The organism is Candidatus Methylacidiphilales bacterium, from assembly GCA_033875315.1.
Lineage (GTDB): Bacteria > Verrucomicrobiota > Verrucomicrobiia > Methylacidiphilales > CAZTYG01 > JANRJG01.
On record JANRJG010000026.1, the window covers coordinates 1 to 57,671 of the forward strand.

55 protein-coding genes (1 of these 55 running past the window's edge) are annotated in these 57,671 nt (G+C 61.2%); 21 read left to right on the forward strand and 34 right to left on the reverse strand.

Going from position 1 to position 57,671, the window contains the following annotated elements; genetic code table 11:
* Positions 1-258: 258 nt before the first annotated feature.
* From guaA to rsmI, 7 genes are read right to left on the reverse strand one after another with little or no spacing between them, the layout of a single operon-like run.
* On the reverse strand, positions 259-1,797 hold the full coding sequence (guaA, locus tag SFU85_07810) for a glutamine-hydrolyzing GMP synthase (GenBank protein MDX6766680.1): 1,539 nt from the start codon (positions 1,795-1,797) through the stop codon (positions 259-261).
* A gap of 8 nt (positions 1,798-1,805) precedes the next feature.
* Positions 1,806-2,039 carry a hypothetical protein gene (locus tag SFU85_07815; protein ID MDX6766681.1) on the reverse strand — a complete coding sequence of 78 codons (234 nt, stop codon included), beginning with the start codon at positions 2,037-2,039 and terminating at the stop codon, positions 1,806-1,808.
* Positions 2,036-2,806 carry a TonB family protein gene (locus SFU85_07820; protein MDX6766682.1) on the reverse strand — a complete coding sequence of 257 codons (771 nt, stop codon included), beginning with the start codon at positions 2,804-2,806 and terminating at the stop codon, positions 2,036-2,038. Before SFU85_07820 ends, SFU85_07815 begins: the two co-directional genes overlap by 4 nt.
* A gap of 4 nt (positions 2,807-2,810) precedes the next feature.
* Positions 2,811-3,173, reverse strand: a complete 363-nt coding sequence (locus tag SFU85_07825; protein MDX6766683.1) for a biopolymer transporter ExbD — start codon at positions 3,171-3,173, stop codon at positions 2,811-2,813.
* A 41-nt stretch (positions 3,174-3,214) separates the two neighbouring features.
* Positions 3,215-3,895, reverse strand: coding sequence for a MotA/TolQ/ExbB proton channel family protein (locus SFU85_07830; protein ID MDX6766684.1), 681 nt, complete (start codon positions 3,893-3,895; stop codon positions 3,215-3,217).
* A 37-nt stretch (positions 3,896-3,932) separates the two neighbouring features.
* Positions 3,933-4,541: a hypothetical protein gene (locus tag SFU85_07835; protein ID MDX6766685.1), complete on the reverse strand. Its 609-nt coding sequence runs from the start codon at positions 4,539-4,541 to the stop codon at positions 3,933-3,935.
* Between the two features lie 32 nt (positions 4,542-4,573).
* Positions 4,574-5,263, reverse strand: a complete 690-nt coding sequence (rsmI, locus tag SFU85_07840) for a 16S rRNA (cytidine(1402)-2'-O)-methyltransferase (GenBank protein ID MDX6766686.1) — start codon at positions 5,261-5,263, stop codon at positions 4,574-4,576.
* Positions 5,264-5,371: 108 nt separating this feature from the next.
* On the opposite strand from rsmI, the gene pyk reads away from it, so the two are divergent.
* The 8 genes from pyk (at position 5,372) to SFU85_07880 (ending at position 16,146) form a co-directional block, all read left to right on the forward strand.
* Positions 5,372-6,775 (forward strand): pyruvate kinase, encoded by a 1,404-nt coding sequence (gene pyk / locus SFU85_07845; GenBank protein ID MDX6766687.1) that lies wholly within the window; start codon positions 5,372-5,374, stop codon positions 6,773-6,775.
* Positions 6,776-6,891: 116 nt separating this feature from the next.
* On the forward strand, positions 6,892-9,756 hold the full coding sequence (locus SFU85_07850; protein ID MDX6766688.1) for a response regulator: 2,865 nt from the start codon (positions 6,892-6,894) through the stop codon (positions 9,754-9,756).
* Positions 9,753-10,883 (forward strand): response regulator, encoded by a 1,131-nt coding sequence (locus SFU85_07855; GenBank protein MDX6766689.1) that lies wholly within the window; start codon positions 9,753-9,755, stop codon positions 10,881-10,883. Before SFU85_07850 ends, SFU85_07855 begins: the two co-directional genes overlap by 4 nt.
* 42 nt (positions 10,884-10,925) lie before the next feature.
* Complete coding sequence (locus SFU85_07860) at positions 10,926-11,300, forward strand: response regulator (protein MDX6766690.1); 375 nt, start codon at positions 10,926-10,928, stop codon at positions 11,298-11,300.
* A 103-nt stretch (positions 11,301-11,403) separates the two neighbouring features.
* Positions 11,404-13,365 (forward strand): DEAD/DEAH box helicase, encoded by a 1,962-nt coding sequence (locus SFU85_07865; GenBank protein ID MDX6766691.1) that lies wholly within the window; start codon positions 11,404-11,406, stop codon positions 13,363-13,365.
* A 105-nt stretch (positions 13,366-13,470) separates the two neighbouring features.
* Positions 13,471-15,192, forward strand: coding sequence for a SulP family inorganic anion transporter (locus tag SFU85_07870; protein ID MDX6766692.1), 1,722 nt, complete (start codon positions 13,471-13,473; stop codon positions 15,190-15,192).
* A gap of 125 nt (positions 15,193-15,317) precedes the next feature.
* Positions 15,318-15,671 (forward strand): metalloregulator ArsR/SmtB family transcription factor, encoded by a 354-nt coding sequence (locus SFU85_07875; GenBank protein MDX6766693.1) that lies wholly within the window; start codon positions 15,318-15,320, stop codon positions 15,669-15,671.
* A gap of 19 nt (positions 15,672-15,690) precedes the next feature.
* Positions 15,691-16,146 (forward strand): arsenate reductase ArsC, encoded by a 456-nt coding sequence (locus tag SFU85_07880; GenBank protein ID MDX6766694.1) that lies wholly within the window; start codon positions 15,691-15,693, stop codon positions 16,144-16,146.
* Positions 16,147-16,168: 22 nt separating this feature from the next.
* Here the strand turns inward: SFU85_07880 and phoU are convergent, their stop codons facing one another.
* The 10 genes from phoU to SFU85_07930 form a co-directional block, all read right to left on the reverse strand.
* Complete coding sequence (gene phoU, locus SFU85_07885) at positions 16,169-16,912, reverse strand: phosphate signaling complex protein PhoU (GenBank protein MDX6766695.1); 744 nt, start codon at positions 16,910-16,912, stop codon at positions 16,169-16,171.
* On the reverse strand, positions 16,909-17,754 hold the full coding sequence (gene pstB / locus SFU85_07890; protein MDX6766696.1) for a phosphate ABC transporter ATP-binding protein PstB: 846 nt from the start codon (positions 17,752-17,754) through the stop codon (positions 16,909-16,911). Before pstB ends, phoU begins: the two co-directional genes overlap by 4 nt.
* 56 nt (positions 17,755-17,810) lie before the next feature.
* Positions 17,811-18,860, reverse strand: coding sequence for a phosphate ABC transporter permease PstA (gene pstA, locus SFU85_07895; GenBank protein MDX6766697.1), 1,050 nt, complete (start codon positions 18,858-18,860; stop codon positions 17,811-17,813).
* 7 nt (positions 18,861-18,867) lie between these two features.
* Positions 18,868-20,547 (reverse strand): ABC transporter permease subunit, encoded by a 1,680-nt coding sequence (locus SFU85_07900; GenBank protein ID MDX6766698.1) that lies wholly within the window; start codon positions 20,545-20,547, stop codon positions 18,868-18,870.
* Between the two features lie 34 nt (positions 20,548-20,581).
* Entirely contained in the window at positions 20,582-21,382 is an 801-nt protein-coding gene (locus SFU85_07905; GenBank protein ID MDX6766699.1) for a phosphate ABC transporter substrate-binding protein, read from the reverse strand.
* A gap of 419 nt (positions 21,383-21,801) precedes the next feature.
* Entirely contained in the window at positions 21,802-21,987 is a 186-nt protein-coding gene (locus tag SFU85_07910) for a Flp family type IVb pilin (protein MDX6766700.1), read from the reverse strand.
* A gap of 300 nt (positions 21,988-22,287) precedes the next feature.
* Positions 22,288-23,943 carry a hypothetical protein gene (locus tag SFU85_07915; protein ID MDX6766701.1) on the reverse strand — a complete coding sequence of 552 codons (1,656 nt, stop codon included), beginning with the start codon at positions 23,941-23,943 and terminating at the stop codon, positions 22,288-22,290.
* Positions 23,940-25,430 carry a hypothetical protein gene (locus tag SFU85_07920; protein MDX6766702.1) on the reverse strand — a complete coding sequence of 497 codons (1,491 nt, stop codon included), beginning with the start codon at positions 25,428-25,430 and terminating at the stop codon, positions 23,940-23,942. The genes SFU85_07915 and SFU85_07920 overlap by 4 nt, the downstream gene beginning before the upstream one ends.
* Positions 25,431-25,475: 45 nt before the next feature.
* Positions 25,476-26,966: a hypothetical protein gene (locus SFU85_07925; protein MDX6766703.1), complete on the reverse strand. Its 1,491-nt coding sequence runs from the start codon at positions 26,964-26,966 to the stop codon at positions 25,476-25,478.
* 10 nt (positions 26,967-26,976) lie between these two features.
* Positions 26,977-27,531, reverse strand: coding sequence for a hypothetical protein (locus tag SFU85_07930; protein MDX6766704.1), 555 nt, complete (start codon positions 27,529-27,531; stop codon positions 26,977-26,979).
* 83 nt (positions 27,532-27,614) lie between these two features.
* Here SFU85_07930 and SFU85_07935 point away from each other — a divergent pair, with 83 nt between their 5' ends.
* Positions 27,615-28,880: a glycosyltransferase family 87 protein gene (locus SFU85_07935; protein ID MDX6766705.1), complete on the forward strand. Its 1,266-nt coding sequence runs from the start codon at positions 27,615-27,617 to the stop codon at positions 28,878-28,880.
* Positions 28,877-30,073 (forward strand): glycosyltransferase family 87 protein, encoded by a 1,197-nt coding sequence (locus SFU85_07940; GenBank protein ID MDX6766706.1) that lies wholly within the window; start codon positions 28,877-28,879, stop codon positions 30,071-30,073. The genes SFU85_07935 and SFU85_07940 overlap by 4 nt, the downstream gene beginning before the upstream one ends.
* Here the strand turns inward: SFU85_07940 and SFU85_07945 are convergent.
* Together SFU85_07945 and SFU85_07950 are read right to left on the reverse strand one after the other, a co-directional pair.
* A complete protein-coding gene (locus tag SFU85_07945) occupies positions 30,067-30,606 on the reverse strand; it encodes a type II secretion system protein (GenBank protein MDX6766707.1) in 540 nt (179 codons plus the stop codon). The two genes, SFU85_07940 and SFU85_07945, sit on opposite strands and share 7 nt — an antisense overlap.
* Positions 30,603-31,628 carry a hypothetical protein gene (locus SFU85_07950; GenBank protein MDX6766708.1) on the reverse strand — a complete coding sequence of 342 codons (1,026 nt, stop codon included), beginning with the start codon at positions 31,626-31,628 and terminating at the stop codon, positions 30,603-30,605. Before SFU85_07950 ends, SFU85_07945 begins: the two co-directional genes overlap by 4 nt.
* Before the next feature lie 42 nt (positions 31,629-31,670).
* Between SFU85_07950 and SFU85_07955 the strand changes: the two genes are divergently transcribed.
* Together SFU85_07955 and SFU85_07960 are read left to right on the forward strand one after the other, a co-directional pair.
* Positions 31,671-32,618 (forward strand): MnmC family methyltransferase, encoded by a 948-nt coding sequence (locus SFU85_07955; GenBank protein ID MDX6766709.1) that lies wholly within the window; start codon positions 31,671-31,673, stop codon positions 32,616-32,618.
* Positions 32,615-33,337, forward strand: coding sequence for a glycosyltransferase (locus SFU85_07960; protein MDX6766710.1), 723 nt, complete (start codon positions 32,615-32,617; stop codon positions 33,335-33,337). Before SFU85_07955 ends, SFU85_07960 begins: the two co-directional genes overlap by 4 nt.
* Before the next feature lie 13 nt (positions 33,338-33,350).
* On the opposite strand, the gene ccsA is transcribed toward SFU85_07960, so the two are convergent.
* From ccsA to SFU85_07975, 3 genes are read right to left on the reverse strand one after another with little or no spacing between them, the layout of a single operon-like run.
* A complete protein-coding gene (gene ccsA / locus SFU85_07965) occupies positions 33,351-35,048 on the reverse strand; it encodes a cytochrome c biogenesis protein CcsA (GenBank protein ID MDX6766711.1) in 1,698 nt (565 codons plus the stop codon).
* Positions 35,045-36,919, reverse strand: a complete 1,875-nt coding sequence (locus SFU85_07970) for a hypothetical protein (GenBank protein MDX6766712.1) — start codon at positions 36,917-36,919, stop codon at positions 35,045-35,047. The genes ccsA and SFU85_07970 overlap by 4 nt, the downstream gene beginning before the upstream one ends.
* Entirely contained in the window at positions 36,916-39,558 is a 2,643-nt protein-coding gene (locus tag SFU85_07975) for a cation-translocating P-type ATPase (protein MDX6766713.1), read from the reverse strand. Before SFU85_07975 ends, SFU85_07970 begins: the two co-directional genes overlap by 4 nt.
* A gap of 138 nt (positions 39,559-39,696) precedes the next feature.
* Here SFU85_07975 and SFU85_07980 point away from each other — a divergent pair, with 138 nt between their 5' ends.
* The 3 genes from SFU85_07980 to rnc are packed head-to-tail and all read left to right on the forward strand — an operon-like array spanning position 39,697 to position 42,200.
* Positions 39,697-40,566, forward strand: a complete 870-nt coding sequence (locus SFU85_07980) for a phosphoribosylaminoimidazolesuccinocarboxamide synthase (GenBank protein ID MDX6766714.1) — start codon at positions 39,697-39,699, stop codon at positions 40,564-40,566.
* Positions 40,567-40,588: 22 nt separating this feature from the next.
* Entirely contained in the window at positions 40,589-41,500 is a 912-nt protein-coding gene (locus SFU85_07985) for a tyrosine recombinase (protein ID MDX6766715.1), read from the forward strand.
* Positions 41,490-42,200 carry a ribonuclease III gene (gene rnc, locus SFU85_07990; GenBank protein MDX6766716.1) on the forward strand — a complete coding sequence of 237 codons (711 nt, stop codon included), beginning with the start codon at positions 41,490-41,492 and terminating at the stop codon, positions 42,198-42,200. The genes SFU85_07985 and rnc overlap by 11 nt, the downstream gene beginning before the upstream one ends.
* On the opposite strand, the gene SFU85_07995 is transcribed toward rnc, so the two are convergent.
* From SFU85_07995 to SFU85_08040, 10 genes are all read right to left on the reverse strand, one after another.
* The gene (locus SFU85_07995) at positions 42,201-43,049 is read right to left on the reverse strand and encodes an outer membrane beta-barrel protein (GenBank protein ID MDX6766717.1); all 849 of its coding nucleotides are present in this window, start codon (positions 43,047-43,049) and stop codon (positions 42,201-42,203) included.
* 58 nt (positions 43,050-43,107) lie between these two features.
* Entirely contained in the window at positions 43,108-43,773 is a 666-nt protein-coding gene (locus SFU85_08000) for a rhomboid family intramembrane serine protease (GenBank protein ID MDX6766718.1), read from the reverse strand.
* Positions 43,774-43,777: 4 nt separating this feature from the next.
* Positions 43,778-44,485: a PHP domain-containing protein gene (locus SFU85_08005; GenBank protein ID MDX6766719.1), complete on the reverse strand. Its 708-nt coding sequence runs from the start codon at positions 44,483-44,485 to the stop codon at positions 43,778-43,780.
* Between the two features lie 67 nt (positions 44,486-44,552).
* A complete protein-coding gene (locus SFU85_08010; protein ID MDX6766720.1) occupies positions 44,553-45,263 on the reverse strand; it encodes an outer membrane lipoprotein-sorting protein in 711 nt (236 codons plus the stop codon).
* 43 nt (positions 45,264-45,306) lie between these two features.
* Positions 45,307-46,269, reverse strand: a complete 963-nt coding sequence (gene cysK / locus SFU85_08015; protein ID MDX6766721.1) for a cysteine synthase A — start codon at positions 46,267-46,269, stop codon at positions 45,307-45,309.
* An 89-nt stretch (positions 46,270-46,358) separates the two neighbouring features.
* A complete protein-coding gene (locus tag SFU85_08020; protein MDX6766722.1) occupies positions 46,359-47,690 on the reverse strand; it encodes an ATP-binding protein in 1,332 nt (443 codons plus the stop codon).
* 121 nt (positions 47,691-47,811) lie between these two features.
* Positions 47,812-48,504: a response regulator gene (locus SFU85_08025; GenBank protein MDX6766723.1), complete on the reverse strand. Its 693-nt coding sequence runs from the start codon at positions 48,502-48,504 to the stop codon at positions 47,812-47,814.
* Between the two features lie 215 nt (positions 48,505-48,719).
* A complete protein-coding gene (gene cutA / locus SFU85_08030; GenBank protein MDX6766724.1) occupies positions 48,720-49,100 on the reverse strand; it encodes a divalent-cation tolerance protein CutA in 381 nt (126 codons plus the stop codon).
* Positions 49,097-50,020 (reverse strand): uracil-DNA glycosylase, encoded by a 924-nt coding sequence (locus SFU85_08035; GenBank protein MDX6766725.1) that lies wholly within the window; start codon positions 50,018-50,020, stop codon positions 49,097-49,099. Before SFU85_08035 ends, cutA begins: the two co-directional genes overlap by 4 nt.
* Complete coding sequence (locus tag SFU85_08040; protein ID MDX6766726.1) at positions 50,017-50,988, reverse strand: RluA family pseudouridine synthase; 972 nt, start codon at positions 50,986-50,988, stop codon at positions 50,017-50,019. Before SFU85_08040 ends, SFU85_08035 begins: the two co-directional genes overlap by 4 nt.
* Before the next feature lie 57 nt (positions 50,989-51,045).
* On the opposite strand from SFU85_08040, the gene SFU85_08045 reads away from it, so the two are divergent.
* A complete protein-coding gene (locus SFU85_08045) occupies positions 51,046-52,131 on the forward strand; it encodes a serine/threonine-protein kinase (GenBank protein MDX6766727.1) in 1,086 nt (361 codons plus the stop codon).
* 88 nt (positions 52,132-52,219) lie between these two features.
* Here SFU85_08045 and SFU85_08050 read toward each other — a convergent pair whose 3' ends face one another.
* The gene (locus tag SFU85_08050; protein ID MDX6766728.1) at positions 52,220-52,852 is read right to left on the reverse strand and encodes a prepilin-type N-terminal cleavage/methylation domain-containing protein; all 633 of its coding nucleotides are present in this window, start codon (positions 52,850-52,852) and stop codon (positions 52,220-52,222) included.
* A gap of 270 nt (positions 52,853-53,122) precedes the next feature.
* Between SFU85_08050 and queA the strand changes: the two genes are divergently transcribed.
* Positions 53,123-54,136 carry a tRNA preQ1(34) S-adenosylmethionine ribosyltransferase-isomerase QueA gene (gene queA / locus SFU85_08055; GenBank protein ID MDX6766729.1) on the forward strand — a complete coding sequence of 338 codons (1,014 nt, stop codon included), beginning with the start codon at positions 53,123-53,125 and terminating at the stop codon, positions 54,134-54,136.
* Between the two features lie 347 nt (positions 54,137-54,483).
* Here the strand turns inward: queA and SFU85_08060 are convergent, their stop codons facing one another.
* Positions 54,484-55,602 (reverse strand): LptF/LptG family permease, encoded by a 1,119-nt coding sequence (locus tag SFU85_08060; protein MDX6766730.1) that lies wholly within the window; start codon positions 55,600-55,602, stop codon positions 54,484-54,486.
* A gap of 109 nt (positions 55,603-55,711) precedes the next feature.
* Between SFU85_08060 and SFU85_08065 the strand changes: the two genes are divergently transcribed.
* The 4 genes from SFU85_08065 to SFU85_08080 form a co-directional block, all read left to right on the forward strand.
* On the forward strand, positions 55,712-56,314 hold the full coding sequence (locus tag SFU85_08065) for an RNA polymerase sigma factor (protein MDX6766731.1): 603 nt from the start codon (positions 55,712-55,714) through the stop codon (positions 56,312-56,314).
* A 4-nt stretch (positions 56,315-56,318) separates the two neighbouring features.
* Positions 56,319-56,693 carry a hypothetical protein gene (locus SFU85_08070; protein MDX6766732.1) on the forward strand — a complete coding sequence of 125 codons (375 nt, stop codon included), beginning with the start codon at positions 56,319-56,321 and terminating at the stop codon, positions 56,691-56,693.
* Positions 56,690-57,226, forward strand: a complete 537-nt coding sequence (locus SFU85_08075; GenBank protein ID MDX6766733.1) for a hypothetical protein — start codon at positions 56,690-56,692, stop codon at positions 57,224-57,226. Before SFU85_08070 ends, SFU85_08075 begins: the two co-directional genes overlap by 4 nt.
* Before the next feature lie 71 nt (positions 57,227-57,297).
* Positions 57,298-57,671: the 5' portion of a GatB/YqeY domain-containing protein gene (locus SFU85_08080; protein MDX6766734.1), read on the forward strand. 82 nt of this gene lie beyond the right edge of the window; only the first 374 of its 456 coding nucleotides appear in the window; its start codon is at positions 57,298-57,300; the stop codon falls past the right edge of the window.

Genomic DNA, 57,671 nt, shown 5'->3' on the forward strand with positions numbered 1-57,671 from the left:
TCTTACGCCGGGCTTGTGCAAGAACCTACGAAGAACTCATGCGGGCGGTCGCAGACTGCTTGTCACTGTTCACTCCACAAGAATGTATCAACTACTTCACTCATGCACATTATGTGTCTATATGATCCGGAAATGCTCTAAATACCCGGCCTGATTCCCTTTTCCCAAGAAACACCTTCCGTATTCCCCTGCATAGGCAATCAGTCAAGAACCCCAAAGCTGTCTTGCCCTGATACCTTCGCTATCTTCTGTTCAATCCTATTCCCACTCAATCGTCGCCGGCGGTTTGGAGGAGATGTCGTAGCAGACACGGTTGACGCCCTTGACCTCGTTGATGATGCGGGTGGAAATTCTCCCCAACACCTCGTAAGGCATCTTGGCCCAGTCGGCGGTCATGGCGTCCTGGCTTTCGACAATGCGCAGCGCGATGGTCCAGTCGTAGGTCCGTTCGTCGCCCATCACCCCGACGCTGCGCACGGGCAGGAGGACGGCGAAGGACTGCCAGACCTTGTAATACCAACCGGATTGTTTCATTTCGTCGACCACCACGGCATCGGCGTTGCGCAGGATTTCGAGCTTTTCCTTGTCGATCGGTCCAAGGCAGCGCACGGCCAGACCGGGGCCGGGGAAAGGCTGGCGCCAGACCATCTCGCGGGGCAGTCCCAGTGCCTCGCCGACGGCACGGACCTCGTCCTTGAAAAGTTCTTTCAGGGGCTCGACCAATTTGAACTTCATGTTCTTGGGCAGGCCGCCGACATTGTGGTGCGACTTGATGAGGGCGGCGGGATTGCCGTCGATGGCCACGCTCTCGATGATGTCGGGATAGAGGGTGCCCTGGCCGAGGAACTTGGCCTTGCCGACGGACTTGGTGGCGGCCTCGAAAACGCGGATGAATTCCCCGCCGATGATCTTGCGCTTTTTCTCGGGGTCGGACACCCCTTTCAACTTGGTGAGAAACCGGGCCGAGGCGTCGACGACCTTGAGTTTGAGTCCGAGGCCGTTGGCGAAGATGCGCTTGACGCTCTCGACTTCCTTCGCGCGCATGAGGCCGTTGTCCACGAGGATGCAGACGAGTTGTTTGCCGATGGCACGGTGGATGAGGGCGGCGGCCACGCTGGAATCAACCCCGCCACTGAGGCCGAGGATGACGCGCTCGCCACCGACCTGTTCTCGGATGTCGGCGACGCTTTTGTCGATGAACGACTCCATCGTCCAGGAGGGCTGGCAGCCGCAGACCTGAAAGACGAAATTTTTCAGGATGTCACGGCCGCGCGGGGTGTGGGCGACCTCCGGGTGGAACTGCATACCGTAGACGTTGCCGTTCTGGACCACGGCATAGGGGGAGTTGTCGGTGGCGGCAACGGTCTTGAAACCCAAGGGGAGCTGGGTGACTTTGTCGCCGTGGCTGTTCCAAATGTCGAGCTTGCGGGGCAGGCCCTTGAAGAGATCGCAGTCGGTCTTGAGGTCGAGGACGCCGCGACCGTATTCGCGGTGTTCGCTGCGCTGGACCTTGCCGCCGAGGTGGTGGGCCAGCAGCTGCATGCCATAGCAGATGCCGAGGGTGGGGAGGCCCAGGGTGAAGATTTTTTTGTCGGGCTGGGGGGCCTTGCGGGCGTAGACACTGGCCGGACCGCCGGAGAGGATGATGCCCTTGGGTTGAAGGGCACGGATTTTTTCCGCCGGGGTGTGATAGGGTAGGATTTCGGAATAAACCTGGCATTCGCGGATGCGGCGGGCGATGACCTGGGTGTATTGGGAGCCGAAGTCGAGGATGAGGATGCGGTCGTTGGGTTGCATGATGTTGTTCAGGGGAGAAAAGATTCGGGGATCGTGTTACGCACCCCACAGGAAGGGCAGCGGGTGTGGCGCATCTGGCCTTCGAACGGCACCGGTTGCGCGCAGATTCGGCAGGGAAAGGTGGGCCGGTCGCGCCGGAACTGACGCTGGGCGTTCCATAGGACAATTAACCATGCACCCAGAATGGCCGCAAGGAAAACCAAGACATAGACAACAAAGAAATCCGGGAGGCTGAGGGTCATGGCTGTTTGGGCGTGGCGGGCGCGAGTTTTTCGTTGAGATCCCAGAAGATGGAAACCCGTCCCCAGTCGGACTCGGCCCCGCCACTGCGTGGATTGAACATCCATCCCTGCACGGCCTGCACCGCCGACTGGTCGACTGTGCCGTCACCGCAGGATTCCTCCACCACCGCGGAGATGACCGCCCCGCTGCGGTCGACACCGATTCCGAGAACGGTGATTTTCAGGGAGAGGTCGGTGCGGGGTTGCGGCAGACCCGGGCGGCTGAGAAGCTTGCGCTCGGCCAGCTTGCCCTCGGTGCGGAAGGTTGTCCCGCTCAAGGGGGGTGGGGATTCCACCCGGATGGGCATCGGATTGGGGGGCGTTCCTGTGATCAAACGGTCGGCCTGTTGGGACAAGGTGGCCGGAAGGTCGCGCGGGAGCGCAAAAGGCTTGGGGGGCGGTGCCATGGCGTTTTCCGTCCCGACGGCCGGAAGTTCCACCTCGGCCATGGAGGGTTCCTGTAGGGGTGTCCAAGGCAGGGCGATGGAGGTTGGATCACGCCAATCCAGCCACTGCGTCCAGTTATCTCCCATGGCCCCCTCGGACTGCAGACGGGGGTCGATGAATTTGAATTGCCGCGGACGATCGGCGTAGGCCCGGGTCTTGACCGGGTCGATGCGGAAGACCAGGAAACCCGCCATGTGGACAAGGAGGGAAGCAAAAATGATCAGACCGAGCCAGCGACGCTGGGGCGGCATGATTTGTTCCCAGATTTCATGGGGTGTCATGGGTTCATCCCCCCGGCTTGGTGGCCACCACCACGGCCACGCCGGCTGACAAGGCCATGCTCATGACCTCGGTGACCAAACCGTGGGTCACCGCGGCATCGGCCCGCAGCACCACCGTCGCATCCGGCTTGGAACGGGCGATGCGGCGGAATTCGTTTTCCAGTTGGGCCAGATCGGTGACCTTGTCGTTGAGAAAAATCATCGGGGGATTCTGGGCCGAGATGTTGACGATGAATTGGATGTCCCGCACCCCGCTGTTGGAAACGCCCCGGGGGGGCGAAACCTTGATACCGGGCTGGAGGACAAAGCTGGAACTGAGGATGAAAAAAATCAGCAGCAGGAGAACCACGTCGATCAACGGGGTCATGTCCAGTGGACCCTGGAAAGCATGGACAGAACGTCGCAGTTTCACGGCTGTGCGGCCGGGAGCTTGGCCGCAACAACGGGTTCAGAGGCGGCGGCGGGACCGGATGAAAGCTTGAGCAACTGGACAATCTCGATCCCGCTGCGTTCCATATCGGTGATAAGAGTGTTGAGGCGGCTGATGAGGTAATGGTGGGCCACATAGGCGGGGATGGCCACGCAAAGTCCGCCGGCAGTCGTGATCAGCGCTTCCCAGATGCCCCCGGCCAGATCGCTGATCGGTGCCGCACCCATGGAATGGTTCATGTTCATGAAGGTGGAAATCATGCCGACCACCGTTCCCAGCAGTCCCAACAGGGGGGAAATCTGGGCGACCATCCCCAGGAGGGGCAGGTGGGCTTCCAGTGCGGGAACCTGGAGTTGGGCCACTTCCCGGGTCAATTCTTTCAGGTCGTCTTTGCCCAGGTTCCGTTTCATCAACGCCGCCTGCACAACCCGCACCGCAGGACCGTAGGCCTCGTCGCAACGCTCCAAAGCCTCCTCGTGTTTGCCCTGCCGGACCAGGTTCGCGATGCCTTTGAGAAAGGGCTCCACCGGCATCGAACAACGGTGGAAGTGGATCAAGCGCTCCACGAACACCCCCAGACCGACAACGCTGCAAGCAAAGAGCGCCCACATGATCGGGCCGCCCAACTGGATGATTTCAAAAACTCCGGAGGTCGTCATGGACTGGAATCAGGGGTGGGGTGGCCGCTGGCCGGGATCACCAAACAAATGAACGTTCCTGCGCCACGATCTTGCCATCACGGACCACAGAAATCCGCCAGGAGTGGACATCGCCATATTCACGATATTCCTTCCCCGTGACTGAAAAGGTACCCTTGAACGATCCCCGGGCTTTGGGGAACGGAATCTCCAAGGTGCGCACTTGATCACGGGTCGCCGACTGGCGGTAATCCAGACGCAGGACAAAATCCGCCACCGCACCGTGGTTGGCCCAAGACACAACGAAATACTGTCCCCGACGGCCCATCCTCTGCGACTCAGTGATGGCGCCGTGGTCGAAGTACTTGAATTCGTAGGCCAGGGAGCGGCTTTTGCCGGCCGAGGTTTTTTCGGGATCGTTGAGGAAATCGTAAATTTTGCGGATCGAGACGACCTTGTCCGGTTCCACAGCCAGTTCCCAAGGCTGGTTGCCTGCGGCTGATTTCTCCACCTCCACCGGTTGTTCGGCGGCGCTGGCAGCCGGTTTTTGCTGGCCCTCGCCTTCCGCATTGAAGGCGGCCCCGGATGACTCCGGAAGCTTGGCTTCCTCCGCCCGGCACATGGGCACGGTGAGTAACAGGGCCAGTATCAGGAAAACGCTGCGCATCCGAGCGTAATAGCTCTCCCGCCCCCCCTCTGTCAATGACCACCCTCGCCCGCGCTTCCAGCCACCACGAAGGTGATTTCCCCACGGACCTTGCCCTTCAGGAAATGGGCCAGCAACTCGGAAGCGGGTCCCCTCCGGATTTCCTCGAATTTTTTGGTCAACTCCCGGGCCACGCACACCGTCCGCTCCGGCAAGACCAGGACACAATCCTCCAGCGTTCGCAAAAGGCGGTAGGGCGACTCAAAATAAACACTGGTGCTGTCTCGCGCCCCCGCGGCCGCCAATTCCGTCCTCCGGGCCCCGCCCTTGACCGGTAAAAACCCCCCGAAATAAAACGGGGTGATTTTCATGCCCGAAGCAACGAGGGCGTGCAGCACCGCCGACGGACCCGGCACCACCTCGATATCCACCCCCGCGCGCACGCAGGACCGGATCAAACGCTCCCCCGGGTCGGACACCCCGGGCATGCCCGCATCGCTGACCAGCGCGATCTTGCCTCCATCCTGGAGGCGTTGCAAAAACTCCGCCTGTCTCTGGCTCTCGTTGAATTTGTGGTAACTCTGCTGCGGCACCGAGATGCCAAAATGGTGCAAGAGCAAGCCCGTGTGCCGGGTGTCTTCCGCGGCGACCAGGTCCACCTCCTTCAACACCCGCAGGGCCCGGACCGTGATGTCCTCCAAATTTCCGATCGGCGTCCCAACCACGTAGAGTTTTCCTGCCATTTCTCCCGATTATCCTCCCGCCGCGGAAACAACAGCTTTTTCGTTGATAGGTGCAACCCCGCCGTCTTATTCATTGCCGGGAACCCCGCATTCTGCCAATCAGGTACCATGCGGCGCACAAAAATCATCGCCACCCTCGGGCCGGCCACGGAGAACCCGGAAACCATCCGCGAAATGATCCGACTCGGTGTCAACATTTTCCGCCTCAACATGTCCCATGCCACCCACGCCTGGGTCCGCACCATCGTCCCGGTCATCCGGGAAGCCGCCACCTCCCTCCGGCGCAACACGGCCATCCTCATGGACACCCAAGGGCCCGCCATCCGCACCGGCGACTTGCCGACCAAACTCGACCTCAAGGTCGGTGACAAATTCACCTTCACCGTCCGCGGGACCCAGTCCGAGGAGGTTTTCTCCGTCGACACCAATTACGACGATCTGGTCAACGACATCAAAGTCGGCGACATCGTCCTGGTCGACAATGGTGTCATCCACATGATCGTGCGGGAAAAGAAGGACAACGCCCTCGTCTGCGAAGTCCTCACCCCCGGCACCCTCGGCAGCCGGCGCCACATCAACCTTCCCGGAGTTCGGGTCAACCTCCCCTGCCTCACGGAAAAAGACCTCGCCGACCTCAAGGTCGGCATCGAATGCCAGGTGGATTGGGTCGCCCTGTCCTTCGTGCGCGAGGGCGCGGACATCACCAAGCTGCGCGAAGTCCTGGCAGCGGACGGAGGCGGTGACATCGCGGTCATGGCCAAAATCGAAGACCAGTCCGCGGTCAAGAACATCGGCGAAATCGTGGATGCCGCCGACGCCATCATGGTGGCCCGAGGGGATCTGGGCATCGAATGGCCCTACGAGGAACTGCCCATCGTCCAGCGCCGCATCGTCAAACACTGCATCCGCAAGGTCAAACCGGTTGTTGTCGCCACCCACATGCTGGAAAGCATGATCTCCAGCCCGGTTCCCACCCGGGCCGAGATCACCGACGTCGCCAACGCCGTCTTCGAGCAGGCCGACGCCATCATGCTCTCCGGGGAAACCACCGTGGGCAAGTATCCCCTGCGCTGCGTCGAGGTGCTGGACCGTGTGGCCCAGCGGATCGAACGCAGTGGTGGCATCAACTTCCATCAGGAGATCCAGGTCGAGGCTCCCCGCGACCAGGTATCCGCCTCGGCGGTCCACTTGGCCAACCAAGTGGGGGCTGATGCCCTCTTTGTCTTCACCCGCACCGGACGCATCGCCCGCATAGTCGCCGGTCTGCGCCCGGTCTGTCCCATCATGGCCTTCACCCCGGACCGACGGCTTTCCCGCCGTCTCTGCCTCCTCCACGGCATCTACGCCCATACCCTGGCCTTCGACGAATCCCCCCTGGCCACCATCGAACTCGCCGAAGAACACATCCGCGGCCACCAATTCATGCCCCCCGATGCCAAAGTCGTCATCGTCACGGAAATGCTCGTCAATCAGAAAAGGTTCTGGACCGCCCAACTGCGCACCTTGGGTTGATTTTTTCTCGGTGGGTTGATTTTCAAGGTCCCTCCCCGAACCGTCACAATTTAAACACATCTTCGCCACAATCGGGGTGCATTGCTTGTTTCCGGTCCCTCGTGGACCGGTTGCGCATGTCCACCACCCAAACCAGTCCAAGCCCCACGCACCGGACGGCCTCTTTCCAGACCCCCAGTCTGCCCGTGGCCCTGACGGTTCCTCTTTCCGGGGATCACGGCCAATCTGATACCGTCCTGCGCGATGCCCTCACCCACCAGACCGGGAAGGTATCCACTCCCGTGCGTGACCGCTACTCTCCCGGAATCAAGGTCGACTGGGCCAACCTCGTTGATTCCACCGCCACCCTCCCTTTCAACATCACCCTGGACCAAGTCCAACAGTTCTACCGCGAACATCCGACGGAAAAATACGCCGCGGTGCTCGACCGCGACCGCATCGTCGGCCTCTGCTCGGAATTGAGCATCTCGCGCAAACTCACCGTCAGCCGCGGCCTCGGCTACCACGTCTATTCCAAGACCAGCCTCGAACGACACCTTGAACCCACATTCCTCACCATCCAACGCGGCACCCCCGTGCGCGACGTCCTCTTTCGAGTCATGTCCCGGACCGAGGGTTTTTTCGACGATGTCATCCTGACCGATGAACGCGGCAAGTATCTGGGCCTCATCCGCACCCAGACCATGATGCTGCTCCAACACCGCATCAGCCAGCAACAGGTCGATGACCTCGAATCCCTGACCCTCAAGCTCAGCGACAACAACATCGAGCTCGAACGCGCCCGTGACACCGCCATGCAGGCGGCTGAAATGAAATCCACCTTCCTGGCCAACATGAGCCATGAGATCCGCACCCCGCTCAACGGAATTCTCGGGATGATCAAGATCCTCATGCGGACCGAACTGGTCCCGCAACAGCGGCGCTACGCCACCACCGTTCTCAATTCCGCCAACGCCCTCCTCACCATCCTCAATGACATCCTCGACTTCTCCAAGATCGAGGCTGGGAAGATGACCTTTGAGCAGATCAACTTCGACCTTTCCGATGTCGTCGAGGAATGTGTCCAGTTGCTATCCGAACGCGCCCGCGAGAAAAAAATCCAGATCTTCAGCTGGATCGACCTCCAAGCCAAAACCCGCATCGTCTCGGATTCCAGCCGCCTCCGCCAGGTCATCCTCAATCTTGCCTCCAATGCGGTCAAATTCACCGAGAACGGCGAAGTCGTCGTCCGCATCGACCAGGAAAAAGAATCACCCACCCACGTCACCCTGCGGGTCTCGGTCAAAGACACCGGCATCGGCGTCACCCCCGAAGTCCGCGAGCGCCTCTTCCGCCCGTTCGAACAGGGCGACCGTGCCACCAACCGCAAATTCGGCGGCACCGGACTCGGACTGGCCATCTGCAAACGCATCGTGGAAATGCTCGGCGGATCTATCGGCTGCGAGAGCGAACTGGGCAAGGGATCCACTTTCTGGTTCCTCATCGATCTGCCCAAACAGGCCGACACCGACCATTTGGCCGCCCGCCGCGAAGAAGACCTCTGGGGACTTCGCATGCTGATCGTTGACTCCAGCACCACGTTTGGTTCCTACCTCGAGCAACACATGGGCCGATGGAAGGTCGTTTCCCGCATCACCCACGATTCCGCCCATGCCTTGGACATTGCCCGATCCCAGGCCGACCGCGGCACCCTCTTCGACGCAGTCATCGTGGATTACCATCTCGAACCGATGAACGGCCTGGAACTGGCCCGCCATTTCCAAGCGGATCCCCGCCTGGCCCGTTCCCGTTTCATTCTCCTGACCTCCTTCGAAAACGAATTGTCCGCCGACACCTTGGCCCAGGCGGGTGTGGCGGGCACCCTGCCCAAACCCCTCAAGCCCTCCGAACTTTATGACAAGCTGGCGGAAAGCCTCCGCTCGCAACCGGAAAACCGACACATCGTCTCCGCAGTGGAATCGCAAGTGCCCAAGTCGGTTCCCGTAGTGCTTTCCACCCCGACTCCCATCCCCGCTCCGGAGCCCCGAACCCGGGAAATCTCCCCGGCCGCCGTGCCGGCCCCACCGGCCCTCGCCACCACCCAACAAGAACGCGCCTGCCCCCCCCTCAACCTCCTTTTGGTCGAGGACAGCGAGGTCAACCGCGAAGTCGCCATCATCCTGCTCAGCAGTTGGGGCCACACCGTCGAGACCGCGGAAAACGGACGCGTCGCCGTCACCATGCTTCAGGACCGCACCTTCGACGGTATCCTCATGGACTGCCAGATGCCGGAAATGGATGGTTACGAAGCTACCAAAGTCATCCGCGATCCCTCCAGCAGGGTCCTCGACCATGATGTGCCCATCGTGGCCATGACGGCCAACGCCATGCCTGGCGACCGGGAGATCTGCATACGCGCCGGCATGAACGACTACGTCGGCAAGCCGATCGACGAGGGCGAACTTTTACAGTCCCTGTTCAGGGTGGCCAGGAACAAAACCCAGCGGGCCGGAAGCGCGACCACCGCTCAACCCATGACCCCGGCTCCCAATCCGGTTGATTCGCTCGAATCCGCATTCACCCGGTCCGTGCCCAGCCTCGCCGTGGCAGCTCCACCCATGGATTCCACACCCAATGTAGTGACGGCCGGGGCCCCTTCGGACCCGGTGGAAGAGGAGGATGATGACGCCCCTTATTTCCCCGCGCGCCTGATGAGCCTGTTCCTCAACGAAACCAGCTCACGTCTGGCCGAACTGCGTGAATCTCTCCAGCGCGAAGACATGATCGTGGTCCAGCGCATCGCCCACACGATCAAAGGAACGGCGGGCAACTTCCGCGCCCACCGACTTTACGAAATCACACGCCAAATCGAAAAACTGTCCCGTGACCACGACATCCAGGCCATCTGGCCCCTGATGGGCCAGGCCGAGGAAACCTTCCAGAACGTCAAAACCAAATACCTCCAGTCGGTAGCCTATCAACCCGGAGAAACCCCATCATGAGCACTATCCCCGATCTAAATGCCGATTCCACGGTCTACCTCTTCGACGGACGCCAACAAAATGGCCCCATGCCTTACGCCGACCTGTGGGCCCTGGCCCGTTCCGGCAAGCTGCCCAATCACGCCTTTTTCTGGTCCCCCGGCATGGCCGACTGGCTCCCGGTCAGCCGCCTGCCCGTCCTACGCACCCCAGGCGTCACTGCCTCACCCTGCGTACTCGTCATCGACGATGATGTCATCATGTCGGAGATGATCTCGGAATTGATCCGACAGCATAAAATCGAGGCTGTGACCGCCGACGACTTCGGTCCCGCCTGCCAGATCCTCGAAGAGCGCGGTTTGGACAAATTCGACGCCGTCATCACCGACTTCGAAATGCCCGGTGGCACGGGCGTGGAATTGGTCCGTTGGATCAAGCAGCGCGACCGCTCGCTCCAGGTCATCATGCTCACGGCCCAGGACAACAAGGAAGTGGTCAAGCTTTCGCTCCGCTCCGGGGTGGTCGATTTCCTGGAAAAACCCGTGCGTAAATCCGCCCTCATGAACGCCCTGGATTCCGCCATCAGCCAGACCCTCCGCCAGCGCGAGGAACGGGCCGCCTTCATGGAAATGGTCCGCCAGCGCCTCGTCGGCAAGGGCGTCCTTGCTGAACAGGTGATGAAGGAGCTGATCTTCCGGGAATCCGGCCTTTCCAACCTTCTGACCAAGCTTGATGCCATCAGCCGGTATACCGCCCAGCTCGAACAGTCCGGCACCTCCATCCTCCCCGGCTCCGAAGTTCCCCAGGGTTCCGGCCCCTTCAGCGGTGTCTTGGGCGAGCTCAGCGTCATGGACATCCTCCAGATGCTCATCCAGTCCCACAAAACCGGTGAGCTCAAAATCTCCCGCACCGACCGCACCTTCGTCGGCTCAGCCTACCTCGACGACGGCAGCATCATCCACGCCGCCTCCGGTCCGGACCAGGGACACGAGGCCCTCAAGAGCCTGTTGCAGTGCAATCGTGGTTACTTCAGCTTCGATTACGGCTCCGAACCCCAGCGTCGCACCATCCAAGCCCACGGCATCTCCTCCCTCCTCCAGGTCACCTCGGAAATCGACATCAAAAAAGGCAGCCTCGTTGCCGCCTGAACAGTTGCATTGCCCGCCGATTAGCCTACAACAAGCGCATTCATGAGCCGAATATTGATCATTGAAGACAGTGACTCGATGCGCGAGCAACTCGTCATGCTTCTATCAGACCTGAACCACAACTTATCGACCGCTTCCAACGGGCTCGAAGCGGTGCAAGTTGTGCGCCAGTCCGCCCCCTTCGATCTCATGATCACCGACATGTTCATGCCCGAAATGGACGGCATTGAGGCCATCGAGCAGATCAAGTCCCTCCAACCCGACATCAAAATCATCGCCATCTCCGGCGGCGGATTGGGCATGTCCGGTGCCGCCATGCTGGAGATTGCCGACGGACTCGGGGCCCAGAAGACCCTGCCCAAGCCTTTCCAACCGGAAGAACTGCGGCTGGCGGTGGAACAAGCCCTGGCCGCCTGAACCCACCTCCCTTCAATCAATGGAGTGGGATTAAAAAAAGTCCGCGCCTCGGTTTCCACCTTTCCGCATTGGACTCCCGCCCAAATAGCCGTATTCCAGCAGGGTGTTCGAGATTCTCAACCGCCTCGTCCTGCCCGATACCTGGCAGGCCGAGGCCATCCAACACGCCCGTTCCGGGCGCGATGTCGTCCTCGACGCCCCAACCGGGGCCGGGAAGACCTTTGTGGTCGAGAAACTCGTCGATTCCGGAACCTATTCCCGCCAGGTCATCTACACCGCACCCACCCGTGCCCTGGCCAATGACAAATTCGCCGAGTGGAAGCGCAAAGGGTGGCGGGTGGGGATCACCACCGGCGATCTGACCCTCGACCCCGACAGCCCGGTCCTCGTCGGCACCCTGGAGGCCGTCCAACGCCGGGCCCTCGATGCTCCCCCCGATCTCCTCGTGCTGGATGAGTACCAATGGCTCGCCCATCCCGAGCGGGGCAACCACTACGAGGGCCTCCTCATGGCCCTGCCCACCCGCGTCCGCCTGCTCCTGCTCAGCGGATCGGTGGCCAATCCGGGCGAAGTCACTGCATGGCTGCGCCGCCTCGGCCGCGCGGCCGAGACCGTCAGCCACCGCGAACGCCCGGTGCCGCTGGAGGAAGTCGACGGCGACGCCCTGGCCAAGCGCGTCCCCAGTGGCATTGAGGGATTCTGGGCCCGCTGCCTCACCGGCGCTCTGCGCGACGACCTCGGTCCCGTACTCGTCTTCGCCCCCCACCGGAAAGACGCTGAAAAAATCGCCCGCGGCCTGGCCCGCGAACTCCCACCCTGCACACCCTTGGAGTTAAGTCCGGATCAACTCGCTCTCGCCGGCACCGATCTGGCCCGGGTGCTGTCCCAGCGGGTGGCCTGGCACCACAGCGGCATGACCTACACCCAGCGCGCCGGACTGGTTGAACCCCTGGCCAAAGCCGGACAATTGCGCGCGGTCGTCTCCACCCTCGGCCTCGGCTCCGGCATCAACTTTTCCCTCCGGTCCGTCCTCATCACCCAGGGGACCTACCATCAGGACGGCGTCCCCCGCGACATTCCTCCCCAGGACATCCTGCAAATGGCAGGCCGGGCCGGACGCCGGGGAAAGGACGAAATCGGTTACTTCATCGCCACCCGCAACGCCCCACGTCTCGGCCAGGGGCGGGCCATGCCCCTCAAACGCGCCCCCGCCCTCCCCTGGGCCGTCCTCCTCCGCTCGATCGGTTCCGCCGACGACCCACGCCAGGAATCCCTCCGCTGGGCCGGTCGCTTTTTCGCCCGTGAACCGCTGCGACTGGGCTGCGAACAAACCCTCGGCGACGATCCCTCCCAACTGCCCTGCCGCCTGGCCACCGACACCGCTCGGGCCCGTCTGGTCCGTCGTTCCAAGCGTCCCTTCAAGCCTTGCCGCACCTGTCCCCAAAGGTCCCAGTGCCTGCAACTACCACCCGGTCCCACCCTCCTCTGGCAATGGACCCGTGCCGGTTTGCTCAACAAATCCCTCCGCCTGACTCCGCGCGGGGCCATCGTCTCCTCCTTCCTCGGCCCCGAGGGACTGGCTCTGGCCGCCATTGTCGAAGATCCCAACTACGAGCCCGCCGAGGCCATCCTCGATCTGATCAATCTCTTTGCCGGCGACCGCTTCGCCGGAGCCGAACCCCGCTGGGCCGGACCCCTGGCCCGGAGCTGTCAGAAAATCTACGGCAACCTGCAAATCGACGGCTACCTCGAGAGTGGTGTCCCGCCCACCTATGGCTTCGGGGCCTGCCAGATCCTGCGCGATCTCCTCAACCGCCAGCAACGCAAGGCCCAGCTCGCCGGGGAACACGCCGGGGTGGGTGACATCGACCGTCTGCTGATCGAATGGCGCAGCCTCCTGCGCCAGATCCTCGCCGCCCCGCCTGTGGAACTCCCACGATGGAACGAACTCCGCGAACAGGCGGGCCACTGGCTGGAATTGTCACCCGCCCCTCCCCCCGTGGAACTCCCCCCGCTCACGGCCTCGCAAACCGGTCCCGTCAATCACCGCATCCGCTGGGGCTGAATCCTCCCGCGATTATTCGGGTGGCGAATGTCCCCATAAGCAGGAAGCTTGGGGCGGAATGGTATTGGCGGGGAAGTCCTGATGGGGCATTCTATCATCGCCTTCATGGCCCGACTATCTCATCCGGTTGTTTTCCGCCCCCGGCTTTTGGAACTTTTCCAGAAGAACGGACCGCGCCCTTCACTATCGAAGGAAATCCTTGCCGGCATGACGGTCGGCCTGATCGCCCTGCCCCTGGCCCTCGCCCTCGGCATCGCCAGCATCCCCCCGGGCGTCACCACCCCACTGCCCGCCCCGGCCCTCGGCATCTTCACCGCCATCATCGCGGGCCTGCTCATCAGTGCCCTCGGAGGCAGCCGGGTGCAAATTGGCGGCCCCACGGCCGCATTCGTGCCCATCATCCTCCTCATTGTCCAGGAACACGGCTACGCCGGGCTCTTGATGGCCACGATGATGGCCGGGATCATCCTCATCCTCATGGGTCTGGCCCGCATGGGCACGTTGATCAAATTCATCCCCTGGCCGGTGACCAGCGGATTCACCACCGGCATCGCCGTGGCCATCATGCTGACCCAGGTGCCCGATTTCGCGGGCCTGGACACCGCGGGCGGCATCCCACGCGAATTTGAAGCCAAGATCCCCTGGTTCTGGCAACACCTGCCCTCGCTGGACACCCGCACACTCGTGCTGGCCGTGACTTGCACGGCCGTGATCTTCCTCTGGCCCCGCCTCAAATTCCCCCGCGTCCCGGGATCCATCGTGGCCATGGTCGCCGCCACCCTCTTCGTCTCCCTGACGGGATGGGACGTGGCCACGGTCGGAAGCAAGTTCGGTCCGCACGCCATCCCCTCGGGCCTGCCCTTTCCGGCCCTGCCGGAATTCCACTGGGATCTGGTACGCAGCCTTCTCGGTCCCGCCACCGCCATCGCCCTCCTCGGGGCCATCGAATCCCTCCTGTCCGCTGTGGTGGCCGATGGGCTCACCGGCGACCGTCATGACAGCAACACCGAGTTGATCGCGCAGGGTCTGGCCAACCTTGTCTGCCCGTTCTTCGGCGGTCTGCCGGCCACCGGAGCCATCGCCCGCACTTCGGCCAACGTCAACAATGGCGGCAAGACCCCTCTGGCGGGCATGGTCCATGCCCTAACCCTGTTGGGCGTCATCCTGCTGGCCTCCAAATGGGCCGCCTACATCCCCATGGCCGCCATGTCGGCCGTGCTCGTCACCGTGGCCCTGCGCATGGGGGAATGGCATGAACTGACCCGCGTGAGGAAGATGCCGGCCAGCGACGCCCTGGTGCTCTTCACCACCTTCGGCTTGACCGTGGTTTTCGACCTGGTGGTGGCGGTGGAGGTCGGCATGGTCCTGGCCGCCATCCTCTACATCAAACGGGTGTCGGAGACGACCGAGGTCAGCCGCGTGACGGGCGATGATGAATTGGAAAGTCCCGAGCAAATGGCCCAGGGCAAGGAGATCCCTCCCGGGGTGCTGGTTTACCGCATTTTCGGCCCCTTCCTCTTTGGCGCGGCAGAGAAGATGGAAGACGCCCTGGCCAGCGTGGACGAGTGGCCCCGGGTGCTGGTGCTGCGGCTGCATCTGGTCTCGGCCATGGACGCCACCGGACTCAACGCCCTGGAAAGCATCGTCGAACGCCTGAAGCAACGCGGGGGCACGGTCATCCTCAGTGGCATCCACCGCCAACCGCTCGAATTGTTGCGCAAAGCCGGCTTCATCACCGTCATCGGCCGGGAAAACTTCTGCGCCACCTTCGACGACGCCCTCCAACGTGCCCGCGAAATCGTGGGGCCTCCCACCGCCCAGGACTGATTTTTTTCCTATCGTATTCGAGCCCGGACTTCCGCGTCGTCCACCACCCCCTCACCGAACTCCCCCCAAAAACAACGCCACTCCTTGACACCGTCTTGTATTTGGTTAATTTGCCAAATATACAAATGAAGTCCGCAGGCAACAAGTCGGCCCGGAAAACGAGATTGTCGCATGATCTCAACGGAGCGCGGGCGGCGGTGGTCAAGGCCCTGGCCCACCCCTCGCGCATGCTCATCGCCGACGCCCTGGTGCGCGGGGAGAAGACGGTTTGTGAACTGACAGGTCTGGTCGGTTCGGATATTTCCACTGTATCAAAACACCTCGCGTTGATGAAGGACGCGGGTTTGGTCGTGAGCGACAAACGCGGACTGAATAGTTTCTACCGTCTGACCTGTCCCTGTCTGGGCGATTTCTTCTGCTGCATCGATTCGATGGCCCGCAGCCGTGCCCGCAAACTCACCGCAGCACTCGAAGCCTGAAGCAATCTGTTTATTTTCCATGAAACCCCATCGCGTTCTCATCCTTTGCACCGGAAATTCCTGCCGCAGCCACATGGCCGAGGGCATTCTTCGCCACGAGGCGGGAGATCTTTTGGAAGTACACAGCGCCGGCTCCAAGCCAGCGGGCTATGTCCATCCCAAGGCCATCCAAGTTCTTTCGGAAATCGGGATTGATCTCTCCTCCCACACATCCAAGCACATGAACGACTTTCTTGACCGGGAGATCCACACCGTGATCACGGTCTGTGGAAACGCCGACCAAGCCTGCCCGATTTATCCCGGACAAGTCGAACGGCACCACTGGGGATTCGACGATCCCGCCCATGCGACCGGGAGCGAGGAGGAAATTCTGGGAGAATTCCGCCGGGTGCGGGATGAAATCCGGCGGGTTTTTGCAGCCTATGCCGCAGGTTGGAAGGCCGCCCGACGGCGGTATGGAGCGACTTCCGACTGATTCCGCACGCGAAAGCGGGAGGTCAGATTTTCGACTGGCCCGAGGCGCCGCGGTGGCGGATGTCCTGCGCAGTGTAAAGGTAGACCACATCCTGGGCCAGGTTCTTGGCATAGTCGCCCACACGCTCAAGGCTGCGCGAAACAAACATGAGGTGGAGGCAGGCGGGAATGTGGGCCGGGTCGGCCACCATGGCCGAGTAGAGGGCCGCCTCGTTGGCCTTATTGATGGCGTCCACTTCCTTGTCCCGACCGACCAAGGCCCGGGCACTGTCGGGATCGACGTCGACAAAGGCGACAATCGCCTCCCGCATCATGGCCAGGACCAGATTGGCCAGTTTGGCGATCTCGAGGTTGACCGGAGGCTCGGGCAGGACGTTGAGCAGACGGGCCCGGCGGGCGATGGTCACCGCCTGGTCGGCGATACTCTCCAAGCTCTCGCACATCTTGGACGACATGATGGCCAGACGGCAGGTGGTGGCCATGGGGCCGTGGGTGGAAACATAGGTCACCACCAATTCATCGATTTCTATTTCCAAGCGGTCGATGACCGCGTCCTCGGATTCAACCAAATCGGCCTTGCCATCGTCGCGCGTCAGGAAAGCCTGGAGCGCGATGTTCAGATTTCGGTCGGTCAGGCTGGCCATCATCAGGAGATGGTCCTTGATGCGGAGGAGGGGACCGCGGAAGATGCCGCGGTTGTGTTCCAGTCGTTCGTTAATGGCCGCAGGGCGCTCGCCTGACGGCTGTGGTTGTTCGGGGGCGATCATCCGAAGCGGCCTGTGATGTAATCCTCGGTCTGCTGGTGGGCCGGGTTGGTGAAGATCTTCTCCTTCTGGTCGAACTCGATGAGCTTGCCGAGGTAGAAGAACGCGGTGTAATCGGAGCAACGGCCGGCCTGCTGCATGTTGTGGGTGACGATGACGATGGTGTAATCGCGCTTCAATTCGGCGATGAGATCCTCGACCTTGGCGGTGGCAATGGGATCTAGGGCGGAGCAGGGCTCGTCCATGAGGATGATATCGGGCTCGACGGCGATGGCACGGGCGATGCAGAGACGTTGCATCTGGCCGCCGGAGAGTCCGAGGGCGCTGTCCTGGAGGCGGTCCTTGACCTCGTCCCAAAGTGCGGCCCCGCGGAGGGCGCGTTCGACCACTTCGTCGAGGATGCCCCGGTCCTTGATGCCCTGCAGGCGGAGACCAAAGACGATGTTCTCGTAGATGGACTTGGGGAAGGGATTGGATTTTTGGAAGACCATGCCGACGCGTTTGCGCAACTCTATGACGTCGACTCCGGGGGAGTTGATGTCGACACCGGCAATCTTGATCGCGCCGGCCGTGATGCGGGCGCCGTCGATGAGGTCGTTCATACGGTTGAAACAACGCAAAAGGGTGGATTTGCCGCAACCAGAGGGACCGATGAAGGCGGTGACCATGCCCTTGGGGATTTCCAGGCTGATGTCGGTGAGCGCTTCCTTATTGGCGTATTTGAAGCCCAGAGACTCGACGGAGATGGCGGATTCGACTCCGTTCACGGTTTCATAGGCGCCGAGGGTGCCGGCGTAGGAGGCTCGGGTCTGTTCGGGGTAATCGCTCATACGGTTCATGGACATGGTGATGGTTCAGTGAGATGGGTAAGAATAAGGATAAGGACAGGAACAGGAGGGGTCTACCATTTGTATTTGCCCCGGACCTTGATACGGAGGACAACCGAGGCCAGGGCGATGATCATGACGAGGAAGAGGAAAACGAAGGCGGCGGCGTACTGCACCTTGGCGGTGTATTCGTTCTGCGGCACGCGGGCACTGACCACGAAGATGTGGTAGGGCAGGGCCATGACACCGTTGAAGAAGAAATCCGTCGCCTTCTGTACTTCCCAGGGGAGTTTGTCGCGGACGACGAAGGCGGCAGTGAACATGATGGGGGCGGTTTCCCCGGCCACGCGGGCGATACCAAGGACGGAGGAGGTCAGGATACCGGGGAGGGCGTAGGGCAGGACGTTCTGGCGGATGGTCTGCCACTTGGTGGCACCGAGAGCCAGGGACCCTTCACGGAAGCCCTGGGGGACGGCCCGGAGGGATTCCTCGGAGGCGGTGATGATGACGGGGAGTACCATGAAGGCCAGGGTGAACCAACCGGCCATGAGGGAAACGTTCCAGTTGAAGAAAATCACGAACATGGCGTAGCCGAACATGCCGAAAACAATCGAGGGCACCCCGGCGAGGTTCATGATGGCCAAGCGGAGCAATTCGATGACGCGGCCGCGGTTGCTGTATTCGCTCAGGTAGATGGCACTGAGGATGCCGAGCACCATGGCGATGGTCATGGAGCCGACGACCAAGAGGACGGTGCCGACGATGCAGGGGAAAATCCCCCCGGCGGCATACACATAGGTGGTGTGATTGGCGATGGTGGCCTCGGGGTGGTCCTTGGTGAAGGCACGGTAGGCGCGGTCGCCCAGTTCCTGAACGGTGCCATCGTTGAACTTGAGGATATGGAGGGTCTCCGGGCTTTCGGTCAGGAACTTGATGTTGATGAAGGGGAACTCCGGCACGATCATTTCGCGCCCGCCCTTGATCGTGATGTCGAGGAAGATATAGGTGGCGGCGGCCAGGACCAGATAGGTACCCAAGCGCAACACCCATTTGGCCAGAGTTTCGCGGATTTTGGCCGAGGTGAGGCGGGATTGGAATATGGTGGGGTCGGCTGTGGAATTCATGGTGGATTCAGCCGACGCTGATGCGGTAGCGCTTGACGATCAATTGGGCGACGTAGTTGATGGCCAAGGATATGAGGAAAAGCATGATGGCGAGCATGAAGAGGGCGCGGTATTGCAGCACCCCCTTGGGCACCTCGGGGACTTCCTGGGCAATGATGCCGGTCATGGTGTGCACCGGGAGAAAGAGCGCGCCCAAGCCCTGGGTGAAATCGGGGATCTGGATGCGATTGCCCGCGCACATCAGCACGACCATGGTTTCGCCGATCACCCGGCCGAAGCCCAGAAGGACCGCAGAGATGATCCCGGAGAGAGCGGCGGGCACAATGATGCGGACGATGGTCTGGAGGCGGTTGGCCCCCAGGGCGTAGGAGGCTTCTTTGAAGGCCCGGGGGACGTTGTTGAGTGCGTCTTCGGATAGGGTGAAGATGGTCGGCACGGCCATGAGGGCGAGCAGCAACCCGGCGGTCATGATGTTGAGTCGTTCGGAAATCGGGAAAAAGGGCACCCATTTGACCAGCGGAGCCAGGACGCTGTGAAAAATCCCCAGAAGCCCATGGGTCCAAGAGGGCCAGGTCGCCAAAACGGACTCCGTCAACGGCGCGCCCTGCGTGAGCCAGCGGATGGTTTCACCAAGTACAGCGATGCCGAAGAAACCGAGCACGACGGAGGGGATGGCGGAAATGAACTCGATGTACGGTTTGATCAAACGGGCCTCGGTGGGCCCGGCCAGTTGGTTGATGTAAATGGCCGCACCGACCCCGAACGGCACGGCGACGAGAAGCGCAGTGAAGCTGATGGAGAGCGAACCCACAAACAGCGGCAGGAAGCCATACCAATCCTGCCAGAAGCTCTGGGTGACCCATTTGGGGCCGAGGATGAAGGCGGTGAGGGCCTCAAAAGTGCCCACTTCCCGGGCCGGATTCCATTTACGCATGCGGGACTCGGTGTCGGGGAACGATTGAACGTACCTGTTCACTCCCGACTGGAACTTGCGCAGTTTCGCGTCGGTGTCGGCATCGTTGGTGATCGGCAGAACAGCGGAAATCTCCCGCAGGCGGATGGAGAACGCCTGGTTGACTTCCTCGTAGCGCGATTGGAAGGCACGGACCTGGGCCACTTCGGCCAGGAGGTTGATTTCTTCACCGGGTGCCTTTTCACCGGCGGGGTTGTTTTTGTAGGCCAGCGCCTCGTTCTGGCGGTTGGTCCAACGTTCTTTGATTCCTGCGGCGGTCGTGGTCATGTCGCGCAGGAGGGCATCGAGGGGGATGACCGCCTCGTCGAAATCCCGCAGGAGCGAGGAGAGCGGGGCCATGCGGGTCGCGATCCGCGCAGGGTCGACACCCCGTGCTTTGAGGTCGGCGGTTTTTTCCTGGCGGATCCTCTGCAGGTTGCGCAGGAGCATGCCGTGGGCGGTGTGCTGATCCCGGACGTAGTCGACATACTCCAATCCAGCCTGGCGGTAGACGACCATGCTCTGCCAATGCTGGGGGAAAAAACCCAGACCTTCGCGGAACAGCGAAAAGGTGATCAGGCCCAGAACCACCACGGCAACGGCGGCGTTGCCGAAGAAAAACTTCCGGATGATTTCGTCGCTGTCAAAGCCGAAGATCCGCGTCTTGTTCTTGCGAAGGATGGATTCCTTGAGCGGGCGCTGGTCGAGCCGCTTGATATGGGAAGCCGCATTCATCTCGAAGTCGATCGTTCAGCGCCCGAAATGATTCTTACTCTGCGACCTGGACGGTGAAGGGGGCATCACCGGGAACGAAGTGGACCTGTTCGGTGACCTTGTGGCCCTCAGGGGTGAAGATGAAATTTATGAATTTTTCGCCCAAACCCGAAGGTTTTCCGTTGGTGTAGAAATAATTAGGACGGAAGTAGGGGTAGGTTTTGTTGAGCACCGTCTCCCGGCTGGGGGTGATGAGGGTGCCGCCCACGTCGATGGGCACGATTTTGATCCCGGCTGCCCCGAAATAGGCGATACCCACATAGCCGATACCCAGGGCATTCTTGCCAACTTCAGCGGCGATTTGCTCGTGTCCGGCCATCTTCTGGGAACTGGGGGCGTAATCCCGTTTGCTCATGGCCAGATCCTTGAAGTCCTGATAAGTGCCGGAGGCGGTGTTACGGGTGTAGATGGAGATGGTGCCAGCTGTTCCGCCGACATCGGCCCAGTCGGTGATGTCGCCGGTGAAGATCTGCTCGACTTGGCGCTTGGTCAGGGAAGGGATCGGATTGGAGGCGTTGACGATGACCCCCAGGGCATCGAAGCAAACGATGGTTTCGTGCATGTCGACCCCCTTGGCCTTGGCCGCGGAAATTTCCGTCGACTTGGCCCGGCGGCTGGACATGGCGATTTCGCAGGTGCCATCGGTGATGGCGGCAATGCCCGTGGTGGAACCTTCGGCGGCGATTTCGAAAGTGGTATCGGGATTTTGGGCCTTGAAGGCCTCGGCCAGCATCGGAACCCACTTGGCCCCCAGAGTGTCAGATCCCTTGATGACCAATTTTTCGGCCCGAAGCACCGGGCAAAGCAAAAGCAAGATTGAGGCTAGGACTGGATACGTGGATTTGTTCATAATGAGTTTCCTCTCCGCTTACGTCTTGGGGAAAGACTGGGGACATCCCGGTCATCCTTCAAGAGTATCAGCGGGTAGTATGTTGAATTTATTGAGGTTGGGTATTACACTACTGATTTGATCGTTTTTAATTGTGCGGTCAAGAGGGACTCTGAGTTCAAACCCTCAAACACCTTGGTTCAGTCAAACTCATGCGAATTGCAAATTGCTGAGCTTATAAGACAAACCCGTGACATGATCGTCACTTTGTCAAGTCACCGCAGGCTCGTCTTGGCAAAGATTGAAGGGCACAAAAAAAGCGGCTCCCAGAGGGAGCCGCTTCGAATGGGTTCGAGCCACCGCCTGAGCGGCGATTCGAAACGAATTCAGGTGAGGACGGAGGTGACTCGGCTGAAGAGCGTGCGGAGCTGGGTGCCCAGGACGGTCAACACCGCGATCACAACGATGGCGACGAGCGCGAGGATCAAGCCGTATTCAACAAGGGTCTGGCCCTTCTTGGACTTGAGGTAGGTGAGTCGGCTCATGGCCTTGGTGTAGAGTTCGGTCAGCATGGTGGTTTTTCCTTTCTTGGTTTTTGGGTTTACGGGTGACTTCAAACATCACCGGTAATGGGGGTAAAAGGGGGGCATCTCTTGATGTTGAGTGGATCTAAGGATTTTCTTGAGTTTGCTTGGGTTGATATCTGTATCTCGCTTACAATGCTAAGATAGCCTAGACCGTGCCAAGTTAAACATGCAAGCCACATCTTATTGATGGACAATCTATTATAGAGATAAGCGCCCCACCAATAGGATTGCATACACGGGACAAAGTGGGTAATTTTTTCCCTTACCAGGGCAATTTATACCCTTTCAGGGCTCCAAAAACTTGATTTCTCGTGCGGTTGAAGCCGAACTACCAAAAAAGATCCTCCCCGATTGAGACGGGTCCCAATACAGAAACCATATTGCGAGGTCCGCAGCGGCGGTCGATGGATCGAACAGTTCCACATGGCCGTAAACATCGATCATCCCGGGGTTTCGGCGATAGATGCGGCGAGGAAGTGTGGCCGAATACCCTCCCCAAGCGGGGATTTGCCATAGCGCGGGGAAGTTATGACTCATGAGCAGTATCCAGGGAACATGCGGATCTGTGAGAGTCGTATCCGCGCGATCCTTCGGCAGAGCACTCGCCACCCGGACTCCAGGAGGCACCCATTTCCTGAATTCGTCGACCCAACGGGCGGCTTTGCCATCGAGATACAAACTCCGGCTCAGGCTGTGGGCATTCAAACTTGGAGGCCCTACCAACACCAAGGGGGCGATAAAGATCAGGAACGAGGCAAAAAAAAGCAGCCGCGTGGTCTTCGGCGACAAGTCCCCACCCCGCAGCGCGAAAACCATCGCGATAAAGACCACCAGGAAAACCTCCTTGTGTGGCCACCGTAGTGAGGAAAAAAAAGGCAAGGAACCCAAGAGGCGCCCCAGAAAATCAGGGCGGCATACCAACAACAGACTCCCCGCCAAAGCCACCCCCAACAGCGCATCCCATGCAGACCATCCACGCCGGTCCCGGAAGCTGGCGGCAAGAAACCATCCCGATGCCGCACAGGAAACCAGCGCGTAGGTATGCGCCGCCATGCCAAACAATTCAAAAGACCCCAATAGAATGCTGCCACTGGACAAGAAAAAAGAGGAGACGGCCACCGCCCAAGGCAGACGTCCCTCCACCGCCAACTCCAGAGGGATCGGTCCCGAACGCACGGAATCCCCCAACGCGGAAAGGGGCACCCAAAGACAGGGCAGGGCCAGCAACACCCCTGCCAACAAACCCGCCAGGCCGCGCCCGAGACCGTTAACATCACGGTCGCACCACGACAGCCAGACACAGAAAGCTGTGATTCCCACCATGGTAAAAAGAAAACAACTCGGATACCCCCCCACCAAACCATGGAACGTGGCCAGGGCCAGAATGAGAGCGGCGCGCCAGCGGGATTTTTCCATCAATCCCGCCACCAACCACGGAAGCGCGGAAACATTGGCCAGATACCAAAACCCGGAACTTCCCAAGAGAAGGGAGTACATGCTGAAGGTGTAACTCCAACCCATGATCAACGCCGGACCCGGCCCCACGCCCACCCAACCCCGAGCACGCATCCGGGCCACCATTTCCTCGAATCCCCAAGCCGCCAAGATCAAGTGACCCAGGCAGACCAGATCCACCATCCAAGTCTGCCATGGGGTGGCCGCCAAGGGCGAGAGCAAGAGGCAAAACGGATGCAGGAGGGGAAGAAAAACCGGATCTTCCAACAGCGGGTAGTGGCCTCCGAATATCCATTCACAATGGAAAAAATCACCCCCGCTGAACCATTTCCTGCCGAAATCCACCCACACCGGAAAAAACAGCGAGAAGGAATCATCGGTGAGGAAAAAATGGGGTCGAAAAACCTGCAACAGGCCCCAGGTCGCCAGAGCCCCGAGCACCGCGGCCAGACGCCCCTTCTCTTCCAAAAATCTCGCCCATTTCATGGACCCCGCCTTTCGAAGAGGATGTGTTCGTCGTCGGACCAATCCATCCGCCAGTCGGTGGAATCCCGCATCCGGCGGGCCAGTCCGCTTGACTGCGGCACCAAGGCCGCACCGACCCCTAGACGATCGAACATCTCCCGCCAGTTTTCCGCCCCGTCCAACAATGGCAGGTAGGTGTGCAGAAAAAAATCATCCCCGAAGTAATCCAAACGATCGTCAACAAAGACCCGCCGCTCCGGCCCATAAGTGTAGGCGATCACGCCCCCCATGCTCTCGGGGTGGAACAGCCTCACTTCCACCGGCAACCGGCCCACGGCATCCAGTCCTTCCGCCGACACTTGCAGGCCCCGCAGGTCGCGGCGGAACAATCCGGGCATCAAAAGTGTGAGGGCGAGGAATCCCATCCCGGCCATGAGGGTATAAACCCACGTCGTGATCGATGACCGTTGGTCACGCAGCAGGCGTTGCCGGGCTTGCGCGCCACCGGGCAGGAACCGATCAAAAGCGGAAGCAAGGGCCAGCCCGAGCAAAGGCAGGGCCGCGATGACGAACAAATTGACGTGCCGGACCGCACCGATGGCGAAATAGAGCAGAACGGCGCCGCTGGCCAACTCACCCGGCCTGGCCTTTCGAAAATGCGCACACGCCGCCCAGGCCCAAAACAGGGCCAAGCCCGCGAACAATGCCACGTTGGCGCCTTGGTGGTGCCAGACCGGCAGGTACTCCTCCCAACGGGACACCATCTTCATGTGAAGCAAATCCAGGATATGCCGGTGCAGGGCCCAACCCCACGGATTGACCAGCGTGGCCAGGCCACAGAGCAGGCCCAACCCTGCCCAAGCAACCATTTCCCGAACGGGAGGGTGTTTTTCTTTGATCCAAGCGGCGGCGCATTCCCCGGCGGCGTAGGCCGCCAAGACCACCAACCCGGCCATGAAGCCCGCATGCAGGTTGCACCAGAAAGGAAAAAGCAATACCGCCCACCACCGTTGCCGCCAACCACCGGCCAGCCAGCCAAGAAGCAACACCATCAAGAGATAGGTGACCACATGGGGCCGCACCTGCGCGTGCATGGTCATCACCAGATAGGCGGTGAAAGCCAGGAACCACGCGCACAACACCGGAGTGCCTTCATGCATCAAACGCCTTACCAACAGCAACGGGATCAGCGCAAAAGCCAACGACCAACCTGCCGTCAACAGGGGCAACCCTCCCGCCCGGTGCAGCATCCCCATCAACAGATGACTCAGCCACTGGTAATCCACCCAGGCCCGCCCGGGCAGGGTATACGAAAGCGGGTCGGTGGCGGGAATCCTGCCCTCCCGCACCAACATTTCACCCAGCTTGACATGCCAGCCCGTCCCGGGATCTGCGAGAGGCTTGTCAGGATCCACCAACACCCAGCCCAAATGAAGTAGGAAAAGAAAGACCGCCAGCGGCGGCAGAAAACGCGCCGCGTTGTTTTCCGGTCGGTCCGCGGTGCTCATCCCCTCCAGCCTGCGGTCGCCGATCAAGGCCCGGCAAGTGCGAAGTTAAGGCACCGGACCGATACGGCCAAAAACTTCGCTTTGCGGGTCCTCGGCCAGCAAGCGCCAGTCCGCCCGCAAACGCAACTCCCGTCCCAGAGCGGTGCCTGTCTTCAAAACGACCCCGCGGATGCCATAGCGGTCGAGTGTCCCCGGCCAACCCTCCCGGGCATCCTGCGTCGCCAGGTAGACTTCCTCAATGAACGTTCCATCGTAGAAATCCGTGCGGTCGTCCATGAAAACCCGCAGGCCCGGATGGTAACGTTGGATCAACGCCCCGCCCACCCGGTCCGAGTTGAAGACCGGCACCAATTCGGCGACCCGGGCATCGAGAACCGCGGCCGACTTGGGGCCGAGGTTCAATCCAACCAGGTCCGACGGCCAATCGCGGGGATGCCAGAAGGGCATGGTCATCCAGACCAATACCACCAACGCGCCGATGGCCCAGGCCCCCGGCCGCCCCCAAGGGGGTGAAGGCCAGGGCCAGGGCAGAGGCCTTCCAGCAAAAATCCGCGCAATCAACGGTGCCGACAGCAGGGCAAACAACACGATGTGCCGAACCGCCGAGACGGCGTAAACCAGGAAAAAGACCCCGCTGATCTGTTCGGCCCAGGAAAAGGACCGTCGACCCCGGAGAAGAGCGGTAACCCAGGCCGCGACGAGAATCCAGAAGACCACCACCGAGGCCGAGGAATGCTGCCAGACAGGAAGGAATTCATGGGTGCGACGTCCTCCTGAACCGAAGAGGAATTCCAGGATGTGCAGGTGCAGCCGCCAACCGTAAGGGTTGGCCAGGCTGGCCAGCACCGTGGTTGTAAACAGAGCAGCCCACCACAAGGCCCGCTTGCGGGTGTCAACTGAAGCGGAGGGACGGTTGCACACTTCCAGAACGGCCGCGCCGGTATACAACCCCAACAGGGCCAGCCCGGCAGTGAACCCTCCGTGCAGGTTGCACCATAAAAGCATCAACCCGGGTATCCAGAGCAGTCCCCGCCAACTTTGTTCCGCTCCCTCCCAAGCCCGGTGCAGAATGCCCAGATAGGCGGCAAAAAATAGATAGGTGAAGAGGTGGGGCCGGGCGTAAGTGTGCTGCATCATCACCGCCCAAACCGCCATCGCCAGCAGAAGCGCCGCAACCGGTCCCGCCCCCTCAGCCAGCATCCGCCGCAGGGTCCACAGGACCGGAAGCACATAAAGCAACGAACACAGCGCCACCACCGAGGACAAACCGCCGCACTTGTCCAACAGGCCGAGAAAGACGTGGAATCCCCACTGATAATTGATCCATTCCTTGCCGGGTTGGGTGAATGAGAAAAGATCCTCCACCGGCAGCCGCTGGGTCTCCACCAGGATCTCCCCCGATTTCAGATGCCACCCAACCCCGGGGTCCGAAACCCAACCGGCGGGGTCGACCAACACAAAAGCCCCATGCAACACCAACAACAGCACGGCCAACGGCGCGAACCAGGCAGAGTCGGAACGCGGCGTCATTTCCATCGCCCCCGCATCAACCCGCTGTCGGCGTCTCAGTCACCGGGTCATCCGCGATTTTGGAAACCATGGCAAATATCCGGCTGGTGCCTCCGGAGACTTCCTGGCGGAGCGCATCGAGTTCGCTCAATTTGAACTCCACTTCGGGCACCAGGAAGCTTTCCTGCGTGCGGGTGTGCTCGTAGGCGATGAGCCGCCCCCCCGGCGTGGGAATTTTTTCCCGCGCCTTGAGGATGCGTTTGCGTTCCAGCAGCAGGGCCAGCAGGTAACAGAGTTTGGCCTGGGCCGGGTCCTTCTGTTCGATCAACCGACGCAATTCCGCCTCGGCGTCGTTCTTGTCCACCGGATCCACCGCCGCGGCTGCCGCGGGCTCGAATTCGCTTTTCCAGAACGACAGAGGCTTGGGCTCGGGATTCCGTGAGTCCCAGGCTTCCTGGGACAGGTCCTGGCGCAGGTAGCCGTCGCCGGTTGGTGTCTCAAAAAGCAGGGTGTAGAAGGCTTCCTTGTCGGTGAAGGGCCGGCCGGTCACTTGGCAGACCTCCGAACGCGCCTGGATGTTCCATTCGGTCATGGCCCAATGTGATATGGACCCGCCACGACAAGGCAAGTGATATCCGGGATTTCCTTGCAGCGGCCCCGCTGTAACATGCCCCCATGGAACGTGCTTTTCGTCTGCTGCTCCCGGTCATCGCCCTGAGTACCGCCTGCGTCCTGTGGATCGGACTGGCTCATACCTGGAACGAGGCCCGGGGCATCATGAGCCCGTTGGGTGTGCCCATGGGTGCGGACTTGCTGCAGCACCACGAGGCCGCGCGCTTCGCCGCCGAAGGAAGGTGGAAGGACTTGTACGGCGGCTCCGCACTCGGTCGGGCCCTCTACCAACGCACCCACGATGGTGAGGCCCGATCCGTTAGTGGATTCAACTATGTCTACCCCCCGTTGGTGGCAATGACGGGAGCACCGTTCGCCGCGATGCCGTATCTGGGCTGGGTGGCCTGCTGGCAATTGGCCATTCTGGTCTTTTACGCCGCATCCCATGCCCTGTGCGCACCTTGGCGTCCCCACGGTTTGAACATCCACCTGGTTGCCTTCGGCCTGCCGGTCTTTTACTTCGGTCTCATCCTGGCCCAGAACAGTGCGTTGAGCCTGTTCATCCTCACCATCGTGGCCATCCTTCTCGCGGGCAAAAGACCCCTGATGGCCGGGGTTGTCCTATCCTGCCTCTTTTACAAACCCCAGATCGGCTTGGCGGTGGCGGGATTTCTCCTGGTCGCGGGCCATGGACGCGCTGCATTGGCGTTCGGGGCCGGAACACTCGGTTGGCTGGCCGTGGGTTGGGTGCTCTGTGGCTCCGAAGCCACCCTGGGTTGGTTCGCCGTGCTGCGCGACATGCTCGGGGGTGCCCAGAACCAAGTCGCCGCCCTTCACCAATCACTCCCGGGAACCATCAAAGTCCTTCTCGGTCCCGGCACATCCGCCCTGGTTGCGCCACTCATCACCCTCGCGGGCCTGGCCTGCTTCGGTGGATTGGCGCTTTGGGAAAGGCACCGTCAACCGCGTCATCCCGAAAACCCCGAACTGGCGGTTTTCCTGGCCCTGGCCGCTTGGGCACTCTTTTCCCCCTATGTGATGCACTACGATCTCCTTCTGGCGGTACCCTGGTGGTGGTGGAATCTGCGGAGCGACCTCAAACCCGGTACCGCGCCCGCCCTGCGGGTCTCGGGCATCGCTGCCGCCGTGATTTTCTGGATCGCCACCCTTCTCGCCATCAACACCCCGGACCTTCCCGTCTCCCCCGCCCTGCCCTTCCTCGCTCTCTGGTTCTGTTGGACCGCCATACGCCATTTCCGTCTCCCGCTTCCTTTCCTTGGATCCCTTACCATCCAAACCAACCAAACCAGCCGCACTCCCGCCAAATGAAACAGGGTACACGCCTCCTCGATCGCGCGCCGCTCGTGCTCTTGGCGGTGTTTGCTGCCCTGGCCCTCACCGGAACAGCTTCCTATTTCATCCAAGGGAAACCGAATTCCGGCGACCTTTACCCCCACTACGCCGCAGGCCGCCTTTGGGCCGCCGGGGAGCACCATGCTTTATACCGCGGCAATATCCTGGGGCAGCGGGTCGACGCCTGGCAGCAGGAACGGTTCCCGGAAAGTGGGGAAGCCCCCCGCGACCACTTCAACTACCTCTATCCTCCCCTTTGCGCCATGCTGGCCGCTCGGCTCTCGGAGTATCCCTTCCAAGCCTGGGCCTGGATCTGGCCGGTTCTGAGCCTGGTCTTTTATGCCGCCTCTTGCCTGCTCCTCGTCCCGGCTCTGACCGGACCGGCGAACCGTTCCCTTGGTTGTCTGGCCACTCTGGCCTTTCCTCCCTTGCATTACGCTCTCTACATCGGACAACTCAGCCCGCTCACCCTGTTGGTCGCCTCTGCGGCCTGCCTGCTCCTTGCCCGGGGTCGCCCGCTCTGTGCCGGGGCGGTGATGAGTCTGGTCTTCTACAAACCCCAACTCCTGCCTTGGCTGGGGCTGTTCATGCTCTTCTGCGGCCACTGGCGCTTCACCCTGGCCGCCGCGGCCGGGTCCGCAACTTGGTTGGTTCTGGGGGTGGTTCTGGCTGGGGTGCAGGCACACCTTGATTGGCTGGCCTGCCTGGGTGAAATGGCCTCGGGCCTGCAATCCATGCGACTGGGGGTCAATCTCTCGCTGCGGGGAGTATTGGAAACACTTGCGGGCGGCCACGCCCGGTGGATCGACCTGCTCTCGATGGTGGCAGGCGTGGCCTTGCTGGCAGGGGTGGCGAAGTTTGTAAGACAATACCGTCATCTCACGCCGGCCTCTGATCCGGCCGGTGCCCTGGCCCTGGGTCTGGCCGCCAGCCTCCTGGCTTCACCCTACGTTTGCCACTACGATTTCCTTCTGGCCGTGCCTTGGATGCTCGCCGTCACGACATCGCGGGGAGCAACTTTGGGGTGGTCCCTGATCCTGTTCTGGCTGGCCGGATTGCTTTCCATTGCCGGCCTGCTGGCTGGCTGGCCTTATGCGGGTCTTCTGCTGGCCCTCTGGTGGGCTTGGACCGTGCGCAAACCGTGGGTCGCAGTGCCGGTCTCTCAGTAAGAGAGAACGTGTCCGTCGGCATACAGCCGGTTCTGTTTGCCACGGTGCACGGGGTCCACATCAATGACCAAGCGGAACTTGCTCGGCTTGACGATCCGGGTGCCCCAAGGACTGAAGACTTCGGGGGCCGCCACGGGCTCATCGTCGATCAACGGCCGCCATTCGTAGCTCGATCCCTTTTCCTTGAACCGATTGTTGAAGCGGAGATCGGCCCGGCACTGGAGCGTCCTGGTCTCGATTCCGTAGGGAGCCAGCACCTCCTGCAGGCTCTTGGCACCGGCCTCGGCCGGGTAAACCGGATCGGTTGGATCGGTCTCGATGGTCGGATACTTCCCATTGTTGTCGGCCACGGCCAAATTCACCGCAATGCCGATCTGGCGGAGATTGGAGGCGCAGGCGGCGCTGTCGGCCTTATCCAGAACCTTTTGAAAAGAAGGGGCCGAGAGCGTGAGCAGCACGGCCAGGATGACCAACAGGCATAACAATTCAATCAAGGTAAACCCCGATTGCGGGCGGCGGGCGGCGGGCTTCACGATTTGACCTGGGCTTTACGGTTGAGGTAATTGCGATAGCGTTCGTGGCGTTTTTCCGGTGAACGACGGGCGTCGCGGTCGGCTTGGTTGTTTTCCATCCGCTCCTGGGCAGCGGGGTTGTCCATCCACTCGCGCATTTTTTCGCGGCGCTGTTCGGGGGGGAGTTGGCGGAGCTGCTCCCACATCTCCCGGTCACGCTGCCAGGCGGCGCGGGCCTCGGCTTGTTCCTGTTGCGGCAGGGCGGCGATGCGGGCTTCGACTCGACGGTTGACCACCGCAGGATCGGGCATTTCCCGGGCGCCGCGGAACGACCCTTCCCCAGGGGTTGGGCCCTCGCCGCCCGGCAAGCCTTCCGGTCGGGCTCCCCCGCCGCGACGGCCATCCCGCAGGAAAACGACTAGACGACCTTGTCCTTTGGCGGCCCGGGCCAGGGCCGGGATGGCCTGCCCCACTTTTATCTTCCCCGGGTTGAAAGTGACCACCGGGTCCCATGGGGTCGGTGCGGCCCAGGTGAGATCCGACGATTCAGCCAGGGTCTTCAGGTGGGTCTGCAGACCACCGGTCGGCCATTGATCCGGCACGGCCAGGGGATCTTGCCGGGGGTCGGTGAGGGTATTGGAGACGCCGGCCAGCAGAAAACCGGGGAGGTTGAGACGTTGCTGGGTCCAGTTTTCCAGGGGTTTTCCGGAAACCAGTCCGGCCACAAAATCGTTGATTTCCTGTTCGCTGGGGGCCACGAGGCCAAAAAGTACACAGCGTCCGTCCACTGCCAGGGCCAGGGAATCAAGCGCTTCACCCACCCCGGCTTGGTGAAGAAAGAGGGTCACCGGGGTGGAGGGATCGAAGCTCGTTTCCAAATCCAAGCCGGTCTTTTTCTCCAAGTAGGCCATGACCTTGTCCAGACGCTCTTTTTTGAAGTTGGCGTTGATGCCGCTTTCCCGGAAAAAGAAAAACCAACCGATGGCAAAAACCAGGGAAAGCACCGCCGCAAGGGCCAGCAGACGCGGACGCAACTCGTTCATAGGCACTATCAACCACGGATAAACCGGGAAGTTGCAGAGAATATGTGGGAATCCACCCACTTGTCACTGCACGAGATGATGTTAACGTCCTTTCTTGATCCGCCCAGCCTCGAACTCCCCTTGAATCCACTGCATTCCCAGCACAGCGGCGACATCTTCGCTCCCAGGTACGAGTGGGTGAAGGCGGGTGACGGTTCACCCACCCTGCGCGACCAGCACCTCGGTGAAACGTTCCATCCCGAACTCGGCATGGTGCAAGAGATCCGCCATTTGCTCGACCAGCCCGAAGTAGCCATCCCCATCCATTCGTCCGAAGGACCGGTGGTGATCTGGGATCTGGGTCTGGGTGCGGGAGGCATGTCATCCGGTCTTTTGCGTCACCCGTTCCCAACCGGCAGGAAGGTGGAGGTGCACAGCTTCGATCTGCGATGGGACGCCTTCGACCTGGCCCTCGACGCCGATTCACCCCATCTTGACGGCCTCCCAGTCCGGAAATTCCGCGCCCATGGCGACGTGGCTTGGGAAGAAAACGGAAGAATCCTCCGATGGGTCATGCATTCCGGCGATCTGACCGGGATTTTCCGCGGCCAAGATCCATCGATCCCCGCTCCCGACTTGGCCGTGGTTGACCTGCATTCCCCGGAGACCCAACCAGAGTTGTGGACGCTTTCATTCTGGCAGGACGTCCACCGCTGCGCCGCCCACAAGGCAGGAGTTTTCCTCTTCCACACCCGCTCCACCTCCGTCCGTGCCACCTTGCTGCTGGCCGGATTTTACGTGGGTCGAGGCCGTGCCCTCGGTCGCAAAGAAGAAACCACCCTGGCCGCCACCCGCCCGGGCATGTTGACCCAACCGCTCGGCTTGGACTGGTTGGGCACACTCGAACGATCCTCCCAAGGACAACCCCTTCTGTCGCCGCCCTATCATCGACAACCCATCGATGCCCGCTATCTTTCACGTCTGCGCCAGCACCCGCAGTTCCACCCATGATCAGCGTTGTTCTCCCCGCCTACAACGAAGCGGACCAGCTTCCTCAGACCCTCGGAAGCATCCACCAGGCCTTCCAAGCCCTGGCCCAACCCGTGCCCTATGAAATCGTCGTTTGCGACAACAACTCGACCGACGATACCCGCCAGGTGGCCGAGGCCCATGGTGCCCGGGTTGTCTTCGAACCACACAACCAGATCGCCCGTGCCCGCAACACCGGGGCACGACTGTCCACGGGCGAGTGGCTCATCTTCCTCGATGCCGACACCCGCCTGCCCGCATCCCTGCTGGCGGAAATGTGGGACGGAATTGCCGAAGGACGTTTCCATGGAGGCGGTGCGCCGGTGCGTTTCGACACCGCCCGGCTCCGCCCAGGACCGGCCCTGGTGCTGGCACTCTGGAACACCGTTTCCCGGCTGGCCAAACTGGCCGCGGGTTCCTTCATCTTCTGCCGGCGGGCCGATTGGGAACTCATCGGGGGATTCGACGAAACCTTTTATGCCGGGGAAGAGCTCCAATTCAGCGCCAAAATGAAGAAACACCTGGCCCAAAACCAGAGGAAGTTCGCCATTCTCTCCACTTCCGTGCCGACCTCGGCACGGAAGATCGAATGGAACAGCGACTGGCAACTGCTCCGGCTGATCCCTCTGGCCTTCCAGCCCTCGGCTTGGAAAAAGCGGGAATCCTGCGGCTTTTGGTATCAACGTCCCCCGGTGGAATAAGTCCACCCGGGAATCAGTCCGCCAGGTTACCCGCCCGGCTTCTGCTGTAGCGACACCAAAAAGCAAGACCCAGGAAGGCGGCCTCCAACAATACAAACCCTGCGACCATGGGGAACCCACCGGTGCCGAATCCGTAGCTGTGCAACCCCTTGCCCAGAATGAAGTTCACCCCGTACCAAGCCATGACGACCGATTGGAAGGCCAGAATGCTGCCGACGGCCAGACCGAATCCGCCCCACCATCCGGCGATGCGCCCGTGGAGGATGGCCAGGTAGCACAGGAAAGCGATCAGCGCCCAGGTTTCCTTGGGGTCCCAACCCCAGAACCGCCCCCAGGAGTAGTTCGCCCAGACCCCGCCCAGGATCGTGCCTGTGCCGATGAGGAAAACCCCGATCTGGAGACAACGGTAGATGTACTGGTGCAGTTGCGGTTCGACCTTCCGGCCCAGGATCAACTTGCCGAGGGCGATGTGCGAGACCCCGAGGGCCAGGGCCAGCGGGGCGTAGCTGCTGACAATGGTCAAGACATGCACCACCAGCCAGAAGTTGTGGCGCAGAACTGGAACCAGGGGTTGGATCGATCCGTCAAGAATGGTCGGCTGGGTGTCGGCCAGGATAAGGGAGAGCACCGCCACTGGAAGGGCCCCTAGGAGGAAGTATCGTCCGCGATAAATCAACTCAAAGACGAGCGCAGTGACCACCACAATGTAAGCCACCCAGATGACCGTTTCGTACATATTGGTCACCGGTGGGCGTCCCGAGACCAGCACCCGCAACACCAAGCCGGAGGTTTGCAGCAACATACCCAGTCCGGCCAGAAGCCAGCCCGCGCCATAGCCCAAGTGCCGCCCCCAAGAGGGAGTGGCGACCAGCACCACGAAAGCCAACACATAGACGATCCAGGCCCAGGTCACCGGACGCCCCTTCTTGTACAGCCATTCCAGATGGATGATCCCCGCAGTTGGATAGTGCTCCGGTGATAGGCCGGCCACCCGTGCCTCGAAATCCCGCACCGAAGATTCCCACTGGACCGCATCCGTTCCGTCATAGGCCCGGACCAGGGCCTGGAAGGACTCCATCAGGGGACGGAGGGTTTCCAACGGGTAATGATCCCCGGCATTTTCCAGGGTGGCCCAGGTGCCCTCGCGCTTCTTGGGGTCAGGTATCCAACGGAATGCCGATCCCGAGAGGATTTCCTCCATCAGGTTGATCCGACCCGCCACTTGGTTGGCCGCCTGTTGGTCGCGGGTTAGGGTGGCCTGGGCATTCTTTCTCCGGACAGCCGCCGCCTCCGCGGCCATGCTCGCCAATAATTTATTGGAGGTGAGCTCTTCGAAGGAAAAGTGGCGGCGGTCCAGGTCGTTGCCGGTATAGCCCAATGCCTTCTTCAGCGGGATGTAATCCATCAGGATGACGGGCCGCGATGTCCACCGTTCCGGATGGAGCCAGGCGTCGACCACCACCTGCATGGCCGTCCAACGCCCCCCCTCACCCGCCGGGTCCTCCCAGTGTGTGGACCCGGAAATCGCCCGCCATTGGTCGACGGCGTAGGCAAAAAGCGGCTTTTTCCGCCCTCCGTGCTGGATGGGCATTTCTTCCAGAACGCGCAGTGGCAGTGAGGACGGTAGGGACGGTCGCGCGGAATCCGCCGCAGGGGCGGAAAGGGCCAGGCAGAGCAGGAGGCCGATCGGGGAGAGGATGTTTGTTTTCATGGGGAGGTGGTGGATTCCGGAGCGGAAGCGTTTGTCGGGGGAGTTCGGGGATTTCGTGGCTTGAGATAGAACATGGCAAAAATGCCACCGCAAATCAGGAGCGATCCGATCCACTTCAGCGACCATCCGGGATCATGCAAAACTTGGAGGGTGGTGGTGTCGAGCTGGTCCGGATCCCAGCCGGCCTGGGAAAACTTGTGGTTCCATCCGGTCAAGGCCCCCCACCACCCCGGGGGATAACTGGCCGGGGTGTTCATCTCCACCCGCGCCCTCACCGGTTGCGGCGAGGCCAGCCCATCAAAGCGGACATCGCTGATGAAATTCGACGGTGTATCGGTTCCCTCATCGCGAGGCACGGTGAAGTCTTCAAGGGAAACCGTGAAGTCCAGCCGGCGTGTTTTCAACCCGAATCCGACCCGCACGGCTTGGTCTCCATTCTCCAGCACCTTGGAAGTGCCGGAAGGAATCCAAACCGCCGTTCCTTTGCTCCCATTCGCATGGACCAGGGCGGCCTCGATCCCGGGAACGCCCTTGGCCGTGCCCATGCCGGACGCCGGCACGGGTTCGGCCACCGTGCGGATGCGGGCATGCGGATGGAAGGTCTTGAGGGTGGCCTTCCAGTCGGCCCAACCGGTGAAAAAGGAATCTCCCGGACGCACCCGGCCCTGGCCGGTCAATTTGCTTCCACGCAGGATCTGGTAAGCCACCATACCTCCCTCCACCGGGGCCATGCGCATGACCGGTGATCCGCCGCGGTCTTCCTCCCATTTGCCCGTCAAGGTCACCAGCATCGCCGGATTGTCGGGCCGGTCCCCGTCAGACACCGGCTTGCCATCGACCATGCGCAGATTGGCCCAGTATTGTGCAAGGTGGATGCGGAATCCGGATTCCGGGTCGTTGAAAGGACGGTCCAGTATCTCGCCCAACGGCTTGGTTTCGCTCCTCCCCCCGGGGTGGACGATCAGGACCCGCCCTTCGCCAGTTGCTCCCACCTCGAGGCGGAATTGGAACCCGGTGGCCTTGCCCAGGGTGTTGTGCCAGACCGGTTGGTCAGGCATGCGTGCGAAAACCATGTGGGTTTCGCGGAATTCTTTCGCCGCCTTGGCCGCCGGGCGGGCCACGGCGGGAAGTTTCTCCACCCATTCGATGCGGGCACGGCCGAAAAGATCGTAGCTGCGCGTCTCCACCGGAGCGAGCGCCAACGGGATGTGCAGGGTCTGGTTCATCATGGCGGTGGCCATCTCCAGTTCAATCCCCGCCGGTCCCGTTCCAGATGGGTCGGCCTCGACCACCGCCCGCACGGAAAGGTTTTCGGAGTAGTCCCGCACCTCCACTGCCAGGTCGGAATCGGGCACGGGCATGGTGCGCGGACGATCCGGGCGCGGTACCCGCACTACCACCGGCAGGGGAGCCTCGTACATCAGTCCCGAACCCGGACTCTCCACCAGGAACACCGTCTCGTCGACCACGAGCATGCCGGTCGGTTCCCCTCCTTTTTTCAAGGTTGTCGTGCCTTCATAACCAAAATGGCGCCCGATGACCGCACCTGCCAGCATGAGGATGATCCCGGCATGGGTGACCACAAATCCCGTGTGCTTGGCCTGCCAGGGCCAGCGGGTCAGGGCCGCACAGGCCAGGTTGACCACCAGCAGGGCCAGCCATAGCGAGAACCAGGGGTTGTCGTAGATGTAATACTTCGCCACCTTGATGTTGAACTTCGACTCGGCAAAGGTGGCGGCGGCGCAGGCCAACGCCACCGTGAGCAACAGGAAGACTGCAAGCTTGAGCGAACCGAGGGCGTGGATGGCACGCCAGAATTCCGAGCGTTGCTGGCGCTCGCGCACCAAGTGGCGGTGTGCGGTCTCGTTCATGAGGATGCCCTTTCCCGTGTTTCGTCCCAAAGCCTGGGCCCGCAGACCACCAGCATGGCCAGGAACATCCCCGCCGTCATGGCAGAGAACGAGGCCAGCAGTTGCCATTGTGGACGGCCCGGGAACCAACCCATGACCGCCCAGGCCCCCCCTTGCATGCCCAACCACATGAAGGCCAGGCAAACCAACCAGAGCCAGTCCCAATGACGTGGTTTGGAACGGTGTCGCGCATCCCACCAGAATCCCGGCAAGGCCCCCGCCACCATGCCCAGATGCATCCAGCCAGGGGTACCTTTGAGAACCTCGACAAAATGCCCCGGGCTGCAGCCGCACAAGCACAGACCATCGCGGACCGCCGGCCCCCAACCCGCATCCCCCCACCATCCCGCGAGCATGCCCGCGTTGCCCGCAACGACCATGATGACAAAGGCCGTCCGAAAGGGATGGTTCAGCCAGTGCTGGCGTTGGCTCCAAAGAAGCAACCCGGCCAGCAGGAATCCTCCCAGCAGAGCAGTGGCCCAAAGACCCGTGTATCCACCCAAATAAACCAGTGCCGCCCCTTGGATCGACAAAGCCCCCGCCGCAAACATGGCCGCCAGACGTTGCCGCCGGAAATTCTCCCCCCCGATGCGTTTGTCTTGTCGCACCGGTTTTTCGCCAGACTCCGTATCCTCCAAGCCCAAGAGGGCACGGCTCGAAACGGTCAGGCTGGAAGCCAACATCAGCACCGCCGCAGCCACGGGATGAAGCCAGCCGGCCATGGCCAGACCAATGCCCAAGAAATTGTAGACGGCGGCGATGGCCAAGTTTTGGCGGATTCTCCGGACCACCCGTCGGGACATCCGGATCGCCTCCGCCAAACGTCCCAGATCGTTGCCGAACATCTCGGCATCAGCCGTTTCACGACCCAGAGCGGATCCCGAGACCAGGGCCACGCTGGCTTGGGCCGCAGCCATGGCCGGCGCATCATTCACCCCATCGCCCACCAGGAGCACTTTGTGTCCTTGCTCCTGCCATTCGCGCACCAACGAGGCTTTATCTTCCGCACTCAATCCGGCATGGACTGCGGTAAGACCGAGGGCCTCTGCAGCACCGGGCCGGTCCCCCGTCATGACAGCCACCCCGACCCCGAGTGCACGCAGGTCGGCCAACACCCCGGGCGCGGATGCCCGCAGATTCTCCCGCAACAAGGCCAAGCCAGCCAGCACGCCATTGCGTCGGATGACCACCCAGCGACACGCCTGAAGTCCGGGGGAAGATAGCGCTTCTTTCCATTCATCCACCAACCTGGAATCCCCGGGTTGCAGAAGGGTCTCATTGCCCAGTTCCACTTCCTGGATGCCTTGCGGCGTCACCACCCGAGCAGCGACTCCACAAGCGGGCATGACCCGTACCCCGCCCTCGACGACGACCCCCTTGGATTTCGGCCAGACGCGGAAGGCCCGGGCAACCGGATGGTCCATATGGTCCTGGATTGCCGCCACTTCCGCCTCCAGCAGTCGCCGGTCGGTCCCCGGTGCCGACACCCAATCGACCACTTGCAAATGTTCCTCGCTGAGCGTCCCGGTTTTGTCGAAAACCACCCGGTCAATTCCAGCCAGTCGCTCCACGAAGTCGCCGCGGCGAGGCACCAAACCCTGGCGGGCCAGGCGGTTGGCCGCCCCCCAAAGGGCGATGGGTGTGGCCAAACCCAGGGCACAGGGACAGGCCACCACCAACACCGCCAGACCCCGGAAAAGGCCGGTGGTCCAATCCAGTTGCCAGGCCCAGAACCCCCCGGTCAACAAGGCCAGCACAAGGACCACCGGCAGGAACCAGGCCACCACACGGTCTGCCTCACGTTGCAATGGAGAAACGAGGGACAATGTGGCCTCGACCGAACCCAGAAGACGGTCGATCTCGCGGTTGTGACCATCGTGTTGGGCACGGACGATCAGGGCGGCGTCGATCACTTGGCCGCCCGCCCGGACGAGGTCGCCCGCACGCCTGACCATGGGAAAAGGTTCCCCGTTCAGGGGGGTTTCGCTGACCCATGCCGTTCCCTCCTCGACCTGACCGTCCACCGGCACCCCCGAACCGGCCCGAACGCGGACCCGGTCGCCCCGGGAGATCGCGGCCACCGGGACGGTCTCCTCCCCGTCCCGGTCATCCAAGCGCACACAGGTGTCAAAGTCGCGTCTCAGCCCCGAGGCCGCAGCCAGGACATGGCGGCGTTGGCGTTCACCCACCAGGCGCCCCAGGCTGTAAATGGCCAGGAGGACCGATACGACTTCGTAGTAAACACTGCCCGTGCGCGTCAGGGAGCTGACCACCGAGGCCCCGAAGGCGGCCAGCACTCCGGCCAGGAAAAATTGTTCGATGGCGGCCCGTCCCCGCCGCGCCTGCGACCAGGCCGTGCGGGCCATGGGGAGGCCGACCAGGAGAAAAACCGCCAATGCCGCCAACGCCAACAAGCCGTGAAGGATGAGATAACTCGCGCTTTCCGGGCGGTCGAGGTTGACCGCCAGACTGAACACCATCGATTGCCCGGCGATCAAAGCTGCCAGACCGAGGCGTAGCCAGTGGCGGGCCTGTTCCTTGCGGTCCTCTACGCAATGCCCCTGCATGGGAGAGACCGGAGTGCCGCAACAAGAGGACATGGCCTGCCAAATTAGCCGAGTACACCCACAACTCAAGTGCATCCGGGGTATTAGAATTACGCCGTCGCCTCCTGCCCAACTACTGGCCCCGGCCAAGTTGCAGTTGCTATCGCCCCCCTCTCACGGTAACCCTGTTCGATGCCAGAACCTGTGCGCATCCATCAAGGCAAGGTGCGTGACGTCTATCGCTGGGAGGATCGCATCCTCCTCGTGGCCAGCGACCGGATTTCGGCCTTCGACGTCATCCTCCCCACGACCATTCCCGGCAAGGGGGCCATCCTGACCCAATTGTCGCGGTTCTGGTTCGACCGCTTCCAGAACCGAGTTCCGCACCATGTCATCGGCTACGAACTTCCCGAGGAAATCATGCCGAACGCCTGGCATCACCGGCTCACCGTCTGCAGGCAGGCCAAGACCGTTCCGATGGAATGTGTGGTCCGCGGCTATCTTTCCGGATCGGGCTGGAAGGACTACCAACAGAGCGGACGTATCCAAGGCCTGACCCTGCCCGCGGGTCTGGTCGAATCCGAACGGCTGCCCGAACCCCTCTTCACCCCGACGACCAAGGCCGCCGCCGGTCACGACCAACCCCTGACCGAAACCGAAGCCAGGAATCTCGTCGGTGACGAACTTTATCATACCCTCCGTGATCGTTCATTGGCCCTTTACCAAGACGCCCACGCTTATGCCATCGAGCGGGGCATCATCATCGCCGACACGAAGTTTGAATTCGGCCACACCCCGGAGGGTGAGCTTCTGCTGATCGATGAGTGCCTGACCCCGGACAGCAGCCGCTTCTGGCCCTTGCTCAACTACCAACCCGGTCGCTCCCAACCGAGCTTTGACAAGCAATTCGTCCGCGACTACCTCCTCACCCTCAAGGACTGGAACCAGCAACCGCCGGGCCCGGATTTGCCGCGTGAAATCGTCTCCGGTACCCAGGCCAAATACCGTGAGGCCTTTGCCATCCTGACCGGCCGGCCGCTCGACTTTTCCGCCAACGGCTGAATCGGGGGACGGTTGCCGCAACATGACCGACCGCAATGACCTGGAGGCCTGCCTGGCTTGGCTGGCGATGGAGCGGGGCCACGCACCCAACACCCAGATCATGCACCGGATCGTCTTGGAACGTTTCCATCAATGGATGGATCGCCAACACCCGGGCACCGGTTGGGAGAGTCTCGGAACCGCTCACCTTCAGGACTATCTGGCCGAGCAGAAAAAAAGACGCCACGCCTCACCCGCCACACAAAAGATCGAGGTGGTGGCTTTGAGGAATTTTCTCCGGCACCTCCACCGGGAGAAAAAAATCCCGCGCGACCTTTCCTCCCTCCTCGAGCTGCCCAAAGTCCCGGCCAAGCTGCCGGAGACCCTGGACGAGACCGAAATCGACACCCTCCTGAAAGTGGAATGGCCCGCCGGGCCGCTCGGCCTGCGCAACCGGGCGGTATTGGAGACCTTTTATGCCAGCGGCATGCGGGTGGGTGAACTGGTCATCCTCCGGCTTGAATGGCTGGATTTGGATGAAGGAACGGCCCGGGTCGTCGGCAAGGGCAACAAGGAACGGCTGGTCCTGCTGGGCAGCCGGGCCATCGAGGTTCTCCGCGCCTACCTCAAGGACGGTCGTCCGGCCTTGGTGGCCTCGCGCACAGGAGGGGAGGTCTTCCTCGGGCGCCACGGGCGGAAGTTGACCCCGGCCCGGATCTGGGGGATCGTCAAGGAAGCCATGCGACGGGCCGACATCCGCAAGAACATCTATCCGCACCTCCTGCGCCACTCCTTCGCCACCCATCTCCTGACCCACGGTGCGGATCTGCGCATCATCCAGGAACTGCTCGGCCACGCCCAACTGGCCACCACCGAAATCTACACCCACGTCGACCAGGCCCGTCTGCGATCGGTCCACCGCACCTTCCATCCCCGCTCGCGCCATGAAAACTGACCCACCCAATCTGGATCCCTTGCAGGAGGCCCTGGGCTACCGCTTCCAGGATGCCTCCCTGCTTCGCATGGCCTTGACCCATCCATCGGTCCGGCACGAGGCTCCACGCCGGGGCATGGACAACCAGAGGTTGGAATTTCTCGGCGACGCCGTGCTGCAATTGGCGCTTTCCGAAATGTTGTATAAGAAATTCCCCCGCTGGGACGAAGGCCGGCTCACCCGGCTGCGGGCTCGCCTGGTCAATCGCACGGCCTTGGAAACGGTGGCCAAAAGGTACGACCTCGGGAACCACCTCATCCTCGGCCGGGGGGAATTGAAAAACCAAGGTCGCTCCAGAAGTTCGAATCTGGCTGACGCTTTCGAAGCCGTGCTCGGGGCCATCTTCCTCGATGGTGGGTACAGCCTGGCCTTGGCCTGGATCGAGGCCTCTTTATCGGCTTGGATCGAGGCCGAAGCCCGGGCTCCGGACGATTTCAATGCCAAAGGCGCCCTGCAGGAATGGCTCCAGGCTTCGGGCAAGACAACCCCGGAATACCAATTGCTGGAAGAATCCGGTCCGGACCATGAGAAACAATATGTCGTTTCCTGCCGCTCCGAAGGATTGGAAATCGGCCGAGGAACGGGCACGAGCAAAAAAGCGGCCGAAGCTTCTTCCGCCGCCAACGCCCTGGAAAACCTTAAGGGCCTCCCAATGCCCTGATCAGAAGAGGCGTTTGATGCCCAGGCTGAACAGATGTTGTTCGAACATGCCGAAATCAGTCTGGCCGGCCCCGTTCATATCGAGGTCGAAATCGTCGGTGATGAGCCATTTGTACTCCGCGAACACGGCCCAGTCAGGATGGAAAAGGTACTCGGCACCTCCAACCATTTGGTAAGCCAGATTCGCCTCGTCCTGATCTCCATTGATCGCTGAACCGGATGTATGGGTCAGAGCTATCCCGACTCCGGGACCAGCGTAAAAGCCGGCCTTGCCCACCTTTGCCTTCAGGAAGGCATTGAACATGAAGTAACCGGCATCGATGGAAAAATCACGAGCGACCCCACCAATCGTGGCCTCGGATTCGTTGCGCAAGTAGAACACCTCGGCCTCGAGAGCGCCAGCCAGGCGGAGTCCGATACCGCCGGTCTCGGTCTGGAATTGCTCGATGGGCTCGTTGTCGAAAGGATACACGTAACCCAATTTGAGACCGCCAACCGGAGCGATATCGCCGGAGAGAGAAAGTCCCGGGGCATTCACATCGTTATCTTGGGCAATATTCGCTCCCAAACTGGCTCCGATGTAATAGCCGGAGCGGTCGCGCAGCGGGGCATCCACATTGAAACGGGGCTTTTGCGCTGCCTCTGCTTCTTCCGCTGCAGCAGAAGAAACCTTGAGGCGACTTCCATTCGGTTCGGTCTTCGGTTCCGAAGTTGACGTCGTCGGAGTGGGCGCGGTATCGGCATGCCAGGGACGCGGGGCAGGTGGAGGGGCCACCTGTTGGGCTTCCAAGGAAACCACCATGCCCAAAATCAGACCAGCCGCGATGAATGGAACTTTACGGAAGTTCATAAGAGTCCACCTTTTACGAATTTAGGCGTAAAAAGTCAACCTTTATACAGATAAACCTTTAATAACGAATTTCCTGCGGATCGCGTCGCATTCCCACTCCGTATCGCATGCAGAGCCACCCCCCCAGCATTCCCCCGAGATGGGCGGAGTGGGCGATGAAGCCCGCAGCAGGTACAAACAAAAAGGCTGTGCTTAACAAGGCAAACCCCAACAGGAACCAGCCGGCCCGGAGGCGGAAGGGCAAAAACATCAAGCCCATGCGTGCCTGGGGGAAAAGCAGGGCAAAAGCGGTCACCACGCCCAGGACTGCGGCACTGGCCCCGACCATGCCCGGGTGGCCGCCTTCCGGCACTCCGCACCATTCCTGCCGGATGAATGTTTCCAGGACAAAACCGGCAGCACCGCCCAGTCCGCCGCTGAGGTAGAGCGCCCAAAAGCGTCCCCGGCCCAGCACCCCCTCCACCGCCCGCCCGAAAGGTGCCAGCGTGGTCATGTTGCACACAATGTGGAAGACCCCCACGCCTTCGAAAGGGGCGTGAATCCACATGTAGGTGAAGCAGGACCACCAACGTCCGGCCATCAGGCTTTCCCAATCCAAGGGCAGGTACAGGTGGGGCCAATCGGGAAGTTCCCACCATCTACAGGCCAGTGAACCAGCGGCCAGGAGGATGTTGATCCAAATGACTACCCGAAAGACCGGCCAAGCCGGGGAAGAACCTGCCATGGAGTCACTTCACCGGGGACAACTTGCGACCGCGCCTGCGACCCAGACGGAAGACGTTGTTCCAGGTCTTTTTGAAGGCATCCTTCGGCGTCATGTAGTTTTGTTGCAAGGCCGGACCGCGCTTGATCGCCTCCAACACCGGACGCAAGGCCAGCTCCTCGCTCTCCACCATGCTGTAAGCCACACCCAGGGCCTCCACATGGTGGGCATCACTGCCCGCCGTCATGGGCAACCCGCGACGTTGGGCATATTCGAAGGCGTAACGGTTGTAACGGCGCAGGGTCGTTGCGGCATTGAACACTTCCAGGGCATCGATCGGTAGAGCGTCCAAGACGGGCTCGCGGATGCCGGCACGGAAGAGGTCGTAGGGATGGGGCGGGATGGCCAACCCGCCCGCCTGGTGGATCAGGGCCACGGCTTCGGCGGCACTGATGCCTTTGAGATCGGGCAGATGGACACCGAGTGCCAGAAGATGGCCGGCGGAGGTGGTGATTTCCTGGCCCGGAATGATCAGCAATCCATCCACGGCCTGCCCATCTTCGCGCATGTGCCCATGCTGCAGGAAGTAGTCGACGCAAGCACAGGTGTTGTGGTCGGTGATGGCAAAACCATGGAGTCCCAACCGCCTGGCCTGGATGACCATGTCCTCGGGATCCGAGACGCCGTCGGCGGAAAACCGCGAATGGGTATGGAGGTCGATGTTGAAGGTCACCGGCCCCATTTAACCGCGAAGCGGCGAATTGCGCCAAGGAATAAATCCGGGGAAAGAACGTTCCGGACTACAAACCCGAACCGGGCTCGGCCTTGCGGATTTCAATGTAGGTGCGCGAAGCCGATAGGTCGCGGCCCGGGATCATGTTCGAGATCTGCATTTCCTTGATCGTGTAGACCGCTCCCACCTTCATCACCCCGTTGACCTCGACCCGTTTGATCACCGATCCCTCTGGATTATAGGCATCGACACGGAGGACGGCGAGGTACTCCGAACTGATCCAGTAGCGGGCCTTGGCGTAATTGCTCATCACAGCCGGGACGGCCTCGTAGGACCATGCCGCAAGGGTCTTGATGCTGTCGGCCCCGAGCGGCCGGATCTGGCGCCAGCGCAGAAAGTCGAGGCCCAGATCCTCGTAGGCCACGTCGGAATCCAGGATGCGGGCCAAACGTTCCTTGCCCGTGACCGCAACCCAGTCCGCGGTGGCGGATTTCCTGCGCTGGATCACGCTGCCGCTCTCGGTCATGACCACGCGGATCTGCAGGGGTTGCTTCTGGAATTCATAGACCATTTCCCGGCCGCGGGTACGCAGGATGATGGGATGGAGGTTTTTGTCCGTGCGGACCATACCTTCCAGCCGGAAGTCGGAGAGCTTGGAATTGTCCCAGACCATCTGCTGCATGGCTTCGGGGATCGGTACCGGCTGCTTGCCATCGGGCTCCGCCCCCAGGGGCACGACGGCCAGAGCCGAAACCACCAACAAACAGAGCGGTTTCACGGCCAGGAATGTTAGGATTCGGGGCTGCATCGAGGAGCCGGGCTCAACCACCAACGGCCTTGCGTGCCGCATCGGCCAGTGCCGTGCTCAGGTAACGTTCGCCCGTGCTGCAACCAATGGTGACGATGAGCTTGCCCTTGTTCTCCGGACGCCGGGCCACCTCGATGGCGGCATGGACGTTGGCCCCGGTGGAAATCCCCACCATCAGGCCTTCCTCACTGGAAAGGCGGCGGGCCATCTCCAGGGCTTCGTCGTTCGTCACCTGGACAACGTCATCGACGATATCGAGGTGCAGGTTGTCAGGCACGAACCCGGCCCCGGTTCCCTGGATCTTGTGCGGGCCGGGTTTGAGCGGCTCGCCCCGTCGGGTCTGGGTGATGACGGGCGAGTCCTTGGGCTCAACGGCGATGGCCTGGAAATCCTTCTTGCGCCCTTTGATCACTTCGGCCACTCCGGTGATGGTGCCGCCGGTGCCGACGGCGGAGACCAGGATGTCGACACGTCCATCGGTGTCGGCCCAGATTTCCTCGGCGGTGGTGCGGCGGTGGACAGCGGGGTTGGCAGGATTCTTGAACTGCTGGGGAATCCATGAACCGGGGGTTTCTTTCTGCAGGGCCTCGGCGCGGGCGATCGCTCCCTTCATGCCTTCGGCCGCCGGGGTCAGGACCAGTTGGGCCCCGAGGAGGGCGAGGAGGGTGCGGCGCTCCAAACTCATGCTTTCGGGCATGGTCAGGACAAGCTTGTAACCCTTGGCCGCGGCCACGAAGGCCAGGGCAATACCAGTGTTGCCCGAGGTGGGCTCGATGATGGTGGTTCCGGGCGTAAGCACACCGTCTTTTTCCGCCTGCTCGATCATGGCCGCCCCGATGCGGTCCTTGACACTGCCAAGCGGGTTGAAAAATTCGCACTTGAGGGCGATGGTGGCGTCAAGACCCGCAGTCACTCGGTTGAGCTTGACGAGGGGCGTGCGGCCCACGGTGGAAACAACATTGGGATGGATCGGCATAGGGAGGTGCTGGTTTGAGGGGTTGGAGATTTGTTGGAGAATCCAACCACTTAACGCCTCCTGCGTCGGGAGGCAAGCCCGAACGGGTGTCACCCCAGGGTCGAGGCGGACTCCACTCCGGCGGGGGAGCCCAAAGGACGGTGACGGGGCAGGTCGAAGGTGATGGTCGTTCCCTTGCCCACCTCGCTCTCGGCCGCCACGCAGCCCCCGTGGAGCTGGACGATGTGCTTCACAATGGCCAGGCCCAATCCGGTTCCTCCCATCTCCCGGGAGCGGGCGCGGTCGACCCGGTAGAATCGTTGGAAGATGTTGCCGATTTTATCCGATGGGATCCCCACCCCGGCATCGCGGACGAAAAAGCGTGCGGTCTCGCCACCGGTCACGGGCAGGGTGCCGAAAACGACGGTCTTGCCGGGGTCGGAATACTTGAGGGCATTGTCCAAAAGGTTGTAGATGACCTGTTCCAAGCGGAGCGGATCGAGTTCGACCAAAGGAGGGTCAATCGGGGTCGCCAACTCCAAGCGGCAGTTCTTTTGTTCAAAGGTTTTCCGCCAGTCATCGCGGATGCGTTCGAGAAAGGGACGCACCTGCACGGTGACGCACTCCAGGCGGATACGTCCGGATTCCAAACGCGCCAGGGTCAGGAGGTCGTCGACCAGGGCGTTCAGACGGTCGGAGTGCCGCTTCAACACTTGGAGCACACGTGTGACTTCGTCGTGGGGCGTGGTCGGATTGTGGAGGAGGGTTTCAAGATAGCCGTGGAAAATGGCCAGCGGGGTGCGCAGTTCGTGGGACACGTTGGCCACAAACTCACGCCTCAAGTCCTCCAGTTGCTTGATGCGGGTGATGTCGTGGAAAACCAGCACCAACCCGCGGATCTCGTCATCCTCGCCCCGCAGGGCGGAGGCGTTGAGCTGGAAGACCGAGCGGCTGGTGTCGACGCCGATCATTTCCTGGATGATGATTTCACCGGTGGTTTCTCCCTTGCCCTGGAAAGCCCGGTCCATGATGGTGTGGACATCGGCATGCAGGATGACGTCGAAGGCCCGGCGTCCCACCGGCTCGCCATGGACCCGGAACATACGGGTGAAGGCCTGGTTGGCCAGGCGGATCACGCGGTCGCGGTCGGTGATGATGACCCCTTCCGCCATGCTGGACAGAATGGTCTTGAGGCCGAACCCCTCCTGGCGGGCGGAGGCGCGGAGGCTTTCCAAACGGTGGTCGATTTCCTCCAGACCGGTGATGATCTCCGGCAGCCCGAAGACCCCGCTGCGCACATAGCCACCGCGCGATTTTTCCTCGACCAAGCCCTGAACCAACTGGGCCACCCGGCGGATGGGAAGGTAAATCTTGAAGTAAAGCAGACCGGCAACCACGACGGCAGCGGCCGCCAAAGCCAGGTCAAAGGAACTGATATTCATGTATCCGCCCGGGAACCGCCGCTCTGCCCCTGCCCTCTTGTCAGGAGGCCATAGAGCCCGGCATCAGGCGGATCGGAATCCAACGGGTTTCCCCCGAAAGGCGCAACTGCTTTTTTGCGGCTCACGCCGGAATGCTCTCACTCATGCGGTAGCCCACCCCGCGTACCGTCTCCACATAATCCGCCAAGGGTCCCAGCTTCTCCCGCAGGCGCCGGATGTGGGTATCCACCGTCCGGGTATCAATCACACTCTCGTAACCCCAGACATCATTGAGCAGGCGGTCCCGGGTCTGTACCCGGCCGCGACGTTCCATCAAGATGGCCAGAAGGCGGAATTCCGTAGCGGTCAGGTCGATCCGTTCACCCCGCACCAGCACTTCATGACGGCTGTGGTCCAAGTGCAGATCCCCGACTTTGATCCGTTCCTGCTTATCCCCGCCGGCCTGGCTGCGACGCAGGACGGACTGGATGCGCAGCAGGAGCTCGCGCGGACTGAAGGGCTTGGTGACGTAGTCATCGGCCCCCAATTCGAGGCCGACGATGCGGTCCACCTCGTCGGATTTGGCCGTGAGCATGATGATCGGGATCTTGGCCGTGCCGGCCTCGCGCTTCAGGGCCTTGCAGACTTCCAGGCCGGACATTTTGGGCAACATCAAGTCGAGGACGATCAGGTTGGGGGACTCGGACTTGGCTTTGGCCAGTCCGGCCTCCCCATTGTCCGCTGTCAGAACTTTGTAACCCTCACCCCTCAGATTCATCGCCACCAGATCGGCCACATCCGGTTCGTCATCGATGATAAGAATTTTGGAACCCATAGGGACGGGAAGAGCTTTCCAAGAAGGCTACAGACGGCAAGCCTCGCTATGTTAAAATCCCATGACAAGTCGGTTTCAGCGCCTCTGACGGAGTATGGCAAAAAAAGAGCGGGAGCGCGCAAGGAGGTGGGTCACATGAAAGTCCCACGAGGAAACGCGCTCCCGCTCCAATAGTCTACAGGTGTTGGACCTTTTCACACAAAAAACGTTCAAAATTAGTTTGATTTGAGTTTTTGAACCGACAGGCGGTTTCCCTTGCCCACCTGCTTTCCCACCCAGCGCGCATAATCCGGATCCACTGCCGATAGGACCCAGGCCAGGATTTCCGGGACCTCATAGGGATGGTGTTGTCGGATGACGCCAAAAAGGTCCTTTCTGGCTTGGGCGGTGGTTTTACACAGGAGCCCGACTTCGCGAGCCTTTTGCCGCTTGTTTTTCCAAACATAATGCGACTCCCACCCGGGACAGAGGGTGGCGCAGGCGGCCGTGCCGGAGTCCAGGATGGCAGCCGCCAATCGCCGGGCCGCACCTGCATCCGGCAGGGTGGTGAGGACACAGAGTACCCGGGGAATCCGGCCTGGGTATGGATTCTTCACGATGCTTTCCGGAAAAAGTTGCGCTGCTTTTCCGAGACGGGAAGCCCGGTCTTTTCCATCACTTGGAGCAGATCCTCCCAAACCTTGCGCTTTTCCAGAACACTTTCGTTGCGAAGCAAGTAGGCTGGATGATAGGTCGGCATGACGGGGATGCCCTCCCATTCCATCCACTCCCCACGCATTTTCATGATCGGTGCCCGTGGCAACGAAAACAACCCTTCCACAGCGGTGGCGCCCAAGGCCACGATGGCCTGCGGGCCGATGACGGAAATCTGCGACCGCAGGTAGGGCAGGCAGGCCGCCATTTCTGCCGAAGTCGGCTTGCGGTTGCCCGTCGCCCCCTCGGGCATGTCCGGTCGATACTTGCAGACGTTGGCGATGTACACCCCGGAACGCTGCAGGCCCATCGCCTGGATCATTTTCGTAAGCAATTGCCCCGCCCGCCCGACGAAGGGTTCTCCTTGGAGATCCTCCTCTTCACCGGGAGCCTCACCGACGAAGAGGATGGCGGCGTCGGGAGAACCCACACCAAAAACCATGTTTTTGCTCCGCTGGAAGAGCATCCGGCACTGGGTGTCGGCCTGGATCGCAGCAGCGATGAAGTCCAGTCGCTGCTGCTTGGTCCCCTCGGGGAGTGCGAGGGGAGCGACCACCGCTGGACGGGATGGAGTTTGCAAACGCTCCCGGGCGTTTGAAGGACTCGAGGATGGAGAGGCCACCCTGCGCGACGTCACCACGGGCGCCGATTCGGTCGTGGTGCGGGGGGTGGGCCGGGCTGGAGCCGGTGTTGATGTCGTCCCCGGACGTCGGTAGGCCCGCAAGACCGCCACCACTGGAGCCGGCAATTCCAGCTCACGCTCACCCAATCGGTAGCGGCTTTGCAGATAAGCCGTCAGAAGTTCGTGCCCGGGGAGATTCATGAGAGGGTCTTTTCGAAAGCCAGGAAATCTTCGGGAAGCGGTGCGGTGATGGAAAGCGTTTTGTGCGAGCGTGGATGTTGGAACTCCAACCGCCAGGCGTGCAGCAGGTGCCGGACCACGCCCGCTTCAGCCACCCAGGCAGGTTGTCGTCCATAAATCCGGTCCCCCACCACGGCATGGCCGGCGTGGGAAGCATGCACCCGGATCTGGTGTGTGCGGCCGGTATGCAGATCCAGCATCACCCGGCAACAGCGCGACCATGATTGTTCCACCCGGTAATCCGTGCGCGATGCCCTGCCATCCGTCCGCACCGTCATTTTTTGCCTTTGTTGGGAATGCCGGCCAATCGGCTCCTGCCAGATCCCGGCGGGACGGGTTGGCGTTCCAAGGAGAAATGCCTGATACGTTTTCCGGGTCAAACGGTCCTTGAATTGCCCGGCCAACCCTCGGTGCGCCCGGTCATTCTTGGCCACCACCAAAACCCCGCTGGTTTCCCGGTCCAAACGGTGCACGATGCCCGGTCGCTCCACACCGCCAATGCCCGAGAGTTCCCCCGCACAATGGTGCAAAAGTGCGGAAACCAGGGTGCCTGTACATTGCCCCGCTCCGGGATGAACCACCAAGCCGGACGGTTTGTTGATCACCACCAAATCGGTATCTTCATGGAGGATGTCCAAGGGGATGTTTTCTGGAACCACCCCGGACGGTTCGGGAAGGGGCGGACGCGCGATGACCCGGGTTCCCGCAGGCAGCTTCTCCTTGCCCTCCAAGACCCTCCCGTCTCCTTCCACCCAACCGCCATCCAACCAGGCCTTGATCCGGCTGCGCGACTCCCCCCAGGCCCGGGCCAACACCTTGTCCGCACGCTCCCGCACCTCTCCCGGCAGCACGACATGGCACTTCGGGCCGCTGTTCGCATCTGCCTCCATCATCCCGGCCTCTCCGGCTGCGGCACCTTCATTGGTCATTTGTTTTCAAGTATAGAGTTGCCGCCTAGGCACTCAACGGGTATTTCCTTCATCTTCGTGAACGAATCCGCCCCCAACATCCTCGTCTGCCCGGGCTGCGGCCAGTTGGTTGATGTCGGCGACCTCGCCGTCGGATCTGAAATTGAGTGCCCCACCTGCGGCCAACACGCCCCGGTCACCCGCACCTTCCACCATTACCGACTCGACAACACCCTGGGCGAGGGCGGCATGGGCGTCGTCTATCTGGCCCAGGACCTCAACCTCAACCGCGTCGTCGCCATCAAGGTGCTGAAACGCGAACTGAGCGAGGACCGAAAGTTCATCGCCAACTTCCTTCGCGAAGTCGAAATCACCGCCTCCCTCACCCACCCCAACATCGTCCAGGTCTTCGCTTTCGGCGAGCATGAGGGTCAATACTACCTCGTCATGGAGTACATCGGGAAGCACACCTTCGACGACGAGATCATGGACGAGCAACAGATGCACGAGGAGAAGGTCATCGACATCGCGATCGGCGTGGCCTCCGGTTTGAATTTTGCCCTCCAACGCGGGGGACTGATCCACCGCGACATCAAACCCGGCAACATCCTCATTGGGGCCAACGGAGTGCCCAAAGTGGTGGACTTCGGACTCGCCCTCACCCCGGAGACTGCCGAAGCCGCCGCTGGCGCGGAAATCTGGGGCACGCCCTATTACGTCTCACCCGAACGACTCGAGGGTAAAGTCGAGGACTTCCGCAGCGACATGTATTCGCTGGGCGTTTCCCTCTACCACGCCCTGGCCGGGCGACCGCCCTTCGATGCCAAAACCGCCGAGTTGGTGGCGGCCAAGCACCTGAGCGACACTCCGTTGCCCCTGAAAACGTACGCCCCCTCGGTTTCCGACCAGACCACCTACGCCATCACCCGGGCGATGGCCCGCCAGCCGGATGACCGTTTCCAAAGTTACAACGAACTCATCGAGCAGATGGAAGACGCCAAGCGCCGTTTGGTCCAACAGGCCGACACCCCGGCGGGCGCATCTGTCAGCGTGGAAGCGGAAATCGAGCAATCCAAAATGCTTTGGATCGGCGGCCTGATCATCGGCATAATCCTGACCGTCGTCGGGGCCCTGCTCGTCTTCCAATACAGCCAGTCGCTTTGATTTCCCAACTCTGGGCATCCCCGGCGGTGCCATTGCATTAAAAAAAAAGCCGCCCCATGAGGAGCGGCTTTTTTGAAAAATGTCCCGATCAAGGAACGAGCAATTTGCCACCAGTCGGAAGAGTGACCGAACTGTCAACGATCGGAGTGATGGCCCCACCACTGCGCGCTTTGACGAATAGAGCGGAATTGCCGAGCGTGTAGTAAACAAAACCCTTGGCTTTCCAAACGCCGGTGACACTGATCGTCGAATCCTTGATTTTGGATTCACTGGAGAACGCCCCAGTCGATATGGTCAACGGAAGGGAAGGTTCATCGGTAGTGGAAAGGCCTTGGTAGTAATCCCAACCCACATTGGCCGCAGCCAAAGCAGTCGCGTTCCCCGAGAAAGCGGTTTTTCCGGCGGTGGCCAGAATCTTGGCGTCCGTGAGTTCTTTGTCCGTCAAAAGACCTTTGAAAAGATCGGTCGAGGTGGTGGCGGCGGTCCGTGTGCCATTTCCATTCCGGGGACCGATTGGATAAACGCCATTTTCGTCGTTGGCGACGGAGAAGAGAACGATGCCCAACTGACGCGCGTTGGAGACGTCCGCGGTTTGTTTGGCCTTGTCCAAGGCGCCATTGATGGCCGGGACGGCCAGCGAGGCCAGAACGCCGATGATCGTGATGACCACCAGTAGTTCAATCAGGGTGAAACCTTTGAGAAATTTACGTGTTTTCTTCATATGTGTGTTTTATTGGATTGATCCTGTAACAAATTAAGTCCCAATCATCGCACAGGCAAGGTTTGTTTGCGGGTTTTTTTGGGCATTTGAATTTTTTGTAGCCACGATCGTTGCTCGCGGTTTCCTTTCTCCCCAACCCTCCGTCCCGCCCATGATGGGCCCTCGTGACTTCAGTAAACCTTGGTGCACCAGCTTCTTTGCGCGCGCAGTGTTGACCGTTTCCCATTCCCACTTGGGTTTTGCCTTCCCCAGCCCTATGCTTTCCCCCACATGAGCCGCCTCCTCGCCGACTATCAATTCGACCTTCCGCCCGACCGTATCGCCCGCACCCCAGCCCATCCTCGTGACAGCGCCCGGCTGATGGTCGTGGACCGGTCCAATGGCTCCCTGACCCATGCCCACTTCCGCGACCTCGGGTGCTGGATCGGGGCCGAAGATCTCCTGCTCCTCAACGACACCCGCGTTCTCCCCGCCCGCCTGAGCGCGGAGAACGGGGCAGTGGAGATTCTCCTCACCGAGGAAACCTCGCCCCGCCACTGGCTGGCCATCGGCAAACCCGGCAAAAAACTCAAACCCGGTGCCCGCTTGGTTCTGGATGCCCTCGAACCCGGCCATGCTCCGGTCACGGTCGAAGTGCTCAAAACCCTGCCGGACGCCCAACGGGTCATCCGGTTCCACAGCGACGTCCGGTTGGAGGATTATGGCCGGCTTCCCCTGCCCCCTTACATTCTCCAAGCCCGGGCCGACCACCAGCAACCGGAGTACCTGCCCGAAGACAACCATGAATACCAGACCGTCTACGCCCGGGAATCCGGTTCGGTCGCCTCCCCCACTGCCGGTCTGCACTTCACCCCGGAACTCCTGGCCACCTTTCCCCATGCCTTTCTCACCCTGCATGTGGGACTGGGCACCTTCCGCCCGGTCAAGGTGGCCGATGTCAGCGAACATGAAATGCACGGCGAACACTACCGCATTCCCGCCGGGCTGGCCGAACGGGCGGCGGTGGCCAAACGGGTGGTGGCGGTCGGCACCACCGTCTGCCGGGTCATTGAAACCGCGCCGAAGCTGCAACCTTCGGCTGGACTAACCACCAAATTGATCTACCCACCCTACACCTTCCGCCGGACGGACGCCCTGATCACCAACTTCCACCTCCCGGGCTCGACCCTGCTCATGCTGGTCGCCGCCCTCACCGGAATCGAACTCCAGCGTAAGGCCTATGCCGAGGCGGTCAGGGAAGGCTACCGCTTCTACAGTTACGGCGATGCCATGTTGATCGTTTAGACCATTTTGTATTTAATCTGCTACTCGTTCTCATACTTTTCTCATTCTGGTGTTCTCTGAATGGGAGACAACGAGCACGAGAGCGAGTAAGAGACACGAGTGGGGCGGCCTCCTATGGATTGGAAAATGCTTTAAATGCTACCCCTATACCCAATCACATTGATTGGGCAATAAAGCGCCTTGACTTAAGGGAGGGCGAAGCTCCTGCTGAGCCGCGTCTGGCATGCTAACCTGAACCCGGCCCGGCGGGAGCATCGCCCTCCCGAAGAATCCGTCGCCGAGCCACTGTGGTTGGGTATTAACATAAACTTCCCCCTCGACTGCCTACCTGCGGGCTCTTTTTCGGGCTACATCGGATGCCGGTTGGCCTTCCAAAGAAGGCAGAAGCCGGTCAGTTGGAAAATCACATTGGGCAGCCAGATGACCACGTCCGGATAGGCCGAGGCCTTGTGACGCAGGGCGTCGGCCCCATTGAGGATGAGGTAATAGACAATGATCAAGCCGAGGCTGAGGGCGAAGCTGATCGAGGTTTCCCGACGCTGGGTATAAACCGCGAGGGGGATGGCCATGAGGGCGAAGGTGAAACAGGATACCGAAAGCGAAAGCCGTTTCTGGAATTCGGTCAGCAGCGGCACCATCTGCTCGACCTTGTCACCGCCGGGTTCGAAGATCCGGTTGGTCAACTGCCCGAAGGTCAGATTGGATATTTTGGCGGTGACATTGCTGGTATCGAGGAACTTCTTCAAAGAAACCGTGATGGGGAATTGCCCCGCCCGCATACCGGTCTGGATCTTGTCCAGTTGGGTGGGGTCCTCGCCTCGGTTTTCCTGGCGGGCATTGAACAGGGTCAGGGTCAGAACCATGGCATTCAGATCGGCCGAGATGGTGCCGCGCTCGGCCCGGACGCTGCTCTTGGGCAGACCCTCATCGTCCAGTATCCAGATGGCCACTCCCTCCACCGTTTGCCCGTACTTTTTGTCAACGTAGATGCGGAATCCCGGGAACGCCGTGATCGGTTCCTGCGCCCGCAGCAACATCGTCGGATTCTTGCGTCCCATGTCGACCAACATCAACTTGAAGGCGGTGATGCAGCGCGGGGCCAGCATGGCGTTGTTGTAAAGACAGAGCAGGCTCAACCCCAGGCTGAGCAGGATGACGGGCGAAACCAGCGGCACCAGCCCCAACCCCGAGGATCGCACCGCCTGCAATTCCAGATCGTGCGACATCCGGCCCATCACCATCAGGATGGCCATCAAAAAACCCCAGGGAATGGTCAGGGTCAAGGCCTGCGGCACCAGAAGCAAAACCATCTGCAGGATGGTCAGGAGCGGGATGTCACTGTTGACCAAGTGCTCAAACACCCGCCGGAAGGCGTTGGGCACCACCACCAGAAAAGTCAGCACTCCCGTCGCCGCCAGCGTGGTCAGCAGGATCTGTGAGAGAATGTACCGGTCCAGGATGCGCACAGGCCGACGAATCTACGTCCCCGGCCGCCCCCGAGGCAAGGACCGACCCAGAGTTTTCCCTCGTTTCCCGTCCTCCACTGGGCATATTCCTTTGAATCCAAAGCCAGCCATGAGCGTCGAACACACCGCCACCCGATCCGAAGAGGACCCCTGGATCGATGCCGCGATCCGCGGTTCCGAGGAAGGATGGCGCGAACTCCACCGGCTGCACTACAAGGGCCTGTGGAGCGCGGTCAACCAGGTCCTGCGGGATGACGCCCTGTCCGACGACGTCGTGCAGGAGGCTTTCGTCAAGGCCTACCAGCAAATCCGCAAGTTCCGACGCGACGCCAAGTTCAGCACGTGGATCTACCGCATCGCGCTGAACCAAGCCTACGACACGCTGCGGAAAACCCAGCGCCGCAGCAAATGGCTCGGCCTCTTCCCGCTCCAGACGGGGGAAGAAGGCGAAACCCTCGAACATGAGGCCATCGACGAGCACGATGCCGCCAAGGAAGCGGCCCTGGGCGATGACCGGGCCGCCTTGGCCCGTGCTTTGGACAGTTTGGGACCCGACCACCGGGCCGTGGTCGAGCTCAGATTAATTCAGGGGTTTTCGACCGAGGAAACCGCGCGTATACTGAGATGCAAGAAAGGAACCGTGCTCTCGCGTTTGTTTTACAGCTGCCAGAAATTGAAGAAGATCCTCGAAGAAACCTACAAGGAACGATAAGACCATGAAACCCGACGCCATGGAAAAAGACCTACAGACCCCAGAAGTCGAGCACCTCAAGGCCGCTCTGACCGAAATTGCCCGGGAACGCCAGCCCTCCGAATTCGCCTGCGAATGCTCCTGGACCCGTCTGCGCACATGCCTCCTGGAGGAAAACCGATCCAGCGATCTCCACCTCTGGCGCTGGACCGCCATCGGCAGTTGCGCCTTGCTCGTCCTCCTCCTCACCCTCGCCCGCAACGGCTCCCCGGATGCACCCGTGGCCGAAAGCCGCAACCCCCAGATCTGGGTCTCCGGTTTCCACTCCGCCCCCGCCCAGGCCGATGTCGTCTGGGCCACCGGCTACGACTACCTCCCCGCCAGCTACCGCGTGAAGTGACCGATCCCATGCGCCTTCCCTTCGCCGCCCTGTTGTTCCTCCAAGCTGCGCTTCTTCCCTGCGCGGCCCAACAGACCGCCACCCTGCGCATTTCGCTCATCCACGGACAAAACGAAGAGATCACGGAAAACCTGGTCGACTGTCAGAAATTCCGCGAAAGCTTGGCCAAGCTTTTCGGCTACGCTCGCTACGAACGCCTCGGCAGTTCTTCCGCAAGTCTCTCCCCCGGTGGGGAGGCCGATTTCGAACCCACCCGTGCCTTCCGCATGAAGGTGCGCTCGGATGCGGCAATCCCCAACCTCTTCCACTACGAACTCTTCCAAGAGGACAAGCACATCCTGGGCGGAAAATTCATCCCCAAGGACCGCATCCCCTTCATCATCCGCGGTCCCCAATACAACCAGGGCATCCTCATTCTTGTGGTTTACAAGGACACCCCCGGTGAAATGCCCTCGCTTCCTGCTCCTGCGCCCATGACCCCTTCCGCCGGCGAACCCATGCGGGCGACGCTCACCGAGCCTGCGCCCAAGTAAGCCTCCAAGTCTCCCTCCAGCCACCCGACACCTCATCAACCATCCGTTACACCTCCCACCCGTCATCTCATATGCCCGCCCTATTCCTGCAAATCGACGAAATGATCAAAGATGCCATGCGCGCCAAGGACGCCGACAAGCTCGGGACCTTGCGACTGCTCAAGTCAGCCGTCAAATATGCCGCCATCGAAAAACACGGAGCCGACGGCCAACCCAGCGACGACGAAGTGATCGCCGTCATCCGCAAAGAAGCCAAGAAGCGGCAGGACTCCATCGACAGCTTCACCGCTGCGGGCCGGGCCGACGCGGCGGCGAAGGAGAAGTCGGAAAAGGATTTTTTGGAAACGTTGCTGCCGGCCGCCTTGGGTGAGGCCGAACTCGAAGCCCTGGTCAAAGCCGCCATCTCGGAAACCGGTGCCACCACCAAGGCGCAAATGGGCCTGGT

Coding starts and splice junctions, on each gene's coding strand:
- SFU85_07820 (MDX6766682.1), bottom strand. CDS start 2,806: ATGACACCCCATGAAATCTGGGAACAAATCATGCCGCCCCAGCGTCGC.
- SFU85_07870 (MDX6766692.1), top strand. CDS start 13,471: ATGGCCCGACTATCTCATCCGGTTGTTTTCCGCCCCCGGCTTTTGGAA.
- SFU85_07995 (MDX6766717.1), bottom strand. CDS start 43,049: ATGAACTTCCGTAAAGTTCCATTCATCGCGGCTGGTCTGATTTTGGGC.
- rnc (MDX6766716.1), top strand. CDS start 41,490: ATGAAAACTGACCCACCCAATCTGGATCCCTTGCAGGAGGCCCTGGGC.
- pyk (MDX6766687.1), top strand. CDS start 5,372: ATGCGGCGCACAAAAATCATCGCCACCCTCGGGCCGGCCACGGAGAAC.
- SFU85_08035 (MDX6766725.1), bottom strand. CDS start 50,020: ATGAATCTCCCCGGGCACGAACTTCTGACGGCTTATCTGCAAAGCCGC.
- SFU85_07980 (MDX6766714.1), top strand. CDS start 39,697: ATGCCAGAACCTGTGCGCATCCATCAAGGCAAGGTGCGTGACGTCTAT.
- SFU85_07900 (MDX6766698.1), bottom strand. CDS start 20,547: ATGAATGCGGCTTCCCATATCAAGCGGCTCGACCAGCGCCCGCTCAAG.
- SFU85_08020 (MDX6766722.1), bottom strand. CDS start 47,690: ATGAATATCAGTTCCTTTGACCTGGCTTTGGCGGCCGCTGCCGTCGTG.
- SFU85_07975 (MDX6766713.1), bottom strand. CDS start 39,558: ATGTCCTCTTGTTGCGGCACTCCGGTCTCTCCCATGCAGGGGCATTGC.
- SFU85_07875 (MDX6766693.1), top strand. CDS start 15,318: ATGAAGTCCGCAGGCAACAAGTCGGCCCGGAAAACGAGATTGTCGCAT.
- phoU (MDX6766695.1), bottom strand. CDS start 16,912: ATGATCGCCCCCGAACAACCACAGCCGTCAGGCGAGCGCCCTGCGGCC.
- SFU85_07920 (MDX6766702.1), bottom strand. CDS start 25,430: ATGAGCACCGCGGACCGACCGGAAAACAACGCGGCGCGTTTTCTGCCG.
- SFU85_07835 (MDX6766685.1), bottom strand. CDS start 4,541: ATGCGCAGCGTTTTCCTGATACTGGCCCTGTTACTCACCGTGCCCATG.
- SFU85_07985 (MDX6766715.1), top strand. CDS start 40,589: ATGACCGACCGCAATGACCTGGAGGCCTGCCTGGCTTGGCTGGCGATG.
- SFU85_07955 (MDX6766709.1), top strand. CDS start 31,671: ATGTGGGAATCCACCCACTTGTCACTGCACGAGATGATGTTAACGTCC.
- SFU85_07855 (MDX6766689.1), top strand. CDS start 9,753: ATGAGCACTATCCCCGATCTAAATGCCGATTCCACGGTCTACCTCTTC.
- SFU85_07925 (MDX6766703.1), bottom strand. CDS start 26,966: ATGGAAATGACGCCGCGTTCCGACTCTGCCTGGTTCGCGCCGTTGGCC.
- SFU85_08000 (MDX6766718.1), bottom strand. CDS start 43,773: ATGGCAGGTTCTTCCCCGGCTTGGCCGGTCTTTCGGGTAGTCATTTGG.
- SFU85_08050 (MDX6766728.1), bottom strand. CDS start 52,852: ATGAAGAAAACACGTAAATTTCTCAAAGGTTTCACCCTGATTGAACTA.
- guaA (MDX6766680.1), bottom strand. CDS start 1,797: ATGCAACCCAACGACCGCATCCTCATCCTCGACTTCGGCTCCCAATAC.
- SFU85_07915 (MDX6766701.1), bottom strand. CDS start 23,943: ATGAAATGGGCGAGATTTTTGGAAGAGAAGGGGCGTCTGGCCGCGGTG.
- ccsA (MDX6766711.1), bottom strand. CDS start 35,048: ATGAAAACAAACATCCTCTCCCCGATCGGCCTCCTGCTCTGCCTGGCC.
- SFU85_07825 (MDX6766683.1), bottom strand. CDS start 3,173: ATGACCCCGTTGATCGACGTGGTTCTCCTGCTGCTGATTTTTTTCATC.
- SFU85_07880 (MDX6766694.1), top strand. CDS start 15,691: ATGAAACCCCATCGCGTTCTCATCCTTTGCACCGGAAATTCCTGCCGC.
- SFU85_07940 (MDX6766706.1), top strand. CDS start 28,877: ATGAAACAGGGTACACGCCTCCTCGATCGCGCGCCGCTCGTGCTCTTG.
- SFU85_07935 (MDX6766705.1), top strand. CDS start 27,615: ATGGAACGTGCTTTTCGTCTGCTGCTCCCGGTCATCGCCCTGAGTACC.
- cysK (MDX6766721.1), bottom strand. CDS start 46,269: ATGCCGATCCATCCCAATGTTGTTTCCACCGTGGGCCGCACGCCCCTC.
- queA (MDX6766729.1), top strand. CDS start 53,123: ATGAGCCGCCTCCTCGCCGACTATCAATTCGACCTTCCGCCCGACCGT.
- SFU85_07910 (MDX6766700.1), bottom strand. CDS start 21,987: ATGCTGACCGAACTCTACACCAAGGCCATGAGCCGACTCACCTACCTC.
- pstA (MDX6766697.1), bottom strand. CDS start 18,860: ATGAATTCCACAGCCGACCCCACCATATTCCAATCCCGCCTCACCTCG.
- SFU85_07970 (MDX6766712.1), bottom strand. CDS start 36,919: ATGAACGAGACCGCACACCGCCACTTGGTGCGCGAGCGCCAGCAACGC.
- SFU85_08065 (MDX6766731.1), top strand. CDS start 55,712: ATGAGCGTCGAACACACCGCCACCCGATCCGAAGAGGACCCCTGGATC.
- pstB (MDX6766696.1), bottom strand. CDS start 17,754: ATGTCCATGAACCGTATGAGCGATTACCCCGAACAGACCCGAGCCTCC.
- SFU85_08025 (MDX6766723.1), bottom strand. CDS start 48,504: ATGGGTTCCAAAATTCTTATCATCGATGACGAACCGGATGTGGCCGAT.
- SFU85_07930 (MDX6766704.1), bottom strand. CDS start 27,531: ATGACCGAATGGAACATCCAGGCGCGTTCGGAGGTCTGCCAAGTGACC.
- rsmI (MDX6766686.1), bottom strand. CDS start 5,263: ATGGCAGGAAAACTCTACGTGGTTGGGACGCCGATCGGAAATTTGGAG.
- SFU85_08040 (MDX6766726.1), bottom strand. CDS start 50,988: ATGACCAATGAAGGTGCCGCAGCCGGAGAGGCCGGGATGATGGAGGCA.
- SFU85_07860 (MDX6766690.1), top strand. CDS start 10,926: ATGAGCCGAATATTGATCATTGAAGACAGTGACTCGATGCGCGAGCAA.
- SFU85_07960 (MDX6766710.1), top strand. CDS start 32,615: ATGATCAGCGTTGTTCTCCCCGCCTACAACGAAGCGGACCAGCTTCCT.
- SFU85_08070 (MDX6766732.1), top strand. CDS start 56,319: ATGAAACCCGACGCCATGGAAAAAGACCTACAGACCCCAGAAGTCGAG.
- SFU85_07850 (MDX6766688.1), top strand. CDS start 6,892: ATGTCCACCACCCAAACCAGTCCAAGCCCCACGCACCGGACGGCCTCT.
- SFU85_07815 (MDX6766681.1), bottom strand. CDS start 2,039: ATGACCCTCAGCCTCCCGGATTTCTTTGTTGTCTATGTCTTGGTTTTC.
- SFU85_07950 (MDX6766708.1), bottom strand. CDS start 31,628: ATGAACGAGTTGCGTCCGCGTCTGCTGGCCCTTGCGGCGGTGCTTTCC.
- SFU85_07830 (MDX6766684.1), bottom strand. CDS start 3,895: ATGACGACCTCCGGAGTTTTTGAAATCATCCAGTTGGGCGGCCCGATC.